The 57515-nt window shown below is 45.0% G+C and carries 53 protein-coding genes, 1 tRNA gene, 2 rRNA genes and 1 pseudogene; 27 read left to right on the forward strand and 30 right to left on the reverse strand.

From position 1 onward, the window contains the following. The first annotated feature begins 35 nt into the window (after positions 1 to 35). The gene (locus tag Q0224_RS10020; protein WP_005872982.1) at positions 36 to 479 is read left to right on the forward strand and encodes a DUF805 domain-containing protein; all 444 of its coding nucleotides are present in this window, start codon (positions 36 to 38) and stop codon (positions 477 to 479) included. A 216-nt stretch (positions 480 to 695) separates the two neighbouring features. Beyond that, positions 696 to 1208: a heme utilization cystosolic carrier protein HutX gene (hutX, locus tag Q0224_RS10025; RefSeq protein WP_040304324.1), complete on the forward strand. Its 513-nt coding sequence runs from the start codon at positions 696 to 698 to the stop codon at positions 1206 to 1208. Between the two features lie 270 nt (positions 1209 to 1478). Here the strand turns inward: hutX and Q0224_RS10030 are convergent, their stop codons facing one another. Further along, the gene (locus Q0224_RS10030; protein ID WP_297951035.1) at positions 1479 to 1913 is read right to left on the reverse strand and encodes an Imm12 family immunity protein; all 435 of its coding nucleotides are present in this window, start codon (positions 1911 to 1913) and stop codon (positions 1479 to 1481) included. Positions 1914 to 2291: 378 nt separating this feature from the next. On the opposite strand from Q0224_RS10030, the gene Q0224_RS10035 reads away from it, so the two are divergent. The 3 genes from Q0224_RS10035 to Q0224_RS10045 are packed head-to-tail and all read left to right on the forward strand — an operon-like array spanning position 2292 to position 6033. Further along, entirely contained in the window at positions 2292 to 2891 is a 600-nt protein-coding gene (locus Q0224_RS10035; protein WP_297951036.1) for a disulfide bond formation protein B, read from the forward strand. Positions 2892 to 2911: 20 nt separating this feature from the next. Then, positions 2912 to 3520, forward strand: a complete 609-nt coding sequence (locus Q0224_RS10040; protein ID WP_297951038.1) for a cytochrome C — start codon at positions 2912 to 2914, stop codon at positions 3518 to 3520. Further along, positions 3517 to 6033, forward strand: coding sequence for a molybdopterin guanine dinucleotide-containing S/N-oxide reductase (locus tag Q0224_RS10045; RefSeq protein ID WP_297951040.1), 2517 nt, complete (start codon positions 3517 to 3519; stop codon positions 6031 to 6033). The genes Q0224_RS10040 and Q0224_RS10045 overlap by 4 nt, the downstream gene beginning before the upstream one ends. Positions 6034 to 6410: 377 nt before the next feature. Here Q0224_RS10045 and Q0224_RS10050 read toward each other — a convergent pair whose 3' ends face one another. From Q0224_RS10050 to Q0224_RS10070, 5 genes are all read right to left on the reverse strand, one after another. Next, the gene (locus Q0224_RS10050; RefSeq protein ID WP_297951042.1) at positions 6411 to 6728 is read right to left on the reverse strand and encodes a hypothetical protein; all 318 of its coding nucleotides are present in this window, start codon (positions 6726 to 6728) and stop codon (positions 6411 to 6413) included. 116 nt (positions 6729 to 6844) lie between these two features. After that, complete coding sequence (locus Q0224_RS10055; RefSeq protein ID WP_297951103.1) at positions 6845 to 7099, reverse strand: Txe/YoeB family addiction module toxin; 255 nt, start codon at positions 7097 to 7099, stop codon at positions 6845 to 6847. A gap of 4 nt (positions 7100 to 7103) precedes the next feature. Then, the gene (locus tag Q0224_RS10060) at positions 7104 to 7367 is read right to left on the reverse strand and encodes a type II toxin-antitoxin system RelB/DinJ family antitoxin (protein WP_295152683.1); all 264 of its coding nucleotides are present in this window, start codon (positions 7365 to 7367) and stop codon (positions 7104 to 7106) included. A gap of 124 nt (positions 7368 to 7491) precedes the next feature. Next, the gene (locus Q0224_RS10065; protein ID WP_297951044.1) at positions 7492 to 8805 is read right to left on the reverse strand and encodes a sodium-dependent transporter; all 1314 of its coding nucleotides are present in this window, start codon (positions 8803 to 8805) and stop codon (positions 7492 to 7494) included. A gap of 644 nt (positions 8806 to 9449) precedes the next feature. After that, entirely contained in the window at positions 9450 to 10763 is a 1314-nt protein-coding gene (locus tag Q0224_RS10070; protein ID WP_297951104.1) for a hemolysin family protein, read from the reverse strand. A 272-nt stretch (positions 10764 to 11035) separates the two neighbouring features. On the opposite strand from Q0224_RS10070, the gene Q0224_RS10075 reads away from it, so the two are divergent. Next, entirely contained in the window at positions 11036 to 11203 is a 168-nt protein-coding gene (locus Q0224_RS10075; protein WP_297951046.1) for a hypothetical protein, read from the forward strand. A gap of 241 nt (positions 11204 to 11444) precedes the next feature. Here the strand turns inward: Q0224_RS10075 and Q0224_RS10080 are convergent, their stop codons facing one another. From Q0224_RS10080 to Q0224_RS10105, 6 genes are all read right to left on the reverse strand, one after another. Then, positions 11445 to 12254 (reverse strand): M48 family metallopeptidase, encoded by an 810-nt coding sequence (locus tag Q0224_RS10080; RefSeq protein ID WP_297951048.1) that lies wholly within the window; start codon positions 12252 to 12254, stop codon positions 11445 to 11447. A 1106-nt stretch (positions 12255 to 13360) separates the two neighbouring features. Then, on the reverse strand, positions 13361 to 14620 hold the full coding sequence (locus Q0224_RS10085) for a hypothetical protein (RefSeq protein WP_297951050.1): 1260 nt from the start codon (positions 14618 to 14620) through the stop codon (positions 13361 to 13363). 11 nt (positions 14621 to 14631) lie between these two features. Continuing rightward, entirely contained in the window at positions 14632 to 14892 is a 261-nt protein-coding gene (locus Q0224_RS10090; RefSeq protein ID WP_297951052.1) for a DUF493 domain-containing protein, read from the reverse strand. Continuing rightward, complete coding sequence (moaC, locus tag Q0224_RS10095; RefSeq protein ID WP_297951054.1) at positions 14870 to 15340, reverse strand: cyclic pyranopterin monophosphate synthase MoaC; 471 nt, start codon at positions 15338 to 15340, stop codon at positions 14870 to 14872. The genes Q0224_RS10090 and moaC overlap by 23 nt, the downstream gene beginning before the upstream one ends. A 621-nt stretch (positions 15341 to 15961) precedes the next feature. Next, on the reverse strand, positions 15962 to 16408 hold the full coding sequence (locus Q0224_RS10100; protein WP_297951056.1) for a hypothetical protein: 447 nt from the start codon (positions 16406 to 16408) through the stop codon (positions 15962 to 15964). Further along, positions 16409 to 16771, reverse strand: coding sequence for a DUF1508 domain-containing protein (locus tag Q0224_RS10105; protein WP_297951058.1), 363 nt, complete (start codon positions 16769 to 16771; stop codon positions 16409 to 16411). It lies immediately after the preceding gene. A 116-nt stretch (positions 16772 to 16887) separates the two neighbouring features. Here Q0224_RS10105 and Q0224_RS10110 point away from each other — a divergent pair, with 116 nt between their 5' ends. Further along, positions 16888 to 17367, forward strand: coding sequence for a hypothetical protein (locus Q0224_RS10110; RefSeq protein WP_297951060.1), 480 nt, complete (start codon positions 16888 to 16890; stop codon positions 17365 to 17367). 175 nt (positions 17368 to 17542) lie between these two features. Here the strand turns inward: Q0224_RS10110 and Q0224_RS10115 are convergent, their stop codons facing one another. Further along, positions 17543 to 17707 (reverse strand): hypothetical protein, encoded by a 165-nt coding sequence (locus Q0224_RS10115; protein WP_297951063.1) that lies wholly within the window; start codon positions 17705 to 17707, stop codon positions 17543 to 17545. A 70-nt stretch (positions 17708 to 17777) separates the two neighbouring features. Between Q0224_RS10115 and Q0224_RS10120 the strand changes: the two genes are divergently transcribed. From Q0224_RS10120 to Q0224_RS10130, 3 genes are all read left to right on the forward strand, one after another. Then, positions 17778 to 18620: a DUF3737 family protein gene (locus tag Q0224_RS10120; RefSeq protein WP_297951065.1), complete on the forward strand. Its 843-nt coding sequence runs from the start codon at positions 17778 to 17780 to the stop codon at positions 18618 to 18620. A 1-nt stretch (position 18621) separates the two neighbouring features. Continuing rightward, the gene (locus Q0224_RS10125; RefSeq protein WP_297951067.1) at positions 18622 to 19815 is read left to right on the forward strand and encodes a MalY/PatB family protein; all 1194 of its coding nucleotides are present in this window, start codon (positions 18622 to 18624) and stop codon (positions 19813 to 19815) included. Between the two features lie 198 nt (positions 19816 to 20013). Continuing rightward, a complete protein-coding gene (locus Q0224_RS10130; RefSeq protein ID WP_297951069.1) occupies positions 20014 to 21399 on the forward strand; it encodes a DUF3137 domain-containing protein in 1386 nt (461 codons plus the stop codon). Between the two features lie 641 nt (positions 21400 to 22040). Here the strand turns inward: Q0224_RS10130 and Q0224_RS10135 are convergent. The 5 genes from Q0224_RS10135 to Q0224_RS10155 form a co-directional block, all read right to left on the reverse strand. Continuing rightward, a complete protein-coding gene (locus tag Q0224_RS10135) occupies positions 22041 to 22901 on the reverse strand; it encodes a cysteine ABC transporter substrate-binding protein (RefSeq protein ID WP_297951071.1) in 861 nt (286 codons plus the stop codon). Between the two features lie 20 nt (positions 22902 to 22921). Continuing rightward, a complete protein-coding gene (locus tag Q0224_RS10140) occupies positions 22922 to 23659 on the reverse strand; it encodes an amino acid ABC transporter ATP-binding protein (protein WP_297951073.1) in 738 nt (245 codons plus the stop codon). Then, positions 23659 to 24315, reverse strand: a complete 657-nt coding sequence (locus tag Q0224_RS10145; RefSeq protein ID WP_297951076.1) for an amino acid ABC transporter permease — start codon at positions 24313 to 24315, stop codon at positions 23659 to 23661. The genes Q0224_RS10140 and Q0224_RS10145 overlap by 1 nt, the downstream gene beginning before the upstream one ends. Before the next feature lie 2 nt (positions 24316 to 24317). Then, a complete protein-coding gene (locus Q0224_RS10150; protein ID WP_291938807.1) occupies positions 24318 to 24971 on the reverse strand; it encodes an amino acid ABC transporter permease in 654 nt (217 codons plus the stop codon). A gap of 166 nt (positions 24972 to 25137) precedes the next feature. Beyond that, complete coding sequence (locus tag Q0224_RS10155) at positions 25138 to 26484, reverse strand: DASS family sodium-coupled anion symporter (protein WP_297951105.1); 1347 nt, start codon at positions 26482 to 26484, stop codon at positions 25138 to 25140. Between the two features lie 632 nt (positions 26485 to 27116). Here Q0224_RS10155 and Q0224_RS10160 point away from each other — a divergent pair. Beyond that, a complete protein-coding gene (locus Q0224_RS10160; protein WP_297951078.1) occupies positions 27117 to 27749 on the forward strand; it encodes a hypothetical protein in 633 nt (210 codons plus the stop codon). A 797-nt stretch (positions 27750 to 28546) separates the two neighbouring features. Here Q0224_RS10160 and purB read toward each other — a convergent pair. Continuing rightward, the gene (gene purB, locus Q0224_RS10165) at positions 28547 to 29878 is read right to left on the reverse strand and encodes an adenylosuccinate lyase (RefSeq protein ID WP_297951079.1); all 1332 of its coding nucleotides are present in this window, start codon (positions 29876 to 29878) and stop codon (positions 28547 to 28549) included. A gap of 74 nt (positions 29879 to 29952) precedes the next feature. On the opposite strand from purB, the gene Q0224_RS10170 reads away from it, so the two are divergent. Together Q0224_RS10170 and Q0224_RS10175 are read left to right on the forward strand one after the other, a co-directional pair. Further along, on the forward strand, positions 29953 to 31353 hold the full coding sequence (locus tag Q0224_RS10170) for a pseudouridine synthase (protein WP_297951081.1): 1401 nt from the start codon (positions 29953 to 29955) through the stop codon (positions 31351 to 31353). A gap of 163 nt (positions 31354 to 31516) precedes the next feature. Next, positions 31517 to 31957 carry a hypothetical protein gene (locus tag Q0224_RS10175; RefSeq protein WP_297951083.1) on the forward strand — a complete coding sequence of 147 codons (441 nt, stop codon included), beginning with the start codon at positions 31517 to 31519 and terminating at the stop codon, positions 31955 to 31957. A gap of 397 nt (positions 31958 to 32354) precedes the next feature. Here Q0224_RS10175 and Q0224_RS10180 read toward each other — a convergent pair whose 3' ends face one another. From Q0224_RS10180 to hisF, 4 genes are all read right to left on the reverse strand, one after another. Continuing rightward, positions 32355 to 33047 (reverse strand): hypothetical protein, encoded by a 693-nt coding sequence (locus tag Q0224_RS10180; RefSeq protein ID WP_297951085.1) that lies wholly within the window; start codon positions 33045 to 33047, stop codon positions 32355 to 32357. Between the two features lie 273 nt (positions 33048 to 33320). Then, a complete protein-coding gene (gene rlmN, locus Q0224_RS10185) occupies positions 33321 to 34430 on the reverse strand; it encodes a 23S rRNA (adenine(2503)-C(2))-methyltransferase RlmN (RefSeq protein ID WP_297951087.1) in 1110 nt (369 codons plus the stop codon). Then, positions 34427 to 34972, reverse strand: coding sequence for a purine-nucleoside phosphorylase (locus tag Q0224_RS10190; RefSeq protein ID WP_297951107.1), 546 nt, complete (start codon positions 34970 to 34972; stop codon positions 34427 to 34429). The genes rlmN and Q0224_RS10190 overlap by 4 nt, the downstream gene beginning before the upstream one ends. Positions 34973 to 35326: 354 nt before the next feature. Beyond that, positions 35327 to 36247, reverse strand: coding sequence for an imidazole glycerol phosphate synthase subunit HisF (hisF, locus tag Q0224_RS10195; RefSeq protein ID WP_297951089.1), 921 nt, complete (start codon positions 36245 to 36247; stop codon positions 35327 to 35329). A 91-nt stretch (positions 36248 to 36338) separates the two neighbouring features. On the opposite strand from hisF, the gene rsmA reads away from it, so the two are divergent. The 5 genes from rsmA (at position 36339) to ybaK (ending at position 41834) form a co-directional block, all read left to right on the forward strand. Further along, positions 36339 to 37199: a 16S rRNA (adenine(1518)-N(6)/adenine(1519)-N(6))-dimethyltransferase RsmA gene (gene rsmA, locus Q0224_RS10200; protein ID WP_297951090.1), complete on the forward strand. Its 861-nt coding sequence runs from the start codon at positions 36339 to 36341 to the stop codon at positions 37197 to 37199. Further along, the gene (locus Q0224_RS10205) at positions 37180 to 39420 is read left to right on the forward strand and encodes a ribonuclease J (RefSeq protein ID WP_297951091.1); all 2241 of its coding nucleotides are present in this window, start codon (positions 37180 to 37182) and stop codon (positions 39418 to 39420) included. The genes rsmA and Q0224_RS10205 overlap by 20 nt, the downstream gene beginning before the upstream one ends. Before the next feature lie 192 nt (positions 39421 to 39612). After that, entirely contained in the window at positions 39613 to 40575 is a 963-nt protein-coding gene (locus Q0224_RS10210) for a KpsF/GutQ family sugar-phosphate isomerase (protein ID WP_297951092.1), read from the forward strand. Positions 40576 to 40583: 8 nt separating this feature from the next. Next, positions 40584 to 41345, forward strand: a complete 762-nt coding sequence (locus tag Q0224_RS10215) for a pseudouridine synthase (protein ID WP_297951109.1) — start codon at positions 40584 to 40586, stop codon at positions 41343 to 41345. Positions 41346 to 41360: 15 nt separating this feature from the next. After that, the gene (gene ybaK / locus Q0224_RS10220) at positions 41361 to 41834 is read left to right on the forward strand and encodes a Cys-tRNA(Pro) deacylase (protein ID WP_297951093.1); all 474 of its coding nucleotides are present in this window, start codon (positions 41361 to 41363) and stop codon (positions 41832 to 41834) included. A gap of 363 nt (positions 41835 to 42197) precedes the next feature. On the opposite strand, the gene Q0224_RS10225 is transcribed toward ybaK, so the two are convergent. Next, positions 42198 to 42761 (reverse strand): LemA family protein, encoded by a 564-nt coding sequence (locus Q0224_RS10225; RefSeq protein ID WP_297951094.1) that lies wholly within the window; start codon positions 42759 to 42761, stop codon positions 42198 to 42200. A gap of 70 nt (positions 42762 to 42831) precedes the next feature. Here Q0224_RS10225 and Q0224_RS10230 point away from each other — a divergent pair. Then, a tRNA-Met gene (locus Q0224_RS10230) sits at positions 42832 to 42908 on the forward strand. A 201-nt stretch (positions 42909 to 43109) separates the two neighbouring features. Beyond that, positions 43110 to 43703: an effector protein gene (locus tag Q0224_RS10235; protein WP_297951095.1), complete on the forward strand. Its 594-nt coding sequence runs from the start codon at positions 43110 to 43112 to the stop codon at positions 43701 to 43703. Between the two features lie 89 nt (positions 43704 to 43792). Here Q0224_RS10235 and Q0224_RS10240 read toward each other — a convergent pair whose 3' ends face one another. Then, complete coding sequence (locus Q0224_RS10240; protein ID WP_297951096.1) at positions 43793 to 44944, reverse strand: hypothetical protein; 1152 nt, start codon at positions 44942 to 44944, stop codon at positions 43793 to 43795. Between the two features lie 314 nt (positions 44945 to 45258). On the opposite strand from Q0224_RS10240, the gene Q0224_RS10245 reads away from it, so the two are divergent. Genes Q0224_RS10245 through nrfD form a run of 7 tightly spaced genes read left to right on the forward strand, consistent with a single transcriptional unit; the run spans position 45259 to position 51472 of the window. Beyond that, positions 45259 to 45426: a hypothetical protein gene (locus tag Q0224_RS10245; RefSeq protein WP_297951097.1), complete on the forward strand. Its 168-nt coding sequence runs from the start codon at positions 45259 to 45261 to the stop codon at positions 45424 to 45426. A gap of 9 nt (positions 45427 to 45435) precedes the next feature. After that, the gene (locus Q0224_RS10250; protein WP_297951098.1) at positions 45436 to 46149 is read left to right on the forward strand and encodes a disulfide bond formation protein B; all 714 of its coding nucleotides are present in this window, start codon (positions 45436 to 45438) and stop codon (positions 46147 to 46149) included. Positions 46150 to 46160: 11 nt separating this feature from the next. Continuing rightward, positions 46161 to 47057, forward strand: coding sequence for a hypothetical protein (locus tag Q0224_RS10255; RefSeq protein ID WP_297951099.1), 897 nt, complete (start codon positions 46161 to 46163; stop codon positions 47055 to 47057). 22 nt (positions 47058 to 47079) lie between these two features. Further along, on the forward strand, positions 47080 to 49371 hold the full coding sequence (locus Q0224_RS10260) for a molybdopterin-dependent oxidoreductase (protein WP_122863380.1): 2292 nt from the start codon (positions 47080 to 47082) through the stop codon (positions 49369 to 49371). 1 nt (position 49372) lies between these two features. Beyond that, positions 49373 to 49924 carry a 4Fe-4S dicluster domain-containing protein gene (locus tag Q0224_RS10265; RefSeq protein WP_297882056.1) on the forward strand — a complete coding sequence of 184 codons (552 nt, stop codon included), beginning with the start codon at positions 49373 to 49375 and terminating at the stop codon, positions 49922 to 49924. A 10-nt stretch (positions 49925 to 49934) separates the two neighbouring features. Continuing rightward, a complete protein-coding gene (locus tag Q0224_RS10270) occupies positions 49935 to 50582 on the forward strand; it encodes a molecular chaperone (RefSeq protein WP_297923057.1) in 648 nt (215 codons plus the stop codon). A 2-nt stretch (positions 50583 to 50584) separates the two neighbouring features. Then, positions 50585 to 51472: an NrfD/PsrC family molybdoenzyme membrane anchor subunit gene (gene nrfD / locus Q0224_RS10275; RefSeq protein WP_297951100.1), complete on the forward strand. Its 888-nt coding sequence runs from the start codon at positions 50585 to 50587 to the stop codon at positions 51470 to 51472. Positions 51473 to 51820: 348 nt separating this feature from the next. Here nrfD and Q0224_RS10280 read toward each other — a convergent pair whose 3' ends face one another. From Q0224_RS10280 to Q0224_RS10300, 5 genes and pseudogenes are all read right to left on the reverse strand, one after another. Next, positions 51821 to 53320 (reverse strand): RNA-directed DNA polymerase, encoded by a 1500-nt coding sequence (locus Q0224_RS10280; protein WP_297951101.1) that lies wholly within the window; start codon positions 53318 to 53320, stop codon positions 51821 to 51823. Between the two features lie 489 nt (positions 53321 to 53809). Further along, positions 53810 to 54511, reverse strand: coding sequence for an IS1595 family transposase (locus tag Q0224_RS10285; protein ID WP_297951102.1), 702 nt, complete (start codon positions 54509 to 54511; stop codon positions 53810 to 53812). A gap of 815 nt (positions 54512 to 55326) precedes the next feature. After that, positions 55327 to 55566, reverse strand: a pseudogene (locus tag Q0224_RS10290) (helix-hairpin-helix domain-containing protein); the annotation flags it as partial. Positions 55567 to 56694: 1128 nt separating this feature from the next. After that, positions 56695 to 56811 (reverse strand): 5S ribosomal RNA (gene rrf, locus Q0224_RS10295). Positions 56812 to 57266: 455 nt separating this feature from the next. Next, positions 57267 to 57515: ribosomal RNA gene (locus Q0224_RS10300) — 23S ribosomal RNA — on the reverse strand; the annotation flags it as partial.

A 57515-nucleotide genomic window follows, 5' to 3' on the forward strand; every position in this document is an offset into this window, starting at 1 on the left:
TATAATCCTATATTATTTTAAAAAAGGAGTTTTAAATGACTTTTATGGAGTCTGTGCAAACTTGCGTAAAGCAAAAATACGCCGCATTTAGCGGGCGAGCATCGAGGTCGGAGTACTGGTGGTTTTTTCTATTTACCGTGCTTGGCGGGATTGTTTTGAGCTTGATAGATGGCGTTTTAGGCACTACGATAGGGTATAATCAAATAATAGCCGGCAAAATCGTCCATCAAGAAATCGGCATTATAGATGCGCTTTTTCAGCTAGCTATGCTCGTGCCAGCCATTGCTGTATCGGTCAGGCGACTACATGACACCGATAGAAGCGGCTGGTTTTTTCTGCTTATTTTAACGCCGATCGTGGGTGCTTTTTTCGGCGATATCGGGCTTTTGGTATCATTTGTGGGTTGGATAGTGCTGCTTGTATTTTTCGTGCAGCGTGGCGATAGCGGGTCCAATCGCTTCGGATACGATCCGCTATGATAAAGCTCTAAACTTTGCGGAATTTTAGAATTCTAAAATTCCGTGCAGATAAAATTCTTTGTATTATCACTTAAAATTCTATGCATAAGCACTTTGTAGCGCTAAATTTTTCTTAGAATAAGCTTTTCAAATCCTCTTTAATTGATTGCCATTATCTGTAACTTAGAATTTTTATATTATAATGACGCTCAAAATTTTATTTTAGAAAGGATGAAAATGAAAGAGAGAATCGAGGCGCTGTTCGCGCAAAACCCTAAAATTTCGATCGCGCAGATCTGCAAAGAGCTCGGCGCCAAGGAGATCGACGTACTGCTAAACCTGCCCGAGCGCTTCGGAAAGAGCGCGGGCGGCGATAAATTCGGCGAGGTCATTAGGGAGCTTGAGAGTTGGGGCGAGGTGCTTTTCGTAAAAAATACGCCGAGCTTCATCATCGAGTTTAAAACTAAGATCCCAAGCGGCAAGAGCGCGCAGGGATATTATAATTTCGGCATGGGCGCAAACGGCGATGAGGCGCATGGGCTGGGCATTTTGGGGGGTCATCTAAAGACGGATGAGATCGATAAGATTATCCTCGTGACGCAGACTTTTATGGGGATGCTCTCGAAATTCGTGGGCTTTTACGACAAAGCGGGCGAGAATATCTTTAAAATTTACGTCTCGCGCGACGAGAAAGGACAGCTGCTAGCCGAGCAAGACGCGAAATTTGAAGCGCTAAAAGCCGCGATTTAGCGCCTCGCTTAAAATCGTCCTTGCCCCCGCTGCCTGCGCATAGCCTGCTTGAGCTTTAAAGCTCTACGGGGCGCCAACCAAGGCGCTTTAAGCTAGCCAATAAGCTTTCGGGCAAAATTTTAAATTATCGTTGATGATGAAATTCCAAACTCACCTCGTCGCTATTTCGTGTCTTAAGGGCGTTTGGAATTTCACTAGCCCGGGCTAGCGTCTGCCTTATCTGAAGCGGAATTTTGCCGCCTCAAATGGATAGCCCTTTCAAATTTTCTCTCAACAATTTACTACTAAATTTTCAAAAATTTTATTTATATTGTCTTTGTACTGCTTATCGTCAAACTCTAAATTATTATTCGCAATCTTCCGCCCGGTAATATCTCCGAGCTCTATAAGATATTGCTTGAACTTTTCTAAAAATTTATCTACGTTCGCCTTTTTGTCGGAGCTCCACTCATCCGAGCTAAAATGAATATACGCGATAATTTTTTTGCTTTTAAAATAATATTTCGGCTGATAAATTCCAGATTTGGGAAAATAACTCGATACTTCTCCGCTCAAACAAAGGCAAATATCGATCTTTTGCAGCGAGCGTATTTTAAAATCGCTAAAAATACTTTTAATCTCTTGCCTTACCGCCCTTATAATATCCGACATATAGATCGGCACATCGTCCACCCCGCCGATAACGGCATTTATGTTAAATTTCATATAGCGCCCCGCCCTTAAATTATAAAGTGATATTCTTCAAAATTTCGGCTCATTATATCATCTTCATAATATTTATCGAGCATCGGAGTTTCGAGGGTTTTAAAATCGGCATATTTTTTATCAAAACAGAGCCGAATAAAGATAAAATTTTATAAAATCTATCATTTTAATTTCATATCTCAAAAACTTTCCGCCGCCACGCAAGGAGCGTCAAATTTTAAAATTGAAATCTTATACGTGAAGCTTAAAGCTCATAAAACTCCGATATTTAGGGCAATACGGACCTAAATTTTTATCTTTTACTGCTATAATTCCCTCATAAATTTAAATCTTAAGATTAGAAAGTATTCTTAAGAATTTTATAAGATGGAGGAGATCTTGAATAGATTGATCTTAAAGATTTACGCGTGGCAAAATACTGCCACGCCGTGGTTTTGGCTCTTTGTGATAAGCGCAGGATATCTTGCGGCATCATATTTTTTCTTTCAGCGCTGCCTTTTTATGTCGCCTACGCAGATGAGCACCCTCGTGCGTCTGGGCTTTGCCGTAGCGGGCGTAGGCGCGCTCATCGGCTTGCTGATGTCCTTTAGCTTCATAGCAAGGCTCATTGCTTACCTGCTCGGCTTTGCAGGCGCGATATACGGCTATTTACAGAGCTCCGCGCCGCACCCCGCCGCAGATGCAGCAAATTGCCTCGCGGTACCCGCTTTCCCTTTTGCAGCGCCGCTTGATAGCCTGCTACCGGAGCTATTTCGCCCCGCAAGCTGCACGGGTACCCCGTCCTTTCCCGCGGGCACCGCGCTTAGCGATGTGCAGAGCTTTTTCGGCGGATTTTACGGCGAGGGATTTTATCTGGTGCCGAGCATTAAATTTGCAGACGCGGTGCAGTGCGCGCAGGTAGCGTTTGCGGCATTCGCGGCTGTTTTGGCCGTGATGTTTGCGAGCTTTTTATACGGCAGATTTACGAGAAGTTTTTAAAATTTTAAGAAAGGATAAGCATGAAGTTTTTAAATTCTATTGCGGCTGCGGCGGCTCTTACGGCTGTGATCGCAAGCTACGCTGGCGCCGAGGTTAAGGCGGGCGAGACGCTTTACGGCACGGTGTTAAAGCAGGTAAGCGTAAGCGGCGATTTGTCGCACAAGGACGGCAGGCTGCTGCCCACAAACGCCATAGAGGTTTTGGAGGTTAAGGACGGAGTAGTGAAATTTTCGCTCACCGGCTATCAAAATCCAAAGGCGCCCAACGTTATTTATTTCACGCCTAAAGCGCGCATAATCGCGGTGGCGTTTTCGAAGCAGGCTAAATTTCAAAGCGAGAGTTTGGGCGAAGAGGATGGCTTTAATAAAGTTAAAATAACCGCCTACACCGACGAGGGCGCGCTAAGCGGCGACGTGGATAAAATTTTCGCGGGAGCGAAGGAGAAATTCGAAGCCTCGTGTAGCGTCTGTCACGCTCTGCACCAGCCCGTCAGCTATGAAGCCAACAGATGGCCGGGCTACATCAAATCGATGCTTTCGCGCACGCCTATTAGCAAGGATGAGAGCTGGACGGTGGTGCAGTATCTGCAAAAGCACTCCAAGGACGTAAATTTAAAGGATATGAAATGAAAAGACGAAATTTTTTAAAGCTCGGCGCGGCGGTTTCGGCGCTTCCGCTCATCCCAAGCTCGATGCTCGCGGCGGATAAACTTACCGCGCTTAAGAAAAACGGCGAAATTTTAACCGCGGCGCGATGGGGAATTTTAAAAGCGAGCGTCAAAAACGGAAAGATCGTAAGGTCTGCGCCGTGGAAGATCACCTCTAAAATTCCAAATACTCTTCAAAATACGATGGCGGATCTCGTTTATAACACGCGCATCAAAGCGCCGATGGTGCGAAAATCCTATCTCGCCGATCCCGATAATCCAAAGCCCGAGCTTCGAGGGCTTGACGAATGGGTCGAAGTAAAATATGAAGACGCGATCAAGCTCGTCGCGCGCGAGCTTAAAAAGACGCGCGAGCAAAAGGGCGCGGACTCAGTGTTTGCGGGCAGCTACGGCTGGCAGAGTACGGGCAACGTGCATGTCTCAAGGACGCTACTTCATAGATTTATGAACTTAAGCGGCGGCTTTGCGGGCGTCACGGGCGATTACTCCACGGGTGCGGCACAGGTCATAATGCCGCACGTAACGGGCTCAAATCAGGTCTATGAGCAGCAAACCTCGTGGCCGGTGGTGCTTGAAAACTCCAAAGTAGTGGTCTTTTGGGGGCTCAATCCGATCTCTACGCTTCGCGTGGCATGGACGAGCTCGGACGAGCAGGGATTTAAGTATTTCGAACAGCTAAAAAACAGCGACAAAGAGATCATCATCATCGATCCGATTAAAACCGTAAGCGGCAAGTATTTTGAGGGCAAGGCGCGATGGATCACCCCTCGCCCGAACACCGACGTAGCGATGATGCTAGGCATGGCGCAGCACCTCTATTCGCAGGGCAAGTACGATAAGGAATTTTTACAAAGCTACACCGTGGGCTTTGAAAAATTCGTGCCGTACCTCACGGGGCAGAGCGACGGCGTAGCCAAGACGCCGGAGTGGGCTAGCGAAATTTGCGGCATTAGCGCGGACGTGATCAAAGAGCTTGCGATAAAATTTTACGAGAACCGCACGATGATAATGGCCGGTTGGGGTATCCAGCGCGCTCATCACGGCGAGCAGGCGCACTGGATGATCGTGACTTTGTGCGCGATGCTAGGGCAGATCGGACTTGCAGGAGGCGGCTTCGGCTTTAGCTACCACTACGCTAACGGCGGCGCGCCTACCTGCGCGGGCGGCGTAATCGGCGGAATGAACGCGGCAAGCGTCGGCGTCGTTAAGGACGGCAAATTTTTAGGGCTTGCGCAGGATCAGAAGCAAGGCGGCGAAGCAACTCAAGCGTGGCTGGTAAATACGGCGAAGGTTGCCTTCCCTCTAGCTCGCATCGCGGACGCGCTGTTAAATCCTGGCAAGACGATCGACGCGAATGGCAAAAAGATCACCTATCCGCAGATCGATTTCATCTACTGGGTCGGCGGAAATCCTATCGTACACCATCAAGATACCAACACCAACATCAAGGCTTGGCGCAAGCCGCGCACCATCGTAGTAAATGAAATTTACTGGACGCCGACTGCGAAGATGGCAGACATCGTGTTCCCGACCACGACGGAGTATGAGCGCAACGACATCACGATGAGCGGAGACTACTCCAATATGCATATCATCCCGATGAAGCAGGTCGTCGCCAAGCAGCACGGCGCGAAGGACGATTATCAAATTTTTACCGACCTTTGCAAGGCTTACGCGGACGGGCTTGCCGAGGTTTATACGGACGGCGGCAAAACGGAGATGGATTGGATCAAAGAATTTTACGAAGGAGCAGCTAGCGCCGTGAATGCAAACACCGCTTTAGGAATACAGATGCCGAGCTTTGAGCAGTGGTGGGAGAAAAACGAGCCGACGGAATTTTACGAAACGCCTGAGAGTGCTGCGTACGTGAGCTTTGAGGATTTTAGAAATGATCCCGTTTTGGAGGCTTTGGGAACGCCTAGCGGATTAATTGAAATTTACTCCGATACGATCGCCGCAATGAACTACAAAGACTGCGGCGCGCATCCGATGTGGTTCGAGCCCGTCGAGTGGCTCGGGATGAAGGATAAACCTGCGAAATTTCACCTGCTTAGTCTGCATCCGCTTGATCGCTTGCATTCACAGCAGAGCAACACCTCAAATCGCAAGAGATACGCCGTCGCGGATCGCGAGCCTGTGCTAATAAATACCGAGGACGCTAAGGAGCTCGGCATTAAGCAGGGCGATCTGGTGCGCGTGTTTAACGCTCGCGGCGAAATTTTGGCGGGAGCCAACGTAAGCGGCGACATAATGCGCGGCGTGGTGCAGATCTTCGAAGGTGCGTGGTATGATCCTAACGCCGAGGGGCTTTGCAAAAACGGAAATCCGAACGTGCTTACGATCGATCTTCCTACGAGCGAGCTTGCCAACGGCAACATCTCCCACACGGCGCTAGTAAATATCGAGCTTTATAAACATAAGGCGGGCGAGGATATTAAACTAACCGCATTTATGCCGCCTAAAGGGGCGAAGTAAGGATTGGGGCGGTTTGTGTTTTAAGACTGGCTCATTGCTGGCTTGGACTAGATACGCCAATCCTCTACGGGCTTTAGCCAAACTCGCCGTGGTTTTGCTACGGCGAGGCATATCGATTTCGACTTACCGCTGCTTTATATATTCCGGCTGTGTATTGGGACCAATTTGCTTGCTACAGCCTCGCGACTTCAACGATAGGTCGCGGAGCTGATTTAAATTTTATAGCCTTGCGCTTGCAGTGATGACTGAGTTGATTTGATTTATCGTAACTTTGAGCTGTGGCAGGCTGGAGATAACAGCAAGTAATATTTGCCTCGCCGCCCCACTCTGCCCTATTTGCTGGTGAAATTTAACGGCTTGCCGTTTGGACTAAAATTTCAATCCAAACTAAAAAACCGCCTAAGCTTCCATTTAAAATTTTTCTTCGGAATTTGCGTATCGCTAAAATCGTCGCTGTAAATTTCATTTTTATCGGTGAAATAGCCGCTGTTTTGAGCCTGCGGTATAAAGTCGGTCTGATCTTCTATTTTTACGTTTAGCGCCTTGAAATATTGCAGCAGCTCATGATACTCTTTTGCAGATACCGCATTTACTAAAAAGAAATTTCTGTTGTTAAATTTAACGACGAAATTTCTTTTTAACAGCCAAAGGCAAAATTTCGAAATTTGCTGTCTTAAATCCAGACTGAATTTCAAAATTTTAAGCCATAAAATAAGATAAAATTTTAAAATTCCACGCCTTTTTTTGGGTGTGAAAGTTTTTATTTTGGGACAAATACTACCGCTTTGATATTGATGCTTTTGTGCGTATTTTACTTATCTCCATAGTGAGTTTTACACTGAGCTATTTCTATGGCACCATTAGATATTCTAAATACGAGCCGATTTTTTCCATCTATTCTAACACTATAAAGCCCCGATAAATTGCCCTTTAGCGCTTCGGGTTTGCCTATACAATCGTAGCCGTTACGCTCTATATCTAGGATTAACTTATTTATGCGCTTTAGGATATTTTTATCATTTTCCTGCCAATACAGATAATCCTTCCAAGCTTCTTGCGACCAGATTTTTTCATTGGTCCGCTTCTAACAAATCGTGCTCAATCCCGCTATTTTCCTTTAATTCGTCAAAAGAGCGCTTAAGATGAGATAAATTTTCGTGGCTGTAAAAGGGATCTGCCGTCAGCTCGAAAGGAATTTTGCGTTCTTGCAATACTTTTTTAGCAAATATTGTAAAAGCAGTAGTTAAATTTAGCCCCATTTCAGAGCATACTTCCTCCAACCCTTTTTTAAGCTCGGCATCCATTCTAAAATTTACGTTTATAGATCGCGTCATATTGTCTCCTTTTTGACTGCATTATACATTATTTATATGGATAATGCAATGATTTATAAATATGCTTTGCTAAAATTCCATTACGAGAGAACACTATTAATTCTAAATCTAGCAAGATTTTAATTCAAAACGAAATATGCATACTAAGCGCGATTATACATAAAAGTAGCGCCAGCGGGACATAGACAAAGCGTCCGATGTCATACCAGAGCTTGCCGTGAACCCTCTCTGCGCCTAGATTGATCTCATCTAAAATTTCATTACGCTTAATCACCCAAAACCACGATATCGCGCCGATTACTGCTCCGATCGGAATGATATAAATCGATACGAAATCCATCCACGGACCCCATGAGCTTATCGCTTCCATACCAAGACCCGCACCAAGGCAGATCGCGCACAATAGCGCAAGCGTGAAGGCGCGGCTTAGCCTTGGAAACTTATGCATTAGCGATTCGGCGACTACTTCGAACATATTTTGAAGCGATGAAATTCCACCAAAAATCACGGCGGTAAATAAAATCACTGCAAAAATTCTACCGCCTGCCATATCTTGCAAAATTTTAGGCAGAGTTACGAAAAGTAGCTTAGGCCCCGCCGCAGGATCCATTCCGTAAGCAAATACTGCAGGGATCATCACTAGCGCAGCTACCATCGCAGCTAGCGTGTCAAATAGCGCGGTATTTTTCGCCGCAGATACGATGTCTTCGTCCTTGGATAGATACGCGCCATAAACGATCATCCCTGAGCCTGTAATCGATAGCGAGAAAAACGCCTGTCCCATCGCAGAAATCCAAACCATCGGATCTGCTAGCTTAGTAAAATCGGCGCCGAAAAGAAACGCATATCCGCCCGCAGCGCCTTGCAGTGTCGCGACCCTAATTGCCAAAATTGCAAATAGCACGAAAAATAACGGCATCATAATTTTATTCGTTTTTTCGATGCTTTTGGCGCCGAAAAACAGCGTCAGCAACGTACCTGCGACGATTATGCAGTGATAAGGCACCACGGAGTAGGGCGTCAGGGCAAAAGAGTTGAACCACGTATCGGTATTTTCGCTCATTAGCGAGCCGTCTATGGCTTGAACTAGCGCTTTTAGAACGTAGGCGATGATGACGGCATAGCCCACTGCGATACACATCGAACCGGCAAGCGGTAGCCAGCCGATAACCTTACCGATAGCGCCAAGTCCGCGGCTTTTCCACGCGTATTCGTATGAGCCTAGCGTGCCTGTTTTGGCGCGGCGACCGATCGCGTATTCGGCGCTTAGGCCTACGTATGAAAACAGCGCTACGAAAAAAACGTAGATTATCAAGAATGCGCCGCCGCCGTTCGTGCCGAGTTTGTAAGGGAAGCCCCAGACATTTGCCATACCTACAGCAGAGCCCACGCAAGCGATGATAAAGGCCCAACGCGATGAGAATTTGTGTTTTGTCATAAAGCCATCCGTGTGAAAAATTTTCGTTATGGTAGCAAAAAGGAATTTAAGATTTATTTATGCGGAATTTTAAGGCGTGCCAACTTGATTACTGAGGAATTTTTAGAATTTAAAATTGCGAAGTTTTAAAGTAAGATTGGTGAAATTTTACGATTAAAATCGATAGAGTTAATTCTGCGATACTACGCGGCAAAATTTTATCTTTAATAATTTTAGAATTTTACGTTTAGACTTTGGCTTTAAAATCCGCTTAGCCCAGGCTTGTAGCAGGGCTTGATATTTAAGTTAGCCGAGAAATTTAGATCAATTGAAATTTTAAAATTCCGCGAAATTTTGAAATTTTTAAAATCTACGATCTCGCAAAATTTGAAAACAGGCTTATCAAGAAATTTTATCTGGCGCCGCTCTGGCAGAATTTTCGCGGTAGAATTTCGCCTTTCGTTTGCAGCGCGCTTATAAATAGCACTTTTATGACGCTCTGAAGGGCGGTGGGAATTCCTCTACCCGCTATTAGGGCATCTATACGGGAGCGGCAAATAAATTTTTGCCCTATATGGGGATTGAGAGCGTCGCAAGTGGCAGCGCGCTTAAAATTTACGGCGCGCAGCATTGCAAAGTGGAATTTTATTAACCCGCACTTTGGCTTAGTTATTTTTCTCCGCTTCTTCGTTTTCTTGCGGTTGCGCGACTACTTTTTTGATCGCTTTTACGAGCGAAACTCTTGTGCCATCCATTCGCAGTACCTCGTAATCGCAGTTTTCATCGCTTATTTTATCGCCGATTTCAGGTAGGCTGCCGAAGAGGTTAAAGACGTAGCCGCCAATCGTTAGCTGCTCGGTCTCCTCGTCGAAGTCGATGCCCATCACCTCCTCGACGCCTTCGATCTCGAAGCGGCCTCTAAACTCAAAGGTGTTCTCGTCGATACATTTAAAATTTTGTGCATTCGCGTCGTGTTCATCGTTGATGTCGCCAAAAATTTCTTCTATTATATCTTCCATCGTCAAAAATCCCGCCGTGCCGCCGTATTCGTCGATGACGAGCGCGGCAAAAATGCGCTGCTTATTCATCATCGGTAAAATTTTAGAGATCGGGCTGTTTTCAGGCACGATGATGAGCTTGCGCACGATCTTATCGAAGCTTTTATCTCCCTTTTGCTGGATGATGTCGCGGATGTGGATGAGGCCTAGGACATTGTCCTTGCTGCCGTCGATATATGGGAAGCGCGTAAATTTCGACTGCAATACGGTTGCGTAGTTTTCATCGTAGCTTTTTTGCTTATTTAGGCATATGAGATCGCGCCTCGGCGTCATTATCTCTTTGGCGACCGTGTCGCTGAAATCGACGGCGTTTTTGATGATCTCGGTCTCTAGGCTATCGAGCACACCACCTTTTAGGCTCTCGCTCGCGATGATTTTGATCTCCTCGTCAGAAAGCGCGAGCTCGCTCTCTTTAGCGGGCTTTACGCCGATGATTTTAAGCGAGACGGCGGCGATGAAGTCAAACGCCTTGATGATCGGAAAAAACATAATCCAAAAAATATGAAGCGGTCTAGAGATAAAAAGCACGATCTTCTCGGTTTTAGCAATAGCGATGGATTTTGGCACTAGCTCGCCGAGTACGACATGAAATAGCGTAACGAGCGTAAAAGATATGACGAAGGCGATCGTATGCGCCGCCGCTCCGCCGCCTATGCCGATGGATCTTAGTGGCAGCTCGATCAGTCTTGATACCGCGGGCTCACCGATCCAGCCGAGGGCGAGCGAGCTTATCGTAATGCCTAGCTGAGTGGCGCTGAGATAGGTGTCTAGGGAGTTTGAAATTTTAAAAGCGAGCTTTGCGTTTGGAATTTTATCCTTGATAAGCTCTTCGAGGCGAGACTTTCTTACTTTGACGATTGAGAATTCCGAAAGAACGAAAAAAGCATTCATAAAGATGAATACAAAAGCTAAAACTAACATTAAAACCGAACTGTCCGTGTCCAAATTTCTTATCCTTTGAAATTTAAAAATAAATATTTATGATTATATCTAAAAACGCTTTAAAATCCAAAAGGCGTGGAAAATGCCTCGCGCCCGTGCGTAGAATTTTACGGAGTTGAAATTTTACTTCTTTTATCGCGTAAAATTTCATCTGCCTGCGCGAAACTTACCGTCGTACAAATGGCGTTAAAATCTGCTGCCCAGCCGAATAAATTTTATTTTCATACCTGACTGCGGCTGCAAAATTTTGTTTGCATACGACCATAGCGAAATTCTATCTGCGCCCGAAGGAGCAAAATTTTACTCCAAATTTCGTCGTGCTTAAAATCGTAAAATTTCGCGCCGTAGAATTCTGTAGCGACAGACATTTCGGCTTTCTATGCGACGGAATTTCGTCCAGCGCTTGCGTTTTGAAATGAAATTTTGTCTCGGTGCGGATTATATTTATCGCGCGTGTTAATGGAATTTTGCGGTAATTTAAAATTTCGCGCTGCGGCAGACCTTTGTTGCGGCGAGATTTTATCGCAATAGAGCTTATGCGCTGCGGCGGATAATCCTAGCGCCGCGCGCAAGCCCATTAAGAAATTTAAATACGACGATAAAACCTGCTACTTAAAAAACCTCAGCGCGCAAGCTCTTGCGAAATTTTAAATCGCAAGACTATCTATTTCTTGTGGCAGCCTCGTAAAGCGGCAAGACTTTCGGCATCACCTCTTTTAGATCGGCGATGCGATCTTCGTTTGAAGGGTGCGTGGACATAAATTTAAGTGGATGGCTCTCGTTTAGCCTATTCATCTTCTCCCAGACGTTTATCGCCGCCCTCGGATCGTATCCTGCGCGCGCCATCAGCTCAACGCCCATCAGATCGGCCTCCGTCTCATGCGTGCGCGAAAACGGCAGCGTGAATGTGTACTGCGCCGCCATGTTCAAAGCTGCTGAGCCCAGATCTCCAAGCCCTGCTGCAGAGCTTGCTACGGCGATACCGACATCTTTCATCTGTTCAGTCGAGGCTCGCTCGCGGCTGTGTTCGCGCAGTGCGTGAGACATCTCGTGCCCCAAAATAGCAGCCAGCTCGGCATCGGTAAGCTTAAGTTTTTCGATGATGCCCGTATATACGACGATGCGACCGCCAGGCATACACCAAGCATTGATCGTAGGGTCGTTGATGACGTTTACCTGCCAGTTCCATTTCAGTGCGTCTTTGCGAAATGCGCCGACTTGAGCGATTAGGCGCTTCGAGATGCCTCTAACGCGATCAGTTAGCTTTTTATCGGTATTTAGGACATGTTTGGCGTTTGCTTGGGCGGTAATCTGCCTGTAGGCAAGCGCGGCACTTTGATCCATTTCAGCTTCGCTTACGGTGATGAATTGTGAGCGGTCGATGCCTACGGCGCCGCCTTGCGTGGTGCTCGCACAACCGCTAAAAATCATCATCGCAGCAAAGGATATTAAAAGAGCTAATTTTTTCATCTTTTCTCCTTAAAATTTTGCGGCGATTTTAGCGAAATTTGATTAAATTTTTAGAATTTTATTTTGGATTGCTGGATTTTGCAGACGGGATCTATTTGGAATTTGCCGTGAAATTTAAGGACGGCCGTCGCCTTTAAAATAGAATTGGGCTTTGTAATTTAGCGATAAAATTTAGCGGTGATTTCGCAGAATTTTATCGCGGCGTAAACGAGGCATTGCTATGTGAAAGTAGTGGATTTATCCAAATCCAAGTGCGACGTTGTATAAATAAGGCGCCTCTGCGCCCAAATAGAGCGGGGGTGCGGTTTTAAATTTACGCAACGATAAATCCGGTAGAATTTTATTTACACCAGGCGCTCGACCCGGGCGCAGCAAGATCGGTTTAAAATTTATGCGATCAAATCGTGCGATAAAATGGGCTCGGATGTCGCTATGATTTGAGGTGAGTCGCGCTAATCTTTTACGGTACATAAATTTTTAATTACTAATTTGGTAAAAGCCAATACGCCGCATCTTACGCTGCAGTGAAAATGATCGCAGAAATGCCAAACGCCAAGACGCCTTTTCGTAGAATTTATCTCGTGGGATTTCATTTGCGCGCGTCGGGATAAAATTTCAAACTGCAAGCCGTACCGTATCATTTTGGATGGAATTTTAAAATTTTGCGCGTTTAGAATTTTAAAATTCTGCTACGCAAATCTACGCGATGAAATTTCAAGCTTAAAAATCCGCGCCGTTTTTTGGAATTTTATATATGCTCTGACAGCTATAAAATTTTACACTTAGAATTTTATCACTGCGGCAAGATTTGATTGGACCGGGGTCTCGCATCGCCGTAGGATTTTTGGCGGCACGGAATTTTGCAGCGCGCATCTAAATTTAGTTATGCAAAATTCGTAAAATTCTTTATCGACATGGAATTTTACAGCGCCGTTAAAGCGCATAAAGAATTCTGCGCAGGCCTCGCAAACTCTAACGAAAGCTCCTTTCTTTTAGGGCACGCGAGCTTTAAGGCATGCTAGTATAGGCATGTGAGTAAATTTTGCAGCGCAAAGCAGCGAGCGCCGAGTGTTTACCGTTAGGGATTTCGCGCCCGCGGCGCCCATTTAGTCCTTTTTGGACTTTAGCTTGGCGATCGTTTCTTTTGCGGCCTCGTAAGCCTTGGCGCTCATCTCGCGCGCTCTTTCGCTTACGTTTTTAGCGACGTCGGAGCTTTTTAGCTCGGCAAATTTTTGGCTCATCTTCTTTTCAAATTCGCTAAGCTCTTTTTTGATTGCGTCCAGTTTCTCGTCCAGATCGAGGTTTTCGATGATTTTGGCGCTTTTTTGGCTCAGTTCTTGAGTGATTTCGCGCGCCTTGGCACTCGCCTTTTTTGCGCGCTCGCCAAGCTCGATCTCGCCGATTTTGGCGCTTAGCTGATCGAGTAGATCGCTTGAAATTTTTCTAAATTTAGCCAAATAGCCTCCGAATTCTTCATCGGCGATCTTGGCGATCTCGCTTTTAGCGGGCTCCTCCGAGCTTGCGACCGCATCGCTTAAAACTGCGTTAAATAGCTCGCTCATCTGCGAAATTTGAAGTCTTTCGTTCTCTAGGCTCTGTGCGTCGCTTGCTGGCGAGAAACTTAGCTCGTCGCGGTATCTTTCGGCGGCTTTGTTTATGCCGTCGTAGCAGCCTAAAATCGCGCCTCTAATCAGCGCAGAGGCTGTATTTTTGCTCTCGTTTGCGACGAAAATCGCGCGATTTATGATGATTTTTGAAATTTCTTTTGTACGGAATTTCGTAAATTCCCCGTCGCCTATAGCCGAAAATGCGATGTTTTTCGCCGTCTCGTGCGCGGTATCCTCGATGTCGGTGCCGCTTTCGAGCACGCTTATGAAGGCCAGTTCGCTCGCTTCTTTCAGCACGTCCGCAAGCGGAAGTTTGCTCGCAATCGCTCGCTGTAGCGCCGCGCCTATGCGCTCTTTTGCTTCTGTTTCGCTTGCGTTTTGCAGCGCGGTATCTAGATCGTCGTAGCTGCGCAAAACAAGGGTTTTAATCGCCTTTTGTTTACAAGCGATCTTTTTGCGCAGATCGTCGTAGTCGTAGATGAGCTTGTAAAGAGCCTGCTCGTCCTCGTCACACAGCGCCTTTTTAACGCTGTTAAGTAGGGCTTCTGCCGTCTCATCGCTAAGCGCGCCCGCGTCTTTTAACTCGGCTGCGAAGTCTAGGATTAATTGCGTGCTTTTGGCGCTTTTACTCTCGTCGTCAAGCTCACACAAAGCCTTCGTGGCTTCTTGCAAGGCGAGCTCTTGCACATATGAGGCTAGCTCGGCTTGTGGAATTTGTGCGAGATCGGCGCCGAATTTTTTGATTATTGCTTCTTTCATTTCATCTCCTGTCACAATACATATTTAAAGTGGGCTTTTAAGCGCTCGAAAATTTCGTTTCGATGTAAGTCGTCTTTAACGAAAACGCTTACGTTGAAGCTCATATATTTGCCGCCGTTTGAAAAGCGCGAAAAGTCTATTTTGTAATTTTCGCCCTTTAAAATTTCATCGATCTGCTCGCGCTTTTGGGTGCTTGCGTCTAGGATGATTTTATATTCCCAAAAAAGTGGATAGTTGATTTTCGGCTTTTCAGCCCCTAATATACACGCCACTCTTGCCCCCCTCTTTGCGCTGCAGCACGACGTCGGTGATCTGCATCGATTTATCTATCGCTTTTAGCATATCATAAATCGTCAGTAGCCCCACGCTTACGCCCGTTAGCGCCTCCATCTCGACGCCGGTTTTGCCCGTGATTTTTACAGTTACGAAAAGCTTAAACGCGCACTCGCTCGCAAGCTCCTCAATATCGGTTTTAATAGAAGTAATCGTAAGCGGATGGGTCATTGGTATTAATTCGCTCGTCTTTTTAGCACCCATTATCGCGGCAACGACGGCGGTTTGAAGCACGGGGCCCTTTTTAGCCGTGTTTTGCTTGACGGCGGCAAACGCCTCCGCGCTCATGCGGATGATACCGCTAGCGGTGGCTACGCGCTCGCTATCATCCTTGGCGCCGACATCCACCATGCGCGGCATATTGTTTTCGTCGATATGTGAAAGCATAAAATTCCTTGTAGTTTTTGGCGGGATTATAGCAGAATTTCGGGCATAAAAAAAGCCCGAGCTTTTAAACTCGGGCTTCATACAAAAAGGAGGTTTTATCTTGTCGGACGAGAACGATTATACTACCTAAACAGTAAATAGAAATAAAATATATCCTTTTTAGGCGAACTCTTTCGCGCTTAATTTATAGCCGTTTTTAAAATTTTGATGAAATTTGACGACTTATTATGACGCACTGCGCGGGAATTTGAATGGTTAGCGAAATGAAACCGAGCCAAAGAGCGATTAAATTTAAAGCGGACGCTTGAAGGACAAAGATAAAATTTAAGTGGTATTTGAGATTATTTCATCTTGAAGCGAGGGTTTAAAGAGGATCGAGCGGGGCGCTCCGTCAAGGTGCCATAAACAAAACGCTGCAAAGGCAAAACGGACTTAAATTTTAAATAACTTTTGCTTTAATTTAAGTCCGCCTTAATTAAGCGCGAGGTTTTTGCGCGCAATACAGCATAAATTTAAACCCTTCACGCGAACGCCGTATTGTGCAGGCACGGATTAAAATAGCGCGCGCAAATTTAAATATCGCCGCGCAAAATCCGGTCTGCGTTTTAAATTTAGCCTCGTTTAAATTTTAAACGTTTTTAGTAGGCTGCCTAAGCTTAACCCTTTATCTTCGCCGTTTGAGCCGCTTCCTAAAAGATTGCCTAAAAAGCTACTTGCGTCGTTGATATCGATTTTACCGTCGCCATTTACGTCAAGCTTGGCGCTTGCGATTTTGCCGATCAGCGCACTAAAATCCACGCCTTTGCTATCGACGGCGTTTGCTTGCACGTCCTCGCCGCCGCCCAAAAGTCCACCCAGCATCGAGCCTAGCGAGCTAGATCCGCCGCTTTCGTTTTTGCTTAAAAAATTTGAGCTAATGCCCGCAATTATCGCATTTATCTGATCGTCTGGCAGATCTACGCCTAAAAATTTCTCGATAAACGCAACCGGACCGCTTTGAAATTCTCTTAAATTTTTATCGTCGCTTTTGAGCGCCGAGACCATATTTACAAGTCCGTTTATGTCCATTTACGCCTCCTTGATCTTGGCTTTTGGGGCCTGTTTTACAATAAGTTCTATTACTTTTAGGGCGTCCGCCTTGGCCTCAAAATCCTTGCTAATGGCGATGATCTGTCCGTTGCTAGCCGTTAGGCGGAAGCGAACCTTGTCTGCTTTATCAGTGTAAAGCTCAAATTTCGGATTGTTTAGCCTTTCGCCGCCTGAGATTTGATCCTCGATCTTATTTAGCGCGGCGTTTTTTGCGACGCTTTCGATGCCGTTTTTGCAAGCGGCCTTGCTCGTGTAAACCTCGGAGGTACATAGCACGTGTCCGTCATAAAGTAGATCGAATTTGCAGCCGTCCTTAGCATCTTTGATTAAAAACTCAGCCATTTTTCATCCTTTCGTAGAAGATATCGTTATTTTAGCTAAAATTTTAATAAATATTTTTAATAGGCGCGGAATTTTCTGCTAAAATTGCGCACAAATTTCATTTACAAAGGATCATAATGATAAAGGCTCTACGTTTTAGCTTGATTTTCGCCGCTACTTTAGGATTTGGCGCGGATGAGAGCGATGCATTATTTAAGGACATAAGGACGCGTCTGGGCTGCAATCTAGCCGCACAGGACTGCGAGACTAACGCGGGCGGGCAGAAGGCGCTCTTTAGCGTAGCGCGCCATCCGATCGAAGCGGGAGCAAACGAGCTAAAAATAAGCGGAATTTCGCGTGAGCTGAAAAATCCGAGCGTTAAAATTTCGGGCGTGAGTATGAATATGGGCAATGCGGAATTCCCGCTAAAGCGCAACGCAGACGGCTATGAAGCGACGCTTGACGTTGCAGTGTGCACGCACGCCGTAATGCGCTACAAACTTGAAATTTACGAGGATGGCGAGCCTAGTGGGCTTTTTGTGTATTTTGATCTGCGAAAGCGCGCTACAGATCGAGACCGCGGCGAAGACATCCACTTGCATCACCACGAGCATTAGACGCATCCCGTTTATACGCGGGGTAAAATTTACGCTTCTTTGAGACGTCTGCTAAAATTTACATGCTGCTCGGAGAAAATTTTATAAATTTTAAAGCGCCGCTTGCGATAAATTTTATGCGTCTTTTGGGCGACGCACGTCGCGAGTGGATACGGGCGCCTGTGCGAATACGCGGCTAGCCGTAGCGACCTAGGTGCTCTTTATAGGCGTTTGCAGGCAAAATCTCTGCGATTTGTCGCGCATTCGCCGCATGTGTTTCGTAACCGCTACCGCGGCACATCAAATTTAGCCTCTCGCCGCCTTTAAATTTTAAAATTTTTAAAATTCGCTTGCGTTTCATACGCCTAAGCTACGCGGAATTTTGAAATTCCTTGTATAATCTGAAGCAAATTTTAAATCTAAGGAAAGCTATGCAAATATTAAGACAAAAGCATTTTAGCGGCGAGCGCGCGCTGTTTTGCGCAAAGGATCTACGGATCGAAAATTCCGTCTTCGGTGAGGGCGAGTCTCCGCTAAAACACAGCGCAAATATCGTCGCGCAAAACTGTAAATTTGAGTGGAAATATCCGTTTTGGTACGCCGAAAATATCCGCGCGCAGGACTGCTTCTTTGACGAGATCGCGCGCGCAGGGATCTGGTATAGCCGCGGCGTGGTGCTAAAAGACTGCCTCTACGGCGCACCCAAGGGGCTTCGACACGTAAAAGACGCCGCGCTGCAAAACGTAGAATTTCATGATGCGCAAGAGACCTTGTGGCACTGCAGCGACGTGTCGCTTAAAAACGTCACCGCAAAGGGCGCGTATTTCGGGCTTGATTGCGAAAACTTAAGTATTGAAAATCTATCGCTCTTCGGAGATTACTGCTTTGACGGCTGTAGAAACGTAACGATCAAAAACTCCAAGCTCCTATCCAAGGACGCATTTTGGAACTGCGAAAATATCGTGGTCGAGGACTGCTTCATCGTGGGCGAGTACTTTGGATGGAATTCTAAAAATGTAACGCTGCGAAACTGCAAGATCGAGAGCCTGCAGGGCTTTTGCTATATGCAAAATTTACTCTTGCAAGACTGCGAGCTGATAAATACTACGCTAGCGTTTGAATACAGCGACGTCCGTGCCGAGATAAAAGGCGCAATCGATAGCGTCAAAAATCCGAGCAGCGGGCTAATCCGCGCGGCAAGTATCGGCGAGCTGATCCTAGATGGCGCAACGGACGCGTCTAAAACTGAAATCATTACTGAATTAAGGGCGTAAGATGGGACTTTTTGATTTTATAAGTGGCAAGGAGAAATACGACTTCGACACTCTGCCGAACCGCCGCGGCACGAAGTCGCTTAAATGGGATGTAGGCGAGAACGAGCTTCCGATGTGGGTCGCGGATATGGACTTTGCCGTAGCGCCCGAAATTATCGAGGCTCTGCAAAAGCGGCTAAATGAGCGAGTTTTGGGCTATTCGCTTGTAGATGATGAGTGGCGCAGCACATATCAAGCCTGGTGGCTCGCGCGCCACGATTATGAAATCCAAAAGGAGTGGCTAATCTATGCTAGCGGCACGCTGCCTGCGATCGATTCGATCATCCGTAAGCTCACCTCGCTCGCCGAAAACGTGCTGCTAATGAGCCCCGTTTACAACTGCTTTTACTACTGCATTAAAAACGCCGCCCGCGTGCCTATGGAAAATGAGCTTGCCTATGCTAACGGCGATTATAGTATCGATTGGGAGGATTTGGAGGCTAAGCTTGCCGATCCGCAGACGACGCTTTTTATCCTTTGTAATCCGCACAATCCGGTCGGCCGCACCTTTAGCAGAGACGATCTTGCCCGCATCGGCGAGCTGTGCGAGAAGCACGGCGTTACGGTGCTTAGCGATGAGGTGCATTGCGATCTGACCGAGCCGGGCGTATGTTACACGCCATTTGCTGCGGCAAGCAAGAGCTGCGAGAGGATTTCGGCCAGCATAATCGCGCCCACGAAGGCGTTTAACATCGCGGGGCTGCAAAGCGCGGCGGTCTTTGCCGCAGATAAGCGCTTACGTCATAAAATTTCAAAGGCGCTAAATTCCGACGACATCGCCGAGCCGAATTTTTTTGGAGTGCAGGGTGCGATCGCCGCATTTACGAAGGGTGCGCCGTGGCTGGACGCGCTGCGCGAATACCTCAGCGAAAATCGCAAATTCGCGGCGGAATTTATCGCGCGCGAGCTTCCGCAGGTGCATGTCGTGCCGCAAGACGCGACCTATCTGATGTGGCTCGATGCGGGCGCTTATACGCAGAATAGCGCGGAGCTTGCGCGCTTCATCCGCGAAAAAACGGGGCTATATCTCTCCTGCGGCGCGCAATACGGTAAGGGCGGCGAGAGATTTTTGCGCCTAAATATCGCGACTTCTAGGGCGCTGCTAAAAGACGGGCTAGGGCGGCTGAAAGAGGCGCTAAAGATTTGCCCGCATTAAGCAAGCTGTGGCGCGGCAAGGACGAAATTTAAAATTTATAACGGCCAAATTTAAAGCGGCGGAGCAAATTTTAAAATTTTGCAGTAGGGCGCGAGCTTTGCGCTAAATTTAGCGACGATCAGGCTGCGGTGCGCGGTTAAATTTAAACATTTGCGCGACAAATGAACTGGCGCTTAAATGCGCTACAAAAGGCGGATTATGGATAGAAACGGCGATCTGGAAGAGCTTTACCTGCTTGAAAAACGGCGCGAAAAGTTCGCGCGCATTAGCAAGCTCGTCTCATTTTTGATAATCCTGCTACTGCTCGGGCTTTACGTGCTTTTAAATACCAGAGCAGAGCCCGTTTCGTTTGATATAAACTGGCTTATAATCGCGCTTTTCATCATCTTCCCCCTCTTAAACGGACTGCTCTACCGCCTATTTTGCGGCTTAAACTTTGGCAAAAACGGCGGTACGCAGCGCGCAAATTTTGATAAATTTAGCGACTTCGACACGGCGCAAGACAGGGGCACGCTAGGGCAGGGCGCGGCGCAAGATGGGCAAATTTTAAGCGCCGATGCGAAAGAGGGGCGGGTATTAAAAGCTGAAGTAGGCGAGGGCGGTAGCTTCGAAAGCAGTGATAGCCGCGAAAGCGCTACTTACGGGAGGCTTGAACCCAAAACCACCGAAGGTGAGGGCGGAAGTGAAAAAGACGGCGCAGCCGGATCAAAATTTAACTTTCTAGCCGATCTGCAGAGCCTGGAGGATGAGCGCGCGGCGCTGCAAAAATCGGTGAAAAAGGCCGGTCTAATCGCCGTTGCCGTAGGGACCGGCGTGGGCGCACTGGTGGCGCTCTTTTGGGAGGAGATGGCGGTCGGAGCATTTTTCGGCGTGGCTGTTTACGGCGTCGCGAGCGCTCTTTTGACGGCGAGCAAAAGGCGAAATTTCAGATCAAATTTTAAAAGCAGGGTCGTCGCGAGCATCGCAAAAAGCTTCGGGCTTAGCTACGATGAAAATGGCGGGCTGGGGACGGATGAGTTTTTTGAAATTTACGACTGCTATATAAACGAACAATCGAGCGAGGATATGATGAGCGGGGAGGTGCAGGGCGTGCGCGTTAGATTTAGCGACTTTTACGCCGCCGAAAAGGTGCGCACCAAAAACGGCACTCGTACCGATGTAAAATTTCAAGGAGTGCTTTTCGTCGCGGACTTTCACAAAAGGCTTAACTGCGAGGTGCGGGTATGTCACAAAAACTCGCGAAATCTGCGCAAATACGGGCAGCGAGCGAATATGGACGACGTGAAATTTGAGGAGTTTTTCGACGTCTATACGACCGATCAGGTAGGCGCGAGATACGCCCTGACGCCGCTTTTGATGCAGCGACTGACGGAGATCTATCTAAGACTGGGCTCTCAGATAAACGCGGTGCTAAGGGAGGATAAAATTTACGTGGCGATCGAGACCTGGCGCGATAATTTCGAGCCTAGAATCGACTGCTCGCTAAAGCAGGACGCCACGATAGCGCTTTACGTAGATGAGATCGGCGCGCTTGTGAGTATCGTGAGCGAGCTAAATTTGAACCGCAAAATTTGGAGCGAATGAGGCAGGCGGCGGCGCGGTAGAGTATGGCAGAGGTGGCGGACCGCATACGGCTCTGGCGACACACAGATATGCAGACAAAGCGCTCTGAATCGTAGGCTTAGAGCGGTACAGATGCGCTGTATAGCTGAGCGTGGAAATAAACGTGTCGTGCGGATTGTGCGTTTAGGTGGATATGTGATCGCTCCTTCGCGCGAGCCAATCGAAAGATGGAACGCGCACAGGGGGCGTTCGTATAAGACTTTACAAGTCGCTTTGAGCCGATAAAATTTTATAAATTCTTGCTCCGTTTAACGAATGGGCGCTTGCGATCTATCATCGCTCGCACGGCAAAATTTTTATCGCACGAGCAGTTTGCATTAGAATTCTACTATCGCTTGAAATTTATGCTACGAGCGCGACTTAAAATTTGCCGCGACGACGAGCGCTAGGTCACGTTTCGGCTCGGCAAAAATTTACTCGGCGGCTAAATTTACCGTGCGAGAGCAAAACTTTGCCGCTAGATCGATAAATTTAGCTAGCTTATAAAAGCGCTCGCCGCCTATGGGCGTTTACAGCCGCCGTTCGGCAAAGATACGGCGGCTCATCGCTGCAAAGTCGCAGGGCTGACAATTGCCCCGCTAAACTAGACTGTGAATCTAAATTTATAGCTTCCCGCCCTCGATTACGACATCGTCGGCCTTGATGTCGTCGCCGTATACCGGCGCCAGCGTCGCATCGTAGTCGGCGTGGAAAAATTTCTCGTCCGCGAGCTTTACGATTAGATCGTCAAGCCATTTGCGAAGCTCGTCGTTACCCTTTTTGACCGCAGGCGCGATGACGTCCTGATCGCCTAGCGAGCGGATACCTACCTTAAAGCCAGGGTTTGACTTCGTCCACGCAAACAAAAGCGTATTATCATGCGCGATCGCATCGCCCCTGCTGTCCAGCATCGCACCGAAAGTCTCGGTATTTTGGTCAAATTTTAAAAGCTTGATCTCGGGATGGTTTTTCGTAAAATACAGATCTGCGGTCGTGCCCTTGTTGATTAAAAGCGTTTTATCCTTAAGCTGCGAAACATCGGTGATATCGCCATTCGGGCTTGCGACGCCGAGGGCTACCTTCATATACGGCAGCGCGAAATCCACGACCTCCTTACGCTCCGGCGTGACGGTGAAATTTGCAAGCGTGATATCGACCTTATCCGACGCCAAAAATTCCGCGCGATTAGCGGCCTCTACGAGCACGAACTGAACTTTGCTCTCATCGCCCAAAAGCTCCTTTGCGATACGTTTTGCAAAATACACGTCATATCCCGCGTTTTTGCCCGTCTCGTCGATGTAACCAAACGGCGGCTTGTCGCCGAAAACCGCGATCCTTACTACGCCGCGCTTTTTAATCCCGTCGATATAACTTTGCGGCGCGGCGGAACCTTGCGCGGAATTTGAGGAGCCTTTGCCCTCGTCGTTGCAACCTGCGAAAAATAACGCACCTAAGATAAAAAGCGTGCTTAGCGTTTTTTTCATCTTTTCTCCTTTATTAAAATTTATTTTTTAAATTCGAACATATTTAGAAATTTCTTCGCGCGCTCGCTCTTCGGAGCGGTAAAGAACGCCTCCGGCTCATTGATCTCGACGATGCTTCCCTCATCCATAAAAACTATGCGATCGGCTACGGCGCGTGCAAAGCCCATCTCGTGCGTTACGATTAGCATCGTCTGTCCCTCTTTGGCGAGATTTAGCATTACGTCGAGCACCTCGCGCACGATCTCGGGATCAAGTGCTGCGGTAACCTCGTCAAAAAGCATGATCTTAGGCTTCATCACAAGGCTTCGTACGATTGCGATACGCTGTTTTTGCCCGCCGCTAAGCTCTTTGGGGTAGGCTCGCTCTTTATTTTCTAGTCCTACGATTTTGAGCCAATGCCTGGCTAGCTCTACAGCTTGCTCGCGCGGTACGCCTTGGACTTTCACGGGACCTAGGATTATATTATGTAGCACATTTAAGTGGTCGAAGAGCTCGTAGCTTTGAAAGACCATGCCGATCTTTTGTCTGATCCTGCGCCAGTCTGTGAAATTTTGATCGATCCGCTCACCTTCGATTATAAAATTTCCGCTTTGTACCGGCTCTAACCCGTTGATCGTGCGAAGTAGGGTGCTTTTGCCGCAGCCGCTAGGGCCTAGGATCACAACAACCTCGCCCTGCGCGACGCTAAGGCTGACGTCCTTTAGCGCGTGCAGCTCGCCGTAAAATTTATTGACTTTATCGATTTTTAAAATTTCCATCAGCTCCACCTATTTTCTAGTTTTTTAGAAAGCGCCGAGATCGGATAGCAGATCAAAAAATATACGAAAAATATCGCTCCGTAGATGATTAGCGGCGCGTAATTGTCGCGGAAGACATTCACTTCGATGATCTGCTGGCCTACTTTGACGAGCTCGATGACGCCGATGAGTACGGCGATCGAGGTTGTTTTTATCATCCTGCTGAATAAATTTATCGTCGCGGGCACCAGGCGCCTCATCGCAAGCGGCAGGATCACGTAGAGATAAATTTGAGATCTGCTAAATGCGAGCGCTTCGGCGCTTTCGAACTGATGCTTAGGAATGCTAAGCACGGCGCCGCGCACCAGATCCATCATCTCAAAAACGCCCCAGATACTAAAGACTATGATCGAAGCCGCGATATTTGAGATGTGTATGCCAAAAGCCTTGCTCGCGCCGAAATATACGATGAATAGCCAAACGATGGGCGGCATGATGCGCACGATCTCTAGGCAAATTTTAAGCGGGATGTATAAGGCTCTGCGCCCAGAGGCCATTAAAATTCCAAGTACCAAGCCTAGGCCGAGCGAAACCGCGATTGAAATGAGCGCGATTTGCAGCGTGACCCCGAGCCCGCCAAGAAGCCTGATTAAATTTTCGCCGCTTAAGAGTTCCATCGCTAGCCTCTCATATACGCAAGGCGCTTTTCAAGCAGCGTAAGCGCTAGCGAAAGCGGCAAGATTATGATCAGATACGAAACGCTTAACATAAATAGCGCCTCGTTCGTCTTGTAATACAGCCCGATCACGTCCTTTGCGGCATAAACGAGATCGGCGAGCGCTACGATGCTAACGATCGAGGTTTCTTTAAGTAGAAAGATTATGTTTGCGCTGATGGAGGGTAGGGCGATCGCAAAAGCGCGCGGCAGCACGACGTAAAACACTATCTGTGCTTCGCTAAGGCCTAGGCTCATCGCGCTTTCGATCTGGGATTTTTTTATCGCCTCAAAACCGAGCCTAAAGCTCTCGCTCATATAGCTTCCGCCCAAAAATGCAAGACCTACAATCGCGCAGGTAAAACCTGAAATTTGAACACCCAGCTTCGGCAGGCCGTAGTATAGAAAAAATAGCTGAATTAAAAGCGGGGTATTACGCGATAGCTCGATATATGCGCTCACAAGCGGGCTTAATAGAGGCAATCTTTTATATTTTATTAGCGTGCAGATAAAACCGATGATTATGGATAGTAAAATCCCGTAAAATGCAAGCTTCAGCGTTAAAATTCCCGCCTTTACGAACATTGGGCTAAATTTAGCTATAAAATCAAAATCCATAAAATCTTCTTTCCGTGAAATATGCATATTATACAGATAACTGATTAAAATAGTATTAAATCAGAATTTTTTTATAAAGATTCCAGAAATTTAGGAGTTTAAAAATATATCTTATAAATATATTTAGTCCGAGCAGATACCCGGACTATAGAATTTTGACGGAATTTTACGAGTAAAAAATATACGCGTAGCCGGAAACTAAAATCGCGGAAACCACTGCTAAAATTCCGCCACTCCGCACCATTTCCGCCTGGCGAATGCGTCCCGTTCCAAAAACCAAAGCATTCGGCGGCGTCGCTACCGGCATTACGAAAGCGCAGCTCGCGCCTACGCCTATGATGATCGTAAGAGTTTCTTTCGGTAGCCCCATCTGAGCCGCTACTCCCGCAAATACTGGTACTAAAAGTGCAGCGGAGGCGGTATTGCTGGTAAATTCCGTAAGGCAGATGATGAAAACTGCCGTTACCAAAAGTACGATGTAAGTAGGCGCTCCACCGAAAGTGTGCGCGACTAGATCGCCAAGCACCTTAGAAGCTCCGGAATCGCCTAAAACCGCACTTAGCGTAAGTCCGCCGCCGAAAAGCAACAGCACGCCCCACTCGGTGTTTTCGGCGATGTCGTGCCACTTGGCAAGTCCTAGTATGACGATTACAACTGCCGAGCAGATGGCGACGTAAGCATCATCTACTTTAAAGCCCACAAGGGTTGAAATTTGCTTTGAAAATATCCAGCCAAGCGCTGTTAGAGCAAATACGACGATAGTAATAATGCGCTCGCGCGTCCAAGGGATATGCTCCAGATCCATCTCTATTTTATGGCTTAAATTCGGCTTGAAAATTATATAAAGCACCACAAGCATTATTGGCAGCATCACGCACATTAGCGGCAAACCTACCTTCATCCAGTCCGCGAAGCTGTAGTGCAAGGCTTGAGCCACGATTAAATTTGGCGGCGAGCCCACGAGCGTGCCCAGACCTCCAATGCTTGCAGAATACGCGATGCCTAAAAGCAAAAACACGAGCGTGCCGCGATCTTTGCTCTCGTCCATGTTGGCGCAAATTCCAAGCGCGATCGGAAGCATCATCGCAGCAGTTGCGGTGTTTGAAACCCACATCGAAAGGATCGCCGTAGCAAGGCAGATTAAAATCGCAGCTACACCCAAGCGACCGCCTGCGCGGGCGATTAGCCACATCGCGATCTTTTTATCGAGCTTTTGCATATGCAGAGCCGTTGCCAGAGCAAAACCGCCGAAAAAGGTAAAGATCGTAGGGTTTGCAAAATTTGCAAGCGTGCTTTTGATGGTGGCAGCCGTGAAAGTGCCATCTTTAGCGAATTTGCCAAGTCCGATAGCTACCGCAAGCACCGGCACCATAAGTGCGGTTACCGTGATATGCACGGCCTCTGTAAGCCACATAATCGCGATAAAAGCAAGCAGCGCAAGGCCTTTTTTGACATTAGGCTCAAATGGTAGTGCGGCATATAGCGCAAAGCCCACTGCGGCGGCAATCGCCATAATGATGACGCCGCGCTTAGGAAACGGCACGGTGTCGGTGAGCCTGTCTAAACCCAGCTCGTCTACGTCTGAGTTCAGCGGCCCTTGTAAGCGGGAGTTGCGTAACTCCACTTTGTGTTCTTCCATAGATACTCCTTTTTTGGATTTGGCTTATGATACAAAAATGAGGCGGGAATTTTATAAATTCCAAATCAAATCGTCTTAAATTTTTAAAAGTGCAGTTACTATCGGTAACACGGCACTTATCTCGTGTGTAAATTTTAAATTATACATAAAAACGAACAACTAAGTAAGCGCTTTAAATTTCATCACAGATTATTTTTTAATGACACCCGACATTAAATTTGCTAACTGCTCAAGGGAGGCGGCGTAGAATTTCGTCGAATTCCGTGCTGGCAATCGAGATAGAATTCTGTCCTTAGCAAACGAGATAAAATTTTATCCAAGGCGAGTGAGATAAAATTCCAAGTCTTGTCGCGAAATTCATCGAAATTTCAAAAAAAGGATATTATAATCAGCAAATTTTAAACGTGCTTATGAGCGAGCTTGGCGGAAGACGCTCAAAGATAGCAAGCGGTAAAATGGCAAAGCGGCGGCGGAAAGCCCGAAATTATAAATTATAAGGAGAAAATGTGAAAAATAAAATTTTAATCGCGGCGTTTGCCGCTGCGATATGCGTGAGTTCAAGCTTTGGCGAGGGGATATTTTTAGGTATCGAGGGAGATTATTCTTTTAAATCCAGCATCACTACTAAATGGTCTGACGAGGACGATTCTGGCACGAATAAAGATAATAAGGGGCAGGCTGCGCTCGGCTTTAAAGGCGGTTACGATTTCGGTATAGCTAGGGCGTACGGCGAGTACTTGTATGATTTCAAAGCTTCGAAAACTGGCACTGACGAGGACATCATATTTAAACACGAGTGGAATAAGCATAGCTTGCTCGTAGGCGGGGATTTTACGCCTGAGATTACGAATAGCTTTAAACTCGTAGCGGGCGCATATACAGGAGTTTCATTTTTGAAATATAAAATTTATTCATATGACGAATCTGACGGAAGCAGCGATTCGCTTTCAAAGACTCTGCCTGGCTGGGTCATCGGTGCAAGGCTGGGTGGGCTATATAGCTTTGATGAACATAACGAGATTGAGTTTGGCTATAAAGCGGACTATACGAGGTACAAGGCCAGTAAGCTCGGAGAGGGCGTAGACAAGGTGTATGAGACTAACCATGGAATTTATCTGGGGTATAACTTTAAATTCTAAAAATTCTAACGTACTGGCGCAGGATGGGGCGAACGAACTCTCGCTCCATCCGTTTTAAATTCCAAATAATTATTAGATGTCAAATCGCAGAATTGTTTAATCTGAGATTTGCTAGCAATTCAGATGTAATTATATGATAATCAAGGGTGCTGCCGGTACTAGACGTCAAATTTTACCCGCTTGCGCATATAAAATTTTAAAATTTTTAAAAATATCATTACGCAAGCTTAATTTCCTATTTTTAGTGCTATCTGCTAAGCACTTAAATTGATGGAATTTATGAAATTTTACTCAATCTGCTTTTTTCTAAGAATCGTTATAATTTCAAGTTGAAAAAGCGGAATTTTATCAATGTCTCCATTTACCACTTTAAATTTGTTTCATAATTGCTTCGGATATCTCACGACCCCTAGTTCGAGTACGACACAGAAAATGCTATTTTGCTTTATGGAAATCTCGCATTTACATCTTCGGGATTAGCACTTAAATTTTGCGGTAAAATTCTAAAACTACTACACCTAAGAATTTTACCGTTTTAAAGCATTAAATTTTTACGATTTTAAGGTTAGTTGCAACCGTAGAAAAATTCGCGGTAAAAGTGGTGGATGCCTGTCGTGCGGATTTAGATGCTAGATTAATCCGCAAGCGCTACGCTTTTACTAAAATTTTGTCTTTGTAAAAATTTTAAAATTTCAATCGCTCTTTTTAAAATACTTCGGCGCAAACATAAATTTCTAGCTGCTTCGCTATATTTTGTAAGCTAGCTCGGAGTTTTAAAATAGCAAGCCGCGTGTCTGCTATTTGCTAAAAACCCTAGCGAAAATCGCGTCCACATTTTTAGTGTAATATCCGTAGTCAAAGCACTCTTTGATCTCGCTTTCGCTTAGCTTTTCTCGTAGCTTTGTATCTGCTAGCAGATTTTGCAAAAATAGGCTATGCCCTTGCTCATCTATAGCTTTTTTGCCCTCTTGCAGATCCGCCCAGACCTTCATCGCATTACGCTGCACGATTTTATAAGCATCCTCTCTGCTAACTCCTCGTTTAGGCAGCTCTAGCAGCACGCGCTGCGAAAACACGAGCCCACCGGTTAAATTTAGATTTCTCATCATATTTTCGGGATATACGAGCAGTTTTTCGATCAAGCTCGTCAAGCGATTTAGCATAAAATCGGCGGTTATAAAGCCATCAGGGAGGATAAATCGCTCGACCGAGCTATGGCTGATGTCGCGTTCGTGCCATAGCGCTACATCCTCCATCGCGGGTATTGCGAAGCTGCGGATCATACGACATAGTCCCGTTACGTTTTCGCTAAGCACAGGATTTCGTTTGTGCGGCATCGCAGAGCTGCCCTTTTGACCTGGGCTAAAAAATTCCTCTGCCTCATAAACCTCGGTGCGTTGATAGTGGCGGATTGCGATAGCGATCTTTTCGCAGCTGGAAGCCAGGATCGCAAGTGCGCTCATTACCTGCGCGTAGCGATCGCGCTGGATGACTTGATTGGATGCGGGAGCGGGCTTTAGCCCCAGATATTCGCACACTAGCTCTTCCAGCTCTAGTGGAGCGTGGGCGAAATTCCCCATCGCACCGCTTATTTTGCCGTAGCTGATAACGCTTTTTGCGTGTTGCAAAAGCTCTAGCGCGCGATTTATCTCATCATACCAGACCGCAAGCACGAGTCCGAAAGTGATCGGCTCGCCGTGGATACCGTGGCTGCGCCCGACCATCAGTGTCATTTTATGCTTCATGGCTTGAGATTTTATCGCGGCTTTTAAATTTTGCACATCCTCAATGATAAGCTCCATGCTTTCTTTGATTTGTAGCGCGACGGCGGTATCGATGCAATCGCTGCTAGTCATGCCGTAATGCACGAAGCGGCTCTCCTCGCCCAGGCTCTCGCTCACGCTCGTTAGAAATGCGATCACGTCGTGCTTGGTGGTCTTTTCGATCTCATCTATCCGCTCGATCCTAAAGCTTGCGTTTTGTAGAATTTTATCTTTATCACAGTCGCTTATTAGACCTAGCTTATTCCACGCTTTAACCGCCGCGAGCTCGACTTTTAGCCACGCGTCGTATTTGGCTTGCAAGCTCCATTTTTCAGACATCTCTTTTCTTGCGTATCTTTCGACCATTTTAGTAGCCTTTCGGTTAGAATTTCTTGTATAATGATGGCAAAATTATATAAAAATAGGGCTGAAAGTTTAATATGGGTTATGAGAAAAGAAGCCTGGGAAGCTTTGAGGGGCGCAAAATTTACGAAATTCTGCTTAGCCTCGGGTACGATATGAAATCCGCGCAGCGCATTTGTGACAAGCATCGCGTAACCGATGCAGAGGATCGAAATTTACATAAAAGCTCCGTCGCGCACGGAGAAATTTTTTTGATTGACTACAAATGCGAGCCGCGCGGACTGAAGCCGATCTTTGAGTGCGATGCGTTTGCGGCATTTGACAAGCCGAGTGGAATTTTAAGCCATCCGAGCGGGCGCAACTCGCCTTATAATATGTATGACGAGATCTGGTCGCTATACGGGCAGGACGCGTGCGTGGCGCATAGGCTCGATCTTGAAACCAGCGGAGTTCTTATCGTCGCTAAGGATAAAGACACGGCGCGCGAGCTTAAAGAGTGCTTCGAACAGCGTAGGGTGATGAAAAGCTATCTAGCGCTCGTGCGAGGGGATTTGAGAGAGGGCTTGCGAGGTGCTGCTTGCAATGGCGAGATAGAGAATTGCTATGCGCTAGGCTCGGATGAAATTTGCGGCTCAAAATTTGCGGACGATGCTGTGAGTTTACCAAGTAGCGTATCGGATCTGCGCGATACACTAGCTCTAAAAGGAGTAGGCAATAAATTTGGATTTAATATCTTGTCTAATAGTGCGAGTAGGAGATTATGGTGCGATGCTCTATCTGACGGCATGCAAGCTAAATTTGAATCTGGCGCTCCTGCTGGCGATGTTGGCAGCGGATTTGAATTTGATGCTTTATCCTGCGGCGTGAGCGATAAGCTTAAACCCGCTATCGCGATGAGTAGCGCGGATAACGGACATAAACCTTGCGCCTTATCTGTGGCTAAATCTTTGCCAGCTACTTCTAAGGGCTGTGTAAATTTGAAAAAATTTGAGCCTACAAAATACGCAAAATTTAGCGAGAAACTGAAATTTTTAAAGGATTTTGAGGGGTTTGTGATTGATGCTCCGATCGCTCCTAGCGACGAGTTTGCCGATCTTAAAATTCGTATGAAAATATCGCGCGATGGTAAGGAGGCGATCACGCTGATACGCCCGCTGCGATATTTCTCGGACATAGACGCTAGCCTGATCGAGTGCTATCCGCTGACGGGTAGGCAGCATCAGATCAGGCTGCATCTATTTGCCGCGGGTGCGCCGATATTGGGAGAGCCGCTGTACGGGCTTTCGCGCGAGCAAGCGGAGCGGATATTGGATAAAAAGATGGATGAGACAGAGCGGATCAGAACGACGGGAGCGCCTAGATTGCTACTGCACGCGAATGCAATTTGCTTCGAACTAGGCGGCGAACGATACGAGATAAAAAGCGAATTTGACGCCGCGAGAGAGTTTTATAATCTTGCTAAAATCGGTAAAATTTAAGTAACTCAATAAAATTTTAAAGCGGCGGCGATTATTTTTATGACCATAATTTTGCTTTTGCCGGTTTTTATAAAATTTTGTGCTTACAACGGCGTTTAATTTATTAATTCCTCATCTATGGTTATTAAAAATTTTAAGACGATTTTATTTTGCGATGGCTATATTGGGAAAAAGCGTTACAGCTATAAAAGCATATAATTCAACTTGGCTAGACAGCGGGTTTCATATATTTATTTTCGGTAGCGAAAATTACGGTAAATTTGAGCTCAGAGTGCATAAATATTGGATGCTTCAAGATAAGTTGGGCGGTAGCATAAAAGATTTTAAATCTGGTGTTGATTCTTTTAAAAAATGCAATCAAGAATATGGAATATTTAAAAGAGAATTTGACGAATACTCTAATTTTCTATTTAAGCAAAAGGGCGGGGCGGGAAGCTCTGTTAATTTAGAAAGCTCGGCATTGGTAGCAAGCATAGGGAGCAAAACGGTAGTTGCTTCTTTTGGGGAATATTGCAAGAGGGTGCTTCATCTGGAGAATAGTAAAAAACAAGAGCGTACAATAGAGATAACACCACCAAGCAGAGGTATGGGCTTTGGGCTATAATTATTCTTTAGTATCTATAGTATAAAAACTTGAAAGACAGAGGGAGAGGTAAGAACTGTGGATTGTTTTAGTTATTTGTTTTGGTTTGGTATGTAATATAGAAGTTGAATGGCGACATATATATTGTAAGCGCGAAACTTTCTAAACAGCAAAGAGAAATGCTATATTCCTCGTTGTATCGATAAAATTCTATATCTATTTATTTGTGCAATCATAATTATAGATTAGTATGAAATTCGATCGATAAAATTTGCGTGAGATTGAGCTATGACATCTAATTTTTATTATTTCGGCTTCTTGTATTTGCATATGGTAAAAGTGATAAAAAAATGCGTAAAATGTAGCCTACAAGTAACTATAAAAATTTGTTTTATGCTTTAAAATTTGGTTTATTTTTTCAAATAGCCATCAACGCTACTTCCACTTCGCCGATATTTACGACCTTGCCTTTGCGCGTTATCACGCCCAAGCCGTGTTCTATGTCCCATGAGCAGCTAAACTCAAAGCCGATTTTCGCACTGTCTAGGATATAGATATTTTGCAGCTCCAATAGTTCGCTAAGCTCCTGCGGCGTGCTGATGCCCGGCATGAAATCGCTTTTCGTCTCACTCGGATAGTCGTAGATCTCCTGCCATTTTGGGTAGTTTTTTAAAATTTCAGCTAAGATACCCGTTAAAATTTCTTCCTGATTTTGCTTTAAAAACTCGATTGCGTTTGAGTGCATGCGGCTTGGCTCGTCCGTCTCTTCGCCGTCTTCATCTAAAAACGCGCAGTGAAACTCGCCTTCTTGCTCTAAAGCTTTACCGAAATACTCCAGCCGCAGTGGGAAACCAAAGTCCTCGTATTCCTCATCTTCAAATTTAGGAAAAATTTTAGGCTCCGCAAGACGTGCATAAAAAAACTCCGCGGCCTTTGGGCTGCGGGTGAAAAGGTACTCCTCATTCGCTTCGTAGCTTTTGCGCAAAAATTTAAGCGCCTCCTGCTCTGCACCGCACTCCAAGCAGCATTCGCCCTTGTAATAATCGCTCACGTAGGGCGGATTTTCATTACTTCTGGCGTGCTTGTCCATCTCGCCTAGCCAGCGCAGCATATTTGGGGCGTCGCGCCCATTTGTACTAATTTACCATGCGCGCCGCGTAGATGTATGAGGCATAGACGCGGTTTTTCTCATCATCCGCCTCCGCTCATTTTGCCTCGATAAAGCGGATAATTTCCGCCTTTGTAATCTTGGATTTTTTAAGCAGCGATCTGTCTAAGAAGACGCCGATCTAATCCATTATTTTTTGCGCATCCATTGCTACTCCGTTATAAATTTTTTTGCCGATCTGCCTTACGGTCTGAAAATAATCGCCGAATTTTTCCTCTACTTGTTCGAAATTTTATCGGCACTGATACCACTTTGAGCCGGAATTTTACCTTGCTCGTTTCTTTGCTTGAGCTGTCCGCACGCTGCACTGATATCTAGCCCCTTGCTCTGGCGGATCGTGCAAGTAATGCCGTGCGCGCAGAGATAGTCTTGGAATTTCACCATGTTTTCGGGGCTTGGCCTGCCAAAGCTCGAGCCTTCGTGCGGATTAAAATAGATCAGATTTACTTTTGCGCGAATGCCGTGCAGAAGCTTCACTAGCGTTTTGGCATCGCTTGAGCGGTCATTTATCCCATCGATCATTAGATATTCAAACATCACCCGCTTTCGCAGATCGATTGGGAACTCGCGCACCGCCTGCATGATCGATGCAATATTGTAGGCACGATTTATCGGCATTAGTTTTTCACGCAGTTCGTCATCCACTGCATGCAGTGAGATCGCGAGTAGCACGCCAAGATCCATTTCGCCAAGCTTTTTTATCTGCGTAGAAAGTCCGCTTGTACTTATCGTTTGGCGACGCGGCGCTATTGCGAGTCCGTCGTTTTCTTTTAAAATTTGCACGGCTTTGGCAACGTTGTCTAGGTTATTAAGCGGTTCGCCCATCCCCATATATACGACATTGACGCGGCGCTCGTACGGGATCGCGTTCATTTTTTTGATGAGCCAAATTTGAGCCACGATTTCGCCTGGAGTTAAATTCCGTACGAAGCCACCTTTTGCTGTCAAGCAGAAGCTGCAGCCAATTTTGCAACCCACTTGCGAACTTACGCAGATTGAGTAGCGCGCGTGTCTTATAATTTTTTCGTTTTTATCTCGCAGCTCATCCTTCATCGGTAGCAGGACGCTTTCTATCGTCTTGCCGTCTTTGAGAGCGAAAAGGTATTTGATACTGCCATCGCTACTTGTTTCGGATCTGATACATTTAAGCGGGTCTAAATAAAAATTTTGAGCTAAACTTTGACGGATCTCTTTTGGTAGATTTCGCATTTGTGTAAAGTCACCCACATTCTTTTTGTAAATCCATTCGTAAATTTGCTTGGCTCTAAATTTTGGTTCGACGAAATTTTCAAGCTCTTTCATTGTAAAATCAAAGATATTTTTCAAATTAATGCCTTGGTTTTTAGATATTTAGTTAAATTTTCTTTTGCGGCGGCGTGGTTTTTTAAAAAATCTGCGTGAGCGTTTGAATCACAAAAATTCGTCGCACAAAAAATTCCGTAAGCGGGAATTTCAAATTTTTGTGCTACCTTGAGAACTGCAAAAAATTCCATATTCTCTAAAAAATAACCTCGCTCAAAAAATTTTAGCGCAGACTTTTTATCAGTCGTGATAAAATTTGAGCTATTAGTTATTGTTTCATATGAAACATCGGTAGAATCCCTAGCTATAATTTCATAGTTAATCGGAGAGTATGAAAGCCCATAAAGCGCTGATATCTCGTAGTTTACAGCCGATCTGCTTTCATAAATTTTTAGAATTTCACCCTCTTTGTATAGCCCTGCAGAACCCACGAAAATGATTTCACTCGGCAAGCTTTGTCTATTTTCGCATAAAAATTTAGTCAAATTTATACTCATATCCACTAGCCCCATGCCCATAGGCAGGGCAAAATCAAAAATTTCATTTCGTCCAGCAGAGATTATCATTTTACACATTCACGCTTTCGTCGTTTTTCTATAATCATAGCAAAATGACGATAAATTTAAGGCTAAATTTTGAAATTTTATCGTGATAAATTATCTGATAAAATTAAAATCAATTTAAGCAAATATCTATGAGAACTGTACTCTTACCTTCCGTAATGGTAGCAGCGCAGGTGGCGGGTAGAAGATGGAAAAGTATTTAAAAAAGCTTATGATTTAGCTAAAACGAATAAATTTTACCTAAGCAAAATAATACTTGTCAAAAAACTTGCAAGATAACGAAGGGCCGAAATAAAATTAATTGTTTAGCCGCTTTGACAGCTAAGTTTCAACCCCACGGTATAAACCTGACTAAATTTACAGTCTCACTTCAATATTTTGTTCTCGTAAATACGCTTTTAGTGCCTTGATTTCGATTTCTCTGAAGTGAAAAATCGATGCCGCCAGGCATGCGTCCGCGCCCGCTAAAAATGCGTTTTTGAAGTGCTCTATTTTACCCGCACCGCCGCTTGCGATCACAGGGATGTCAAGCGCGCTAAAAGTCCGCGTCAAATTTAGCTCAAAGCCGTTTTTAACGCCGTCGCAGTCCATCGACGTGAGCAAAATTTCGCCCGCACCGCGCTCCTGCGCCTCTTTCGCCCAAGCAAGCGCATCCCTGCCGGTATCCAGTCTACCGCCGTTTATAAACACACTATAGCCGCAAGGCTCGCCGTTCCCAGTTAAAATTTCATCCTGCGGAGCGCGTAAAATTTTGCCAAAATTTCGAGTCTCACTGCCTAAATTTGTGTCTGGATTTCGCATGTCGCCGTGTAAATTTCCGTTTGAATTCCTCGCCGCGCCATATAAATTACCGCGCGAAATTTCACTAGAATTTCGTTTTGCGTCGATCGCGATCACGACGCACTGCGAGCCAAATTTATTTGCCGCTTCGTCTATCAAATTTGGATTTTTTATCGCGGCTGAGTTGAGGCTGATTTTATCGCAGCCGACGTTTAACAGACGCGAGATATCGTCGATCGTGCGTATGCCGCCACCCACGGTCAGCGGGATAAAAAGCTCGCGCGCGACACGTTCTACGACATCCACGATCGTATCGCGCCCCAGATGCGACGCCGTGATGTCAAGGAAGCATAGCTCGTCCGCGCCCTCCTCGTTGTAGCGTTTGGCTATCTCGACTGGATCGCCAGCGTCCACGAGACCTACGAAATTTACGCCCTTTACCACACGTCCGTCTTTAACGTCTAGGCATGGGATTATGCGTTTTGCGAATCTATTCAAAGCAGCCCTTTGGAATAAAATTTTTTATGATTTTAGCCAAATTTTACTTAACATAATGACTTTATAAGTAAAATTTGGCTAGACTCTTGCGATGATTAGGGCGAAAAAAGAGTTCGGGCAAAATTTTTTGAAAGACGAAGCCGTTTTAAGCAAGATCATCCAAGCGATTCCCGAGAGCGTACAGAATGTCGTTGAAATCGGGGCTGGCTTAGGTGATTTAACTCGCAAGCTTTTGGAATTTTACAGATTAAAAAGTTTCGAGATAGATGAAGATTTATATCAAATTTTAAGCGCTAAATTTGCGCAGCAGATCGCTAGCGGCGAGCTTGAGCTCGTTTTGGGCGATGCTTTGCGGATTTGGCAGGAGTGGGGTCTTGAGCGCGGCGAATATTTTTTAGTCGCAAATTTGCCCTACTATGTCGCTACAAAGATGATTTTGCAGGCGATCGACGATGAGCTATGCAGCGGATTTTTGGTGATGATCCAAAAGGAGGTCGCTTTAAAATTCTGCGCTAGAGCCGGGCAGAGCGATTTTAGCGCTCTTTCGATCCTGGCGGATCTTGCGGGCGGTTGCGAGCTTCTATTCGACGTTGAGCCTGGCTGCTTCGAGCCTGCGCCGAAGGTAACTTCGTCGGTGATCAGGCTCGTAAAGGGCAAAAATTTCAAGCCCGGTGCCGAGGAAAGCGCGGAGAGTCTCGGCGTAAAAAGTTGCGCTCAGCTCCAAAGTCTCGATGAATACGAGAAATTTAAAAGCTTTTTGCGCGTATCTTTCAGTGCGCCGCGAAAGACGCTTATTAAAAATTTAAGTGTAAAATTTGATAGAGGCTTAGCCGAAGAGATCTTTTTAAATTTGAAAATTCCGCCCACGGTTCGGGCGCACGAGTTAAATTCCACCCTTTTTTTAGAAATTTTTAAAAATTTAAAGGCAAAAGATGGAAGAAAACAGAAATGAAAACGGCGTCGAACGACTCAAAAAAAGCAATCGCTATAAAAAACGCAAGGAAAATCTAAAAAAATCTATCGCAAGCAAAGGCTCTGCGGGCGATGTGGAATTCGGCGGCGAGCATGAAAACGGCTCTCGCAAAAATAAAGGCGCGAAAAACGGGCAAAATTCCGTTCGTTCAAAGGGTTCAAAAAACGGCTCTCATAAGGGATCAAATTCTGCGGGTGGTTCGTCAAACGGCAGTTCAAACGCCGTGCATTCAAACGGCGCGAATGGTGCGCATTTCGGCGGCGCATACCCAAAAAACAACGAAAACGGCGCGGGCGATTCAAATTTAAACCGCGACGGTCGTGCAAAATCAAATAGCAGCAGCGCAAAAGGCGCAAATCCTAGCGCCGCAGACGATGCAAGCTCCGCAGACGCTCAGAAAAAGAAAAAGCATAAAAAGCGCTCAAATATGCCAAAAAGTCTTACTGGCAACGAGCCGTGGCAAAAGGCGATGGACGATGCGATCGCGCAAAACAAGCTGATCCACGAGGAGCGCCTGCACCCGCTTAAAGACGCTAATCGCAGCGATGAGACGGTGCGTATCACGCCGCTTGGCGGACTGGGCGAGATCGGCGCGAATATGACCGTTTTTGAGACCAATACGAGTGCGATCATCGTCGATGTGGGCATGAGCTTTCCAGAGGAGAGTATGCTTGGCGTGGACATTTTAATCCCCGACTTCGATTATGTTCGCAAGATAAAAAACAAGATCAAAGGCATCATTATCACCCACGCGCATGAGGATCATATCGGCGCGATGCCATATTTTTTCAAAGAATTTCAATTCCCGATCTACGCTACACCGCTTCCTTTAGGGATGATAAGCAATAAATTTGAAGAGCATGGCCTAAAAGCCGAGCGTAGCTACTTCCGCCCCGTGCAGAAGCGCCAGCTCTATCAGATCGGCGATTTTGAGGTCGAGTTTATCCACATAACGCACTCGATTATCGATGCAAGCGCGCTTGCGATCACGACGAAGGCGGGCACGATCATCCACACGGGCGATTTTAAGATCGATCACACGCCGATCGACGGCTATCCGACCGATCTGAACCGCCTAGCTTATTACGGCGATCGCGGAGTTATGCTTTTGATGAGCGATAGCACGAACTCTCACAAAGAGGGGATCACAAAGTCCGAAAGCTCGGTAGGAAAGACCTTTGATACAATATTTTCGAGCTGTAAGGGGCGCGTGATAATGAGCACCTTCAGCTCAAACATCCACCGCGTCTATCAGGCTATTGAGCGCGGCGTAAAATACGGCCGCAAGGTCTGCGTCATCGGACGAAGCATGGAACGAAATTTATTTACCGCGATGGAGCTCGGCTATGTAAATTTAGACAAAAAAATCTTCGTCGATGCCGATCAGGTCTCCAAATACCCCGATAATGAGGTTTTAATCGTTACTACCGGCTCGCAGGGCGAGACGATGAGTGCGCTGTACCGCATGGCGACGGACGAGCACAAATACATTAAAATCAAATCCACCGATCAGGTAATCATCAGCGCCAAAGCGATCCCCGGCAACGAAAGCAGCGTCTCGACCGTACTTAACTACCTACTAAAAAGCGGCGCAAAGGTCGCGTATCAGGACTTCAGCGAGATACACGTAAGCGGGCATGCCTCGATCGAGGAGCAAAAACTCATGCTGCGCCTGATAAAGCCGAAATTTTTCCTACCCGTGCACGGCGAGTACAACCACATCGTAAAGCACAAAGAAACCGCGATGGAGTGTGGCATCGAGGAGAAAAATATCTATCTGATGAACGACGGCGATCAGATGGAGGTTTGCGAAAAATATCTAAAGCGCGTCAAGACCGTCAAGACGGGCAAAGTCTTTATCGATAATCAGATCAACAAGCAGATATCCGACGAGATAGTCAAGCACCGTCAAAATTTAGCCGATGCGGGCGTCGCGGTCATCATCGCGCAGATCGACAAAAACGAAAAGAGGCTCATCCAGACGCGCGTCATCACCTACGGGCTCGTTGCCGATAACCAAACGGCGCACTTTACCAAGGAGATGCAGGGCATCATCGAGCAGTTTTTAGCGAATTTAAAAGATGAAATTCTACTCGATCACTGGGCGCTGGAGGGCAAGATTCGCCAGGCCGTGCGAAAGCACATATTTAGAAAGATCAAAAAATATCCGACTATCGTGCCGGTGATTTATTTGATGTAAGCGCGGCTAAATTTAGCGCGTAATGAGGCTTTGATCCGCCACGGGCAAGTGAAATTTTATGGCGCGAGTGAGCTTTCGGGCGTGAAATTTTGCAATGTGTGCTGGTTTTACGGCGTGAAATTCCGCGTAGCATAAATTTAGGCGTGGCGCGAAGAGGCGTAAAATGAAAGCAAATTTTAAAAAGAAGGTTTAATGAGTGAAATTTTAGATACGGCACGAGAGGTGCTGAGGCTCGAAGGAGCGGAGCTTTTGCGGCATGCGGATCTTATCGGCGACGAAATTGAGCGAGCTGTAAACTTGATCCTTGCTTGCAAGGGCAAGGTAATCGTCACAGGCGTGGGCAAGAGCGGCCACATAGGCGTTAAGATCGCCGCGACGCTTGCCAGCACCGGTACGCCGTCGTTTTTTGTCCACCCTACCGAGGCGCTGCACGGCGATCTGGGTATGATTGGCAAGGATGATATGGTGCTTGCGATCAGCTTTAGCGGCGAGAGCGAGGAGCTGGTTAGGATCCTACCTCACCTCAAACGCTTCGGCGTAAAGATCATCGCGATGGCGCGCGATAAAAACAGCTCGCTCGGCAAGGTTAGCGACGAGTTCATAAGCCTTAGCATCGTCAAAGAGGCCTGCCCGCTAGGTGCTGCGCCGACGGTTTCTACGACGCTAACACTTGCGTTAGGAGACGCGTTAGCGATCTGTTTGATGAGGCAGCGCAGATTCGGCAAGGAGGATTTTGCAAATTTTCATCCCGGCGGAAGCCTCGGTAAGCGGCTTTTCGTCAAAGTAAAAGACGTAATGCAAAGTAAAAATTTACCGGTCGCAAGCCGTAACGCCAGCCTAAAACAAGCTATCGACGTTATGACTCACGGAAAGCTCGGCACCGTTTTGTTAGTGAACGAAAAGGGCGCGCTTGAGGCGATCTTAAGCGACGGCGATCTGCGCCGCGCGCTGATGCGAGAGGACTTCGATATCAACGGCGATGCGCTGAAATATGCCACCAAAAATCCTAAAATGCTAGACGATAAAAATATGCTCGCAATAGATGCGCTAAATTTGATCGAGCAATTCAAAATTCAAGTTCTGCCTGTCGTCGAAAATGGCGTGCCCGTGGGGATATTGCATATCCATGATCTAACGAGCCTGGGGCTGAAATAATGCAAAAGATGCGTCTGAATAAATTTATCTCCCACAACACCGCCTACTCACGCCGTGAGGCGGACGAGCTGATCAAGCAGGGCAAAGTTAGCATTAACGGTCGCGTCGTTAGCGATTTTATAGAGGTTAGCGGCGAGGAGAAGATCCGCATCGGCTCGCGCCTCATTAAGCCTAAGACGGAATTTACGATGATCGTTTATAACAAGCCGAAAGGCGAGTTAGTTACTAAAAAGGACGATCGCGGCAGGCGGACGATTTATGATAGCTTGCCGGAGGGGTTTAGTAGATTTGTTAGCGTGGGGCGTTTGGATTTCGCAAGCGAGGGGCTTTTGCTGCTGACCGATGCGCCCGCGATCGCTACGGCGCTGATGAACAGCGACATCGAGCGAGAGTACTATCTAAAGGTAAAAGGCGAGGTGAAGGACGAGGTAGTAACGGCGATCCGCGAGGGCTTTTTCGCCGCAGATGCGAGCAAAGGCGCTCACGCCAAAAGCAAGATCAAATCGATGGAATTTAAACCCTTTTTAGGCTACCGCATAATGCCTAGCAGCGGCGGTTATACGAAAATAAAAGCGATCATTAACGAGGGGCAAAACCGCGAGCTGCGTAGATTTTTCGGCTATTTCGATCTGGATGTCGTGGAGCTTAAGCGCACGGCATTCGGCAGAATGACACTTGGAACGTTAAAGCCCGGCAAATGGCGCTATTTTGATCAGAGTGAATACGAAGATCTGCGCGATTTTTTGAAAGAAAACAAAATCCGCTATTAAATTTAAGGAGGCGAAATGAGCTCAAAGACGAACGCCGCGCGCGTACTGGACGGTCTGAAAATCCCTTACGAGATCAAAGAATACGCGGTGGATCCTTTAAATTTAGACGCGGTGCATGTTGCAAACAGCGTGAACGAGCCGATCGAGCGGGTCTATAAAACGATAGTTTGCACAGCGGATCACGAATACGTCGTGGCCTGCCTGCAAGGCGATCTAAATTTGGATCTCAAGGCGCTTGCGCACATCTGCGGGGCAAAGCGTTGCGAGCTGATGGATTTGAAGGATTTACAAAAGGTCACGGGCTACATCAGGGGCGGCTGCTCGCCGCTTGGGATGAAAAAACACTTCCGCACCTTCATCGATGAAAAAGCACTAACGCAGGATAAAATTTACGTTAGCGCAGGCGTGCGGGGAAAACAGATTGCCCTCGCGCCGAAAGACCTCGCAGCCGCAACCGAGGCGCAAATTTGCAAAATTACTCACGACTAACGCGGCGTTACTTTTGCTTTCGTTTACGTAAGTAATGCCGGCGGCAAGCTGGCTAAAATTTATACCGCGAAATTTTGGCTTTTAAAATTTGGCGTTGCGCCGCTCGTTAAAACAAGCTCCTGCGCGCCGAGAAAATACAAATCAAATAAATTTCGTAAAATTTTATTGTTAAAATTCTAAGTACCGCGCGCCGCAAAATAGCTCAAACGAGATGACGAGCAGGCGGGGGCGCAAAGCAAACCTATTTAAAAACCGCATGCTTTGCGCGCGATCTGTTTTGCTCACTATAAATTTAGCCTTTCGGCGCTCGCATTATTTGCGATGAAATTTTAAAATTTCATCGCAAATTTTTACGCCTCGCGCCTATTTTTTAAAAAGCTCAGAGACGTTCGGGGCTTGCTTTTCTTGCTCGCTAGCGGCGAAAAATTCCACTTTAGCGAAGTTGAAAACGCTGGCGATGATGTTAGTAGGAAACATCTCGCAGGCGTTATTATAAACTGTAACGGCGCCGTTATAAGCGCGGCGTGCGGCACTGATCTGCTCCTCGCACTCGCCTAACGCGTTTTGTAGCTTGGCAAACGATTCGTTAGCCTTGAGGTTTGGATACGCCTCTACCGCAATGCGGATCTGTCCTAAAAGAGCCGAAATTTCACTATTTAGCTTAAATTTGTCCGCGTTAGAAGCCGCGCTGATTGCTTGCGAGCGAAGTTCACTAACGCGCGTTAGCACGGCGTTTTCGTGGCTCATATATTCTCGCGTGGTGCTAACTAAATTTGGGATGAGGTCGTAGCGCTTTTTAAGTTGCGTATCGACGGTGGAAGCGATATTTCGCACCTGGTTGCGCTTGGCGATGAACGAGTTATAAACGCCCACTAACGCCAAAACTAACAAAACTATGACGACTAATAAAATCAAAGCCGCATTCATTTTCTCTCCTTTTAAAGTATTTCAATTAAAAATAAGAATATTTAGCTATACTTGCCATTTCTTTTCGCGTGTCAAGGTAGCTCAGCTGGTTAGAGCGCTGGTCTCATAAGCCGGAGGTCGAGAGTTCAAGTCTCTCTCTTGACACCAAAATATTATTTCGCGCCCAAGCGCCTTTTTACGATACCGAAAAGCTCGCCGCCTTTCGAATATATTATTATTTTACAAAAAAATTCCTATAGTTTGGCTTTGTATTTGTTTGGATTTGAAAATAAATATTTATAAATTCTTAAAAGCAAATGGTAAAATTACGCACTCGATACTTTTGGCTAAAATTTTACGGGAGGGATCATGAAATTTAAAGACTTTAAAGCTGCAAACTGCGCTAACTACGATTTTTTCACCGCCGAGGAGCTAAGCTATAAAGGATTTATCAGGCTTAGTTTTGGCGAGTTCGCCCGCAAAAATCCAAACTCGAGCTGGGCGCTTAGCATTGACGATAGGAGCTTCGATTCGTTTCCGAATTTTACTCAAAAACATCCAATTTGCTTGTCCGATCTAAATTTTAAAGATAGCGTCTTTCAGTTTAAGATCTGCTCCGAAAACAGCGTCCAAAGCCTAGGACATCGCATTTTTACCTGCCTAGACGGCATTCACAAGGACTTCGTCGCAAGCGAGATCAAACAAACCGACGAAGTGATGATGAGGCTAAAGACGGGCGTTTTGAAGGACTTTACCTGCGTCTCAAAGTGCGGCTGGTGGATAACCGACATCTGGCGTGATATGTATCCGGTAGCGGACGAGAGCGAGAGCGAAAATTTCGTTGCAGATATGCTTGATAGCGAGTTTTCGGCGCAAATGCGGCTCATAAACGAGCGGCTTTTGGGCGCGCAAAATAGCGGGGAGCTTGACGGGCTCATCGCCGAGCTAAGGACGCAGGAGTAAATTTTTAAAATTTGCCCGCGCTTTGTCCTTGATGCAGCGGGCACACTCCCGTATTTTACGGATAGATTTTAAAATTTACCGACTTAAATTTATCCTAGCTTGCCGTTTGTCGCACAGCTATTTACGGGGTACGGCGTGAGTCCGTAGTCTGCGGATTCGACATTCCAAAAGTCCAAATTCGCGCTACGCGATACGATATACTCAAAGCCCTTTTGATTCAGCTCGATCAAAATTTCAAATTCATTGCCGTTTTTGCAGACGATACTTTCGAAAAAGTGCGAAAAGCAGGCGATCTTCGCGTTTTCTTTCTGCATCGATTGATTTAGCATGAGCTCCATGTTGCTTAGAATTTTAAATACCGTCTGGCTCGTCTCAAACCTGCCGAAGCGCGCGTAATACTTCGCTAAATTTTGCTCATTTAGCGTAACGGATTTGGTGCAGTTTTGTGTTATCTGCTCGTATATCGCGCCGAAAAGCTCAATCGACGCGTTTTGATTATCTATCGCTTTGTTTTCATGGTTTTCGATGACGACAAAGCCGTCTTTTATGCAAAATTTCTCGTTTTTATAGTAAAAGCCCACTCTTGCGATCTCTTGCTCGAAGCGCTTTTTATAAGTGAAGGGCAGATACGTCGTAACGCCCATTTTATCGATGATTGCAGAGCTTTTTACGCCGCCATCCAGCTCGTGCTGCATAAAGTAACGGATGAAGCTGCCCTGCTCGATATCAAAGCTATTTAAATACTCGATCTTATCCAGATACGCGCAGCGGTAGAGCCGCACGAACTCGGAATTTAGCGAGATATTTATCTCATCGGGGATATCGCCGTATTTTTCGCTCTGCGGCGCGTCGATGCGCTCTATGATATTCATCTGTTTTTCGACTTTGTCTTTTACGAAAATAGTGATTTTGACCTCCTGCATCTCATAAAGGCGCTTTATCGTCTCGGTCGCGCTTTTGGTGATGTCAGTCTTAAATTTTTTCGCGAGCTCCGATTTTTTGAGCGTCAGCGAAAAATCGCCGTTTTTTAGCTTGTTCTGCGAATACAGAAGATAAAGCAGCTCCTCATAAATCATCAAATGCGAGTAGGTCAAAAAAGTATTATCCACAACTATGACATAATAACAGCGCGTTACGGAGTATCTTTTGTTGTCTCTTAAAAAGTCGTTGTAAATTTTTAGCTTGCTCGCATTTTTCGATACCTTAAATACGTCGTAAGATTCTAAAAATATATTTTCCATATTTCGCCTTAGGTTAAAATTCTGTTGAAATATTACACAATGTTTGTTTAAGTTGTTTTAAATTTTATCTTAAGGATAAAAAATATTAGCGAGTAAAATAATTTGTAAAATTTTAGCCATATCTTTAATAATAACTTAAATATAATAAAATAATTTATAGAAATATATTTTTAGTAGGAAAATTTTATAGGAAAAAATTTAATATGAATAGAAAAATCTATTTTTTAAACTAAATTTAATAAATAAAATTATATTATTTCTTTAAGAATTAGGCATGCTTAGGATTAAATTTTATTAGGAAAGGACGGTTTGAAATGGAATTTCTTATTTTGACGCTATTTTTAATCAGCGGGCTTATATTATATTTTAAGCCGCAGAGGAAAAATTTAGCTACGGGCTGTGTGGCAGTCGGCTGCGTAATATTGATCGCACTGGAATTTTACGTAAATTTATGGGTCGTCGTGCCGGTAGGCAACTTTTAGGAGGGCAATATGCAAAATTTAGAACAAAATCAAATTCCCGCCGTCGAGCGAGGATTTTTTAACCTAATGTCGCTAGCCATCATCGCCCTCGTGGCGCTTCCTGTCGGTATAGCCTGTTTGGTACTGGGCTTTGGTATGGGAGATAGCCCGTGCGTTATGTGCTGGTCGGAGAGGATCACGATGATCGCCATCAGCCTTATCGCGCTTTTTATCCTTAGATACGGCCTAAGACCCGGCTACGTCGCAGCTCTTTTACTGATGGCTTGTTGGGGAATATTCAACGGCTTTATCCATTATAGCCTTGACGGTACGTTCGGCGGCTACCTCGACATAAAACAGGGCTTTGGGCTTGAAATTTTAGGCGCACACACGCAGCTTTGGGTCATCGTCGTAGATTTTTGCGTGATCGCATTTTTGGCGGTTATATTTTTATGTAGCAAAAATTTGGGCGAGATAATGAAAAAGAGCGCGAGCGGCGAATACGGCGAGTTTTTGCGCTATCTGCCTCTGGGCAAGATTGCAAATTTAATCTTCATCGTCATCATAGCCGCAAACTGCGCGCAGGCTTTCATCGTCTCAGGTCCGCCGCCGTATCTGGGCTCTAGTACGCCGGCTAGGATGAGCCTTGATCCTGCAAAATGGTTCTGGGAGAAAGATCACTGGCAAAGCGCGCTTGATTTTAGATTCGATTGGAATCCGGAGCTTCCGGATCTGCCAAACTAAGGAGCAAAAAGATGAAAAAGCTGACGATTTTTACGGCGCTAGCGGCTCTGGCGTTTGGATTTGAGTTTAATCTCGATAGCAAAGCGGGCGCGCTTGAGGGCGTGAAAGAGCTCGGTACGCCGAGTGCGGAAGTGAGCTTAAGCTTACAAAACGACGCGCCGATTACGGGAGCAGACTACGACGCAGATAAAAAGCAGTTTGCGCTGGTTTCGAAAAATAACGAATTTTACGTTGCGGATGAAAATTTAAAGCCGCTTAGATACGGTAAGCACGATCGCCACTTTATAATGGAGATGGAAGCGACCGTAGGTGCGACGTGGTATAAAAACGAGCTTGGCATGATAAGCTTTAATAAAACTTTCGTATTTTATGAGCCTGCGGACGGGCTTAGTGCAGAGGAGCAAAACAGCCAGTGGAGGCACTTGACCGAGGGCTGGGATAAATGGAAGCTAAACGATCTTGGCAACAAAGGGCGCTTCTCCACGCTTCGAGCAAAGCAGCAATATATCCTCGGCTGGGATTACGACGCGGCTGCGAATAAATTTATCGTTGCGTCCGTGCCTAACGACGTGAGGGATTATTGGAGCGTGGCGGTGTTTGACGGCGACGATAAGATGATTTTGGAGGAATTTATTCCGCAAATCGGCTCAAATTTAAAGCTAAAAGAGAGCAGGAGCCTAGGCGAATACTACGTCACGGGCATCGACGCTCAGCCTGACGCCGTTTATCTTTTGAGTAAAAATTTCTCAACCATTTTAAAGCTAAATTTGCAAACTCACAAGATTGAGGATGCATATAGCTTTAGCGGAGCGGCAAACGCGAGGGCGCTTGCTGTGAAGGACGGCAAATTTTATGTTTTTTCGCGCGAAGGCAAAGAGAATAAAGTTTTCATATACGATATGAAATAAAGCCCACATTTAAGGAGAAGAGATGCAAAGACGTTCTTTCTTAAAAGGCGCGGGAGCGACTCTGGCTACGGCGGGAGCCTCTCCAAGCCTATTTGGTATGGAGCAGTTTGAGGTGGATTTTAAACCGAAATCCTATAAAAACGAACAGGGCGTAGAGTATCACTACCTCACCTGTCCTAGAAACTGCCGCGATGCCTGTTCGATGATCGCAGAGATCAAAGACGGTAAGATGGTTAGCATCAAAGGCGATCCGAAGCACCCTCTAACGCAAGGCACGGTCTGCGTCAAAGGACATACCTACGCGATGCACCTATACAACGCCGATCGTATAATGTATCCGATGAAGCGCGTCGGTAAAAAGTGCGAGGGTAAATGGGAGCGCATCAGCTGGGATCAAGCGCTAAAAGAGATAGCCGCCAAGCTTACCGAGATCAAAGCAAAATACGGCGGCGAGGCACTGACGGAATTTGTCTATTCGGGCAACGAAGGGCATATCTCAAAGACTATTTCGTCTGGAAATTTCTTTGAAAAATACGGCGCTACGAGGCTTGTGCGTAATCCATGCGACTGGCCGCGCTATGCGGGCACGCCGAGCGTCATCGGCACGGACTTTTCAAAAGACGCGCTGGAAGTCGATGAGAGCGATATGTATATCAGCTGGGGCTCAAACGAAGCCTATACGGCGGTGCACTGGATCAGATTTGCCCATCGCGTCAAAAAACGAGGCGGCAAGATCATCGTCATAAATACGATCAGAATTCCGCTCGCAAACCAAGCCGATATGTTTATCCAACTAAAGCCTTCAAGCGATCCTGCGTTTTGTCTAGCGGTGTGTAAGGTGCTGATAGAGGAGGATCTCTACGATCACGAATTTGTAGAAAAATATACGATGGGCTTTGACGAGCTGGTTAAAGAGTGTAGCCTCTACACCTATGGCGAGCTAAGCGATATGTGCGGCGCAAGCGTCGATCAGATCAAGGTTTTTGCGCGAGAATACGCTCATGCTAAAGCGCCCGCCATTATGCACGGCGACGGCGGGCAAAGGCACTTTAACGGCGCAAGGCTCGTGCGAGCGGTTACTTTCTTGCCGGTACTTACGGGTTGCCTTACAAAACTTGGCGGCGGATTATTCTGGGCTTACGTGCACGTAAAGGGCTGCTTTAACTTCGATAACTGCATGCCAGATCTTTCGCCGAAAGACGCGGAAGGCAAAAAGATAGAGCGCCAGCAAATAAGCTATATAGAATTTGGCAAAGGCATTCAAAAGGAAAATCCGACCTATCTAGGTAAGCCGATAAATACGGTAATTCGAGCCTGTATCAACTATAACTCAAATTTGATGGTAACGGCGCCCAATACGAATTTAATCAAAAAACGCGTGATGGACGACGATTTTTTCTTGGTAGTCATCGATCCTTACGATACCGACACCTGCGATTACGCTGACTACGTATTGCCGGGCGTTACCTTTATGGAGAGCGAAGACATTCAAAACGATCAAATTTCGGGCTACGTCTGCTACAACGCCCAAAGCGTCAAGCCGCTGGGCGAAGCCAAGACGAATTTGGAATTTTTTAACGCTCTAGCCAAGGCGATGGGATATAAAGAGGAGTGCTTTGATTGGGATAGTGAGACGGTTTGCAGAAGGTTTTTGGATACGGAATTTGCCAAAAAGCAAAATATCACCTACGAAAAGCTAAAGAGCGTAGGCTGGATTAAGCCGTTTAGGACTCCTGAGACGATGAAAGATCAGTTTCCTTACTACCCTTATGCGCCGAAGGACAAGCTTGTATTCGGTACTAAAAGCGGCAAGTGCGAGCTCTACTCTGAGACATTCAAAGAGGCAGGTTATCATCCAGTGATCGATCTTGATGACGATTGGGATTATTACCGAGCACATAAGAGTTTCGGCGACGGTTATCTCAAAAAATATCCGCTTTATTTCATGACGCCGGGCACACAGCTTCAGGATAACTCAAACTGGGGCAATATGCCTTACATCTTAAAACGCGTCATCGTAAAGGGCAACGCCGAGCTTTTTATGACGCGCGAGGATATGCTGGCGCGCGGTATCAAAGAGGGCGATACGGTCGAGGCTACGAATGAAAAGGGTACGGCGATATTTACAGCGGTTGAGACTAATCAGATGCAGCCGGGCATCGTCTATGCGTGGAATAATATCTGGGTCAAAGTCACCAAATCTCGCACGGGAGCGAACATCCTTTGCTCAGACGGAGTGAGTGATTTAGGCAACGGATCGACCTATACCGCAAGCTTTTGTGAAGTAAAAAAAGCTGCAAAACAGGAGGCATAAAATGAAACGAAAACAAGGATTTTTATTTGATTACAACTTTTGCATAGGTTGTAAGGCGTGTGAAATTTCATGTCAGGTCTATCATAACCAAGACCCCGACATCAACTGGCGCCATGTCGATATGATGCTCATCCATGAAGACGAGATCGAAAAGGAAATTTTCATCTCGCATTCGTGCCACCATTGTGAAGAGCCTGCGTGTATGGATGTTTGTCCCGTGGGAGCTTACATTAAGCTTGAAAACGGCGTCGTTCAGCCGCTGCACGATAAATGCATCGGCTGTGGATACTGCATCGTAGCCTGTCCTTATGGATCAATAACCAAAGGCAAAGACGGCAAAGCGCAAAAGTGCAACCTCTGCGCCGAGAAGCTCGAGCGCGGCGAGGAGCCTGCGTGCGTAGCGGGCTGTCCTTGCGACGTGCTAAAGCTGGTCGATAGCGACGTGAGCGATAGCGCGGGGATGGAGAAAGAGATGCCGGGCTTTAAGCGCTTTTTTACGAAGCCGAACATCCGCTTCTATCCTCGTATGAAGCGCAACGAGTTTATCCACTAAGGATAAAAAGATGCGTAATTTAAAGCAGAGCCTTTGCGTCGAGGACTTTTTGAGGCAGGTATTTTTGGTACCTCTTACCAGTGAAAATTTGGACGAGCTTTTAAATTTGACGCAGGATTTTGCGCCTAAGCTTAAAGAGCACAAATTTATCCTCGAATTTGCCAAATGCAAAAGCGAGCCAAGCTTAATCGATGAAATTCGCTACGAATTCAATAGGCTCTTCGTAGGCCCTAAGCGTCCCAAAGCCGAGCCTTACGAGTCGGTGTATTTCGACTATCAAACGATGTTTGGGGCAAAGACGATGCAGGTGCGAAGCTTTTATGAAAGCTCGGGGCTAAAACTCGAGGATGCGCAGCTTGATAAATTTCCCGACGATTTCATCGGGTACGAGTTGCAATATCTTTATTTTCTAAGTTTTAGCGCGCTAAAGGCGGAGGATGAGGCTAAATTTAACGAAATTCTGCGTAAAAAGGCGGAATTTATCGCCGCTCATCCGTCGCAGTGGTTTTGCAAATTTGCCGCTCGTTGCGACGAGCACGCAAATTTAGACGTTTGGAAGAGCTTCGGGGGCTTTTTAAATCTCTACTTAAATAGCGAGATGGATGCGCTTAAAAGTGCGCTAAAAGATCCTGAAGTTTTTGAAAATTTAAAGGAATGACAATGGTACAGACGACTTGGGGATGGCTCATAGTCATCTATCTATTTTTAGGCGGTCTAGGCGCCGGGGCATTTTTGTGCTCGGCTTTGGCTTACAAAGGCTTTTTGGGTTCATTAAACGAGAGGTTTTATAAATTCGGCTTTCTGCTAGCACCCGTTGCGGTAATAATAGGAACCGCGCTTTTGCTATTTGACTTGGCGCCGAGCGCCGCGATAAATCCTCTTAAAATTTTGCAGCTCTATACGCGCCCAGTTTCGATGATGAGCATAGGTACATATCTGCTTACATTTTTCATCGTGGTTAGCGTTTTAGTGCTTTTGCAGATCAAAAAGAGCGGTAAAATTTGCGATATGATGCTCACGCTCGGAGCTATTCTGGCGCTTGGAGTGATGGGGTATACCGGGCTACTACTTTACGTCGTAAAGGCGATCCCACTTTGGGCTAGCGTATGGCTGCCGATTTTATTTACGATCTCCGCGATCTCTACGGGGCTTAGCGCAAACGCCGCCGCTACGCTAAATGCCGGGCACGGCCTAAGCCACTGTGCGCATAAATTTCACGTCGTGTTAGTCGCGCTTGAGATTGTTGCGGTGCTAGCGCTATTTGCTAGCGTGAGAAGCGAGGCTGCGGGTATGGCTAGCGTAACCAAGATAGTCGGCGGCTCGCTTGCGCCGATGTTTTGGATAGGCTTTGTTATTTTGGGGCTTGCACTACCGCTGCTAGGCGGAAGTAAATTTATGCTTCGCAGCTGCAGCGTGAATGCAGACGGCAGCGTCTGCGCGCACGGCGGCGAGGAGATAAAAAGCTGCGTTTATAACGAATACGGCGTACTTGTGGGCGGCTTTTGCCTAAGAGCGTTTATCGTGCTCGGCGCGGTCTATATATTTTAACCCTCCTTTCTGATACCGGTCGGGCGCAAGTCCGACCTAATTTAGTTTTGAAATTTATATGATTTTTTATAGACTATGAGCGATGCGGCATTGAGAGCTCTTAATTTAAAAATTTTGGCGCAAAAATTTAACCACATTTAGCAGGCGCTCCTTAAATTTAACATACGGTGTTGCGACCCATGCAAAAGTGTGATCAAAACACGTTGCACAAAATCTCTTTGTGCTCGTTGTAACGTTTTTATCTCAAGACTGTTGTCAATTGATAAATCGCCGCGATTTCTTGTGCTTAGTACGTATTACTACTGGGCTTATGGGCTACTTGAAAACTGTGGTATTTACATTTGCTTACTAATAATCAAAAAGATCAATTTCATTATTTGGAATAACGCTATCTAATTTATCAAATTCGGATTGGAGAAAAATAGGCGTATTGCTCAGTATATTCAACATATTTCTACCTTTTACCCAACTATAGTTCCATAGATTTATATGGCTATTCTGTAATTTGCATATTTTCTCGGAAAATTTAAATTCATTTAAATTTTCTTTCAACATTCTATGTAGCCAAATTTGTGCAAAACCAGAATTAGGCATTTTGCTTAATTTTTTGTAAACCAATAAAGATATATTTTTACTATCATCTAATTCTGAAAGTAATTTGCTAATGATTGCGCAACATACAGGTATTGCCTTTGGATTATTATATGCAATATCCGTTGTAATACTGATAAGCTGTTCTTTATTGCGTATCTTTCTTTTTTTATTTCTAATTTTTTCTATTTTCTTGTCAAATTTATTTAATGCCGTATTTAGACTACCAGAATTAGCATAATTAACACTATGCTGCCTAATAAGCAATAGTTGCTTCTGCAAACCGATTCGATAATTTTGTGGAATAAATAACCAAGCCAACTTATCCTTCTTTATTGATTGAGTGATAACATCTTGACTCCCTTTTGTTTTGCTTGCATTTAATTTCAATCCAAAAGGCATCATGATTTCAGAAAGTAATTTCAAAATTATTTCTCCATCATTAGAGTTATTAACAAATATCCGATAATCATCGCGATAGCGAAGGATTTTATAGTCTACAATACCCTGTCTTTGAAGAGTAACGCCCAATATTCTATCTATATATCCCAATACAATTTCAGCAATAAAATCCATTAACACGGAACCTTGCGGAATACCATTGGTCTGTTTATATTGTGCATTTTGAATACTTGTATCAATGATATTCCCCAGTAAACCCTTATTGTTTCTTCCCTGCTGTGATTTTGCAATTGTTTTGCTTTCCACTGCCCAAGCAATCGAATGTGTATATATTGAGCCATAACAATCTGCCACATCCGTATCAAAAACGAAGTCATACTCCAGTGAAAGCAAAATAGACTGCTGTTCTACTTGTTCCCACCAATTTGAAATTTGCTGAGCCTTATCGGATTGTTTATTTTCGGATTGAACAGGTATGCTTAAGCATCTTATTTTTTCGTTTTTACTAAATTTCTTAAATCTTGCCTGCAGCTTCTCCCAATTTATCTGTTCGGTTATCTCATGTACTAATGCCACATAGACTAAAGGATTTATAACCCGAAATGGTCTCCATGATAGTTTACCATCTTTATTGGTATATAAAAGATGGTTTACATCATCCAATTCCCCCATTGCACTTTTTGATTGACTGAAATCATTTAATAAATTTTTTCCAGAATATTCATTTGATACTTTTTCTAATAACTCAGAAAATGAAAAATACCTTAGCAAGTCTATATTGCAATAGCTTTCATGTTTTAAAAAAAATTCTCTTGCCTCAGTAAAATTTAGTTCTAAAATACTTTTTCTGCTCATTTATTGGTTATTCCTTGCTTATTTTATCTGATTGTTTATGTTTAATCTTCCCAAACATACACGCATACCCCACTGACCAACCTCAATTTCAAAGCAGACTGTAGCCGACAAATTTTTCTACTGGTAAGCAGATCTTACAGTGATGTTTGCCAAATTTACGATGCCTAGCAATAGCACTTCTTCGGCGAGCTTATCTTGCCTTCGTCTTTATGGCTTTTATTTCCTTTTCGACCTCTTTTTTTGTCTGCATTTAGCGCCTGGTCTGTTTCGCCCGCATTCATTGGTGCGGAAGCCGCTAACAGTTTTGGGATTTGTTCTTTTATTTTCTCTTTTTTTGGGCCAAATTTACAGTAATATTATAGCGAATAGAGCTTTAGGTGATCTAACAAAAAGGAAAATATCAAAGTTGCTTGGTAGTTTTGGATGAATATGCAAATATAAAATTTGATCACTGAGCGAGAGGCTAAGCGTATTGTTTTAAATTATGGCTCAATCAAACTTAAACGGATTCTCTCTTATCAGTTTCAACAGTTTCTGATATAAGTTTTCCTGTGTAGTTTTAGTATTATATCTAAATTCACATTCTTTAAGATGAAGCAAAAAATTCTCTTTCTTGATGCCTTTAAATTTAGATAATCTATGTTTAGCATAACCCCAGAAGTTTTCTATGCCATTGATATGGTTTTTACCATTTGCAAATTCATTTTTAAAATGCTTTACCCTATAATGAGCTTTAGCTCCGTAATCAACCAATCCATCATAAGCCCTCCAGCAATCAGAATAGATAGTAGAGCTATCAAGCTCGCTATATTGAGATAATATAGGTATCAGTTCATTAGCAGAGCAGTTTTTAACTATCTGGGTATAGACTTTGCCGTCTCTTTTAAGCATACCGAATACGGGTGTTTTATTTGCTGCGCCTCTACCTCTTTTTCCTCTTACTCTTTTAGATCCGAAGTAACTTTCATCTATTTCTATCTCACCGCTAAATTTGCTTATCTTTTCACACTCTTTAGACATAAGAGCTCTTATTTCTCTAAAGATTTTACATAGGGTTGCTTCTGAAATTTTAGTTAAATTCGATATCTTTGATGCTTCTATATCCTCTGCGAAGTATTTTAGAATTTCTCTAAATTTAGCTTCAGAAATTCTTGAACGGACTATATACTTATTTTTCATCGATAAAATCATAGTTAAAAACTCCTTTGAAAGTTTTTAACTTATCTTGAGCCTTTTCTTTTAATCACTCCTTTTGCTTTCTTTTTGTTGATATCTAGGTGCTATCTTAGATTCTGATTATTTTTATGCGTGTTTTGAGCGCAATCATTTCTAGTCTTAATTAAGCGCCAAGGTGAATACGTAAAACTCATGGAATACATACAGAGGACTGCAAAGTAAAATTTATGCAGTGCATGCAGCAAACTGCGCGGAATAATAAAATTTGCGTTACACTCGTTTGCTCGCGCAAACTTGTTTAAATTTTACCCCCAAAGTAACTTATAAATTTAAAGCCAAATAAATCAAACACGAAATAAGATGAAAGTAAAGCCTAGAAAAAGTACAAAAGCAAATTTCATAAATTTCAAAGCCCATGCAATTTATAAAATTTATAATAGAAAGAAGAGCTATAAAATTTGCAAATTTACAATAGCAATGATTAGAAAAGAATAGAACTATATAAAAACTATAAAGTTTATAAAACAAAGGAGAAGCCCAACTTACTCTCCTCTCCTTATTTTATATATTCTTTCTTATTACTCTCCCTTGCCCCTCTTACCTTTAGCCTTAGATGATCCCTCTTCTTTAGCTTCGTCTTTCAACTTAGCCGTAGAGCCTTTTACTTTACCATCCTCATTCATAGCTTTATCCATGCTATCATCCATTTTCTCTTGCATCTTCTTTGATTTAGCGTTTGCTTTAGCTTTAGAGGATTTGATAGTATCTTTGGCTTTTTTACTTGCTTTTTTCTTGGCAGATTTTAGATCACTAATGTCGGTCTGTCCGCTTACGGCAAGATCATCTTTAATAAGCTCAAATCTTTTATCGCCTATGCCTTTAATGTTTTTGATATCCTCGATATCTTTAAATTTATTATCCTTGCGGTAATCTATGATAGCCTGAGCTTTTGCCTCTCCGATACCGGGAAGTGCCATAAGCTCTTCTTTACTTGCGGTGTTTAAATTTACTGCTGCTAGCATAAATGCAGGAAGCGATAGAAATAGTGCGGATTTAAATAGGTTTTTCATTAAAATTCCTTTGAGGTTGAAATATTTGTATTGCCAAATAAAACGTCTATTGGCATTGAGCGCTTTTATATACCTATCCCACGTCAGTGCTAGAAAAGGGATGCGCCCATACGCTATTACGCTATCTTGCAATACGTTAAGATTATATTTGTAGCGGGCTTAAAGGGAGATAAAATTTAAGTGGATATATTGAAATTTTATCTGCTTTGATCGTTTTATTAAATAAATACGTTAAATTTTAGCTTGATCTTAAAAATCAGATAGGCGATAAGGCTAGATATATTAAATTTAATACTGGGCTGCTTTTTGGCAGTCGCTCCACCGCTAACGGATAAAGCTAGATATATTAAATTTAATACCGCAAGCATTGAAACGGGATTTAGATTTAAATCATGTAAAAGACTAAGCGGCGGTATTTATGAAATTTAGCCCGATTTGCCGCACACGGAGACTTTTTACGTGCGAGACTATATACAACAATACGGCGACGGGATGCTAGTGTTATAAAAGGCACGGATACTTTACATGCAAAGCTAGACGAGCGATCTTAATAAAATTTAGCTGCATTCATAAGCTTCTTTTGTGTGGCATGCTTTTTACGGGCTTGATTTTTAATAGGGTTTTATCTGCTTATAGAACGTTTCATTATATTAAGTAACAGCGCTTGCCAAGCTTTATTTGGCATATAGTTTAAATCATTCGAAAGCTTTATAAGTGCCGGCGGCTTTATAATTTAGATATAAAAACGCGGTAATGTATTAAAAACGAACGTATAAATCATAAATGAGGCTCGTAGAGGTTAGAAATAAAGATCGCGCCATAGAAGTTAAAAAGCAAACGCAACAGATAGTATTAAAAAACAATACGAACAAACAAGTATTATAAAAAAATTTCAATCCGTATCATTTTTCACTCAATATAAGTCAAATTTAATGCAGAGTTTTGAGATTTTGTAATGATGGAGGGCTAGATTTAAAATTTGTATTTGCAGAAGGTTCTAAAATTCTAAAAGGCTATAGAATTTTAAATTTATCAAGCAATATTTATTGGCTAAAAAAGCGATAAGCCAAAGATGCCGGAATAGAATTTAAATTGAAAATTGTATGGAAAGTTATGGAATTTTAACAAAGCCTGCAGCGACCTACTTTCCCCGTCCGAGTAACGGATAGTATCATCAGCCAGGACGAGCTTAGCTTCTTGGTTCGAGATGGAGCAAGGCGTTTCCTCGTCTGTATAGCCACAGGCAGTGTTAAATAAGGGATTGCTTTTATTGTTTGAAGTAAGATCGCGAATACGTTACGAGCTTTAGCCCCGTAGCATATGAGCTTTACTCGTTCCTGCCTGTTCGCCTTATATCAAAAATACTTCGTAATCTAATTTGGATTAATTTGTAGATTACGGATATCTTTTATAATCTCTTATTTAACACTGCGTTCATCGTTAAAGTCAGATCTTGTTTTATAAAAACGGAGTTTGTTTTAGGATTGATGCCTTAAGTATAAATTTGATTATTCATCTTTGCTTTTAAATTTAATACCCAAGGCCATTTTACAAAGTATTTTTACTTTTAGACAAGGCGCGTGAGCTAGGATAAGGGAGCGAACATATAAGTTCGTGACCGCAATCCGAAGCGAAACTTGGCGCAGTATAAAATAAAAATACTAAGTAAAATTTTATCCTTAACAAGGAAGTAATGCTTAAAAGATAAGCAAACGAGCTATTAGTACCGGTCAGCTAAAGGACTTTCATCCATTACACATCCGGCCTATCAAACTAGTAGTCTACTAGAGCTCTTAAAAGAAGATTCATCTTGGAGTCGGCTTCGAGCTTAGATGCTTTCAGCTCTTATCGCATCCCGACTTAGCTACCCGGCGGTGCTCTTGGCAGAACAACCGGTACACCAGTGGTCGGTTCAACCCGGTCCTCTCGTACTAGGGTCAACTCTCCTC

It is taken from the genome of uncultured Campylobacter sp., from assembly GCF_938002845.1.
Classification (GTDB): Bacteria; Campylobacterota; Campylobacteria; order Campylobacterales; family Campylobacteraceae; genus Campylobacter_B.

Bases quoted from the DNA above. Each gene is read 5' to 3' on its own strand.
- nrfD (WP_297951100.1), top strand. From the start codon at position 50,585: ATGGTACAGACGACTTGGGGATGGCTCATAGTCATCTATCTATTTTTA.
- Q0224_RS10210 (WP_297951092.1), top strand. From the start codon at position 39,613: ATGAGTGAAATTTTAGATACGGCACGAGAGGTGCTGAGGCTCGAAGGA.
- Q0224_RS10255 (WP_297951099.1), top strand. From the start codon at position 46,161: ATGAAAAAGCTGACGATTTTTACGGCGCTAGCGGCTCTGGCGTTTGGA.
- Q0224_RS10045 (WP_297951040.1), top strand. From the start codon at position 3,517: ATGAAAAGACGAAATTTTTTAAAGCTCGGCGCGGCGGTTTCGGCGCTT.
- Q0224_RS10235 (WP_297951095.1), top strand. From the start codon at position 43,110: ATGAAATTTAAAGACTTTAAAGCTGCAAACTGCGCTAACTACGATTTT.
- Q0224_RS10125 (WP_297951067.1), top strand. From the start codon at position 18,622: ATGGGACTTTTTGATTTTATAAGTGGCAAGGAGAAATACGACTTCGAC.
- Q0224_RS10085 (WP_297951050.1), bottom strand. From the start codon at position 14,620: ATGAAAGAAGCAATAATCAAAAAATTCGGCGCCGATCTCGCACAAATT.
- Q0224_RS10110 (WP_297951060.1), top strand. From the start codon at position 16,888: ATGATAAAGGCTCTACGTTTTAGCTTGATTTTCGCCGCTACTTTAGGA.
- Q0224_RS10245 (WP_297951097.1), top strand. From the start codon at position 45,259: ATGGAATTTCTTATTTTGACGCTATTTTTAATCAGCGGGCTTATATTA.
- Q0224_RS10180 (WP_297951085.1), bottom strand. From the start codon at position 33,047: ATGCTGCGCTGGCTAGGCGAGATGGACAAGCACGCCAGAAGTAATGAA.
- Q0224_RS10115 (WP_297951063.1), bottom strand. From the start codon at position 17,707: ATGAAACGCAAGCGAATTTTAAAAATTTTAAAATTTAAAGGCGGCGAG.
- Q0224_RS10225 (WP_297951094.1), bottom strand. From the start codon at position 42,761: ATGAATGCGGCTTTGATTTTATTAGTCGTCATAGTTTTGTTAGTTTTG.
- ybaK (WP_297951093.1), top strand. From the start codon at position 41,361: ATGAGCTCAAAGACGAACGCCGCGCGCGTACTGGACGGTCTGAAAATC.
- Q0224_RS10060 (WP_295152683.1), bottom strand. From the start codon at position 7,367: ATGACGCGATCTATAAACGTAAATTTTAGAATGGATGCCGAGCTTAAA.
- Q0224_RS10190 (WP_297951107.1), bottom strand. From the start codon at position 34,972: ATGATAATCTCTGCTGGACGAAATGAAATTTTTGATTTTGCCCTGCCT.
- hutX (WP_040304324.1), top strand. From the start codon at position 696: ATGAAAGAGAGAATCGAGGCGCTGTTCGCGCAAAACCCTAAAATTTCG.
- Q0224_RS10240 (WP_297951096.1), bottom strand. From the start codon at position 44,944: ATGGAAAATATATTTTTAGAATCTTACGACGTATTTAAGGTATCGAAA.
- purB (WP_297951079.1), bottom strand. From the start codon at position 29,878: ATGGTCGAAAGATACGCAAGAAAAGAGATGTCTGAAAAATGGAGCTTG.
- Q0224_RS10135 (WP_297951071.1), bottom strand. From the start codon at position 22,901: ATGAAAAAAACGCTAAGCACGCTTTTTATCTTAGGTGCGTTATTTTTC.
- Q0224_RS10100 (WP_297951056.1), bottom strand. From the start codon at position 16,408: ATGGACATAAACGGACTTGTAAATATGGTCTCGGCGCTCAAAAGCGAC.
- Q0224_RS10270 (WP_297923057.1), top strand. From the start codon at position 49,935: ATGCGTAATTTAAAGCAGAGCCTTTGCGTCGAGGACTTTTTGAGGCAG.
- Q0224_RS10065 (WP_297951044.1), bottom strand. From the start codon at position 8,805: ATGACAAAACACAAATTCTCATCGCGTTGGGCCTTTATCATCGCTTGC.
- Q0224_RS10080 (WP_297951048.1), bottom strand. From the start codon at position 12,254: ATGAAAAAATTAGCTCTTTTAATATCCTTTGCTGCGATGATGATTTTT.
- Q0224_RS10205 (WP_297951091.1), top strand. From the start codon at position 37,180: ATGGAAGAAAACAGAAATGAAAACGGCGTCGAACGACTCAAAAAAAGC.
- Q0224_RS10130 (WP_297951069.1), top strand. From the start codon at position 20,014: ATGGATAGAAACGGCGATCTGGAAGAGCTTTACCTGCTTGAAAAACGG.
- Q0224_RS10070 (WP_297951104.1), bottom strand. From the start codon at position 10,763: ATGTTAGTTTTAGCTTTTGTATTCATCTTTATGAATGCTTTTTTCGTT.
- rsmA (WP_297951090.1), top strand. From the start codon at position 36,339: ATGATTAGGGCGAAAAAAGAGTTCGGGCAAAATTTTTTGAAAGACGAA.
- Q0224_RS10280 (WP_297951101.1), bottom strand. From the start codon at position 53,320: ATGAGCAGAAAAAGTATTTTAGAACTAAATTTTACTGAGGCAAGAGAA.
- Q0224_RS10265 (WP_297882056.1), top strand. From the start codon at position 49,373: ATGAAACGAAAACAAGGATTTTTATTTGATTACAACTTTTGCATAGGT.
- Q0224_RS10040 (WP_297951038.1), top strand. From the start codon at position 2,912: ATGAAGTTTTTAAATTCTATTGCGGCTGCGGCGGCTCTTACGGCTGTG.
- moaC (WP_297951054.1), bottom strand. From the start codon at position 15,340: ATGCTTTCACATATCGACGAAAACAATATGCCGCGCATGGTGGATGTC.
- Q0224_RS10145 (WP_297951076.1), bottom strand. From the start codon at position 24,315: ATGGAACTCTTAAGCGGCGAAAATTTAATCAGGCTTCTTGGCGGGCTC.
- Q0224_RS10140 (WP_297951073.1), bottom strand. From the start codon at position 23,659: ATGGAAATTTTAAAAATCGATAAAGTCAATAAATTTTACGGCGAGCTG.
- Q0224_RS10215 (WP_297951109.1), top strand. From the start codon at position 40,584: ATGCGTCTGAATAAATTTATCTCCCACAACACCGCCTACTCACGCCGT.
- Q0224_RS10260 (WP_122863380.1), top strand. From the start codon at position 47,080: ATGCAAAGACGTTCTTTCTTAAAAGGCGCGGGAGCGACTCTGGCTACG.
- Q0224_RS10155 (WP_297951105.1), bottom strand. From the start codon at position 26,484: ATGGCGATTGCCGCCGCAGTGGGCTTTGCGCTATATGCCGCACTACCA.
- Q0224_RS10285 (WP_297951102.1), bottom strand. From the start codon at position 54,511: ATGATTTTATCGATGAAAAATAAGTATATAGTCCGTTCAAGAATTTCT.
- Q0224_RS10120 (WP_297951065.1), top strand. From the start codon at position 17,778: ATGCAAATATTAAGACAAAAGCATTTTAGCGGCGAGCGCGCGCTGTTT.
- Q0224_RS10150 (WP_291938807.1), bottom strand. From the start codon at position 24,971: ATGGATTTTGATTTTATAGCTAAATTTAGCCCAATGTTCGTAAAGGCG.
- Q0224_RS10030 (WP_297951035.1), bottom strand. From the start codon at position 1,913: ATGAAATTTAACATAAATGCCGTTATCGGCGGGGTGGACGATGTGCCG.
- Q0224_RS10105 (WP_297951058.1), bottom strand. From the start codon at position 16,771: ATGGCTGAGTTTTTAATCAAAGATGCTAAGGACGGCTGCAAATTCGAT.
- Q0224_RS10170 (WP_297951081.1), top strand. From the start codon at position 29,953: ATGGGTTATGAGAAAAGAAGCCTGGGAAGCTTTGAGGGGCGCAAAATT.
- Q0224_RS10020 (WP_005872982.1), top strand. From the start codon at position 36: ATGACTTTTATGGAGTCTGTGCAAACTTGCGTAAAGCAAAAATACGCC.
- Q0224_RS10250 (WP_297951098.1), top strand. From the start codon at position 45,436: ATGCAAAATTTAGAACAAAATCAAATTCCCGCCGTCGAGCGAGGATTT.